Origin of the sequence: Buchnera aphidicola (Aphis aurantii), assembly GCF_039388985.1 — a bacterium.
Lineage (GTDB): Bacteria > Pseudomonadota > Gammaproteobacteria > Enterobacterales > Enterobacteriaceae > Buchnera > Buchnera aphidicola_BL.
In genome coordinates this window covers 403,700-461,370 of record NZ_CP135021.1, presented here as the reverse complement: position 1 = coordinate 461,370, position 57,671 = coordinate 403,700, and the positions used below count along the sequence as shown (strand labels likewise).

The 57,671-nt window shown below is 25.2% G+C and carries 50 protein-coding genes, 6 tRNA genes and 4 pseudogenes (2 of these 60 running past the window's edge); 35 read left to right on the top strand and 25 right to left on the bottom strand.

The features are described from left to right. A protein-coding gene (locus RJT32_RS02165) for a 5'-3' exonuclease (protein ID WP_343154105.1) crosses the window boundary here: on the bottom strand, positions 1-94 show its 5' end (the start). Its footprint begins 782 nt before the window's first position; only the first 94 of its 876 coding nucleotides appear in the window; its start codon is at positions 92-94; its stop codon lies off the left edge, out of view. Positions 95-217: 123 nt separating this feature from the next. Beyond that, a complete protein-coding gene (locus RJT32_RS02160; protein ID WP_343154104.1) occupies positions 218-856 on the bottom strand; it encodes a thioredoxin domain-containing protein in 639 nt (212 codons plus the stop codon). A 1,643-nt stretch (positions 857-2,499) separates the two neighbouring features. On the opposite strand from RJT32_RS02160, the gene RJT32_RS02155 reads away from it, so the two are divergent. The 11 genes and pseudogenes from RJT32_RS02155 (at position 2,500) to RJT32_RS02105 (ending at position 13,822) form a co-directional block, all read left to right on the top strand. After that, positions 2,500-4,308, top strand: coding sequence for an assimilatory sulfite reductase (NADPH) flavoprotein subunit (locus tag RJT32_RS02155; RefSeq protein ID WP_343154103.1), 1,809 nt, complete (start codon positions 2,500-2,502; stop codon positions 4,306-4,308). Then, complete coding sequence (cysI, locus tag RJT32_RS02150; RefSeq protein WP_343154102.1) at positions 4,308-6,011, top strand: assimilatory sulfite reductase (NADPH) hemoprotein subunit; 1,704 nt, start codon at positions 4,308-4,310, stop codon at positions 6,009-6,011. The genes RJT32_RS02155 and cysI overlap by 1 nt, the downstream gene beginning before the upstream one ends. A gap of 9 nt (positions 6,012-6,020) precedes the next feature. Next, positions 6,021-6,762 (top strand): annotated as a pseudogene (locus RJT32_RS02145) (phosphoadenylyl-sulfate reductase). Positions 6,763-6,807: 45 nt separating this feature from the next. Next, complete coding sequence (gene cysG, locus RJT32_RS02140; protein ID WP_343154101.1) at positions 6,808-8,220, top strand: siroheme synthase CysG; 1,413 nt, start codon at positions 6,808-6,810, stop codon at positions 8,218-8,220. Positions 8,221-8,229: 9 nt separating this feature from the next. Then, positions 8,230-9,138: a sulfate adenylyltransferase subunit CysD gene (gene cysD / locus RJT32_RS02135; RefSeq protein WP_343154100.1), complete on the top strand. Its 909-nt coding sequence runs from the start codon at positions 8,230-8,232 to the stop codon at positions 9,136-9,138. Between the two features lie 31 nt (positions 9,139-9,169). Further along, the gene (gene cysN / locus RJT32_RS02130; RefSeq protein ID WP_343154534.1) at positions 9,170-10,594 is read left to right on the top strand and encodes a sulfate adenylyltransferase subunit CysN; all 1,425 of its coding nucleotides are present in this window, start codon (positions 9,170-9,172) and stop codon (positions 10,592-10,594) included. 11 nt (positions 10,595-10,605) lie between these two features. Further along, a complete protein-coding gene (gene cysC, locus RJT32_RS02125; protein WP_343154099.1) occupies positions 10,606-11,226 on the top strand; it encodes an adenylyl-sulfate kinase in 621 nt (206 codons plus the stop codon). A gap of 39 nt (positions 11,227-11,265) precedes the next feature. Beyond that, complete coding sequence (locus RJT32_RS02120; protein ID WP_343154098.1) at positions 11,266-11,466, top strand: septum formation initiator family protein; 201 nt, start codon at positions 11,266-11,268, stop codon at positions 11,464-11,466. Between the two features lie 36 nt (positions 11,467-11,502). Continuing rightward, entirely contained in the window at positions 11,503-12,213 is a 711-nt protein-coding gene (ispD, locus tag RJT32_RS02115; protein WP_343154097.1) for a 2-C-methyl-D-erythritol 4-phosphate cytidylyltransferase, read from the top strand. Between the two features lie 16 nt (positions 12,214-12,229). Beyond that, a complete protein-coding gene (gene ispF, locus RJT32_RS02110) occupies positions 12,230-12,715 on the top strand; it encodes a 2-C-methyl-D-erythritol 2,4-cyclodiphosphate synthase (RefSeq protein WP_343154533.1) in 486 nt (161 codons plus the stop codon). Between the two features lie 450 nt (positions 12,716-13,165). Beyond that, entirely contained in the window at positions 13,166-13,822 is a 657-nt protein-coding gene (locus RJT32_RS02105) for a murein hydrolase activator EnvC family protein (RefSeq protein ID WP_428994345.1), read from the top strand. A 556-nt stretch (positions 13,823-14,378) separates the two neighbouring features. On the opposite strand, the gene eno is transcribed toward RJT32_RS02105, so the two are convergent. From eno to glnS, 3 genes are all read right to left on the bottom strand, one after another. Continuing rightward, on the bottom strand, positions 14,379-15,692 hold the full coding sequence (gene eno / locus RJT32_RS02100; protein WP_343154096.1) for a phosphopyruvate hydratase: 1,314 nt from the start codon (positions 15,690-15,692) through the stop codon (positions 14,379-14,381). Then, entirely contained in the window at positions 15,685-17,343 is a 1,659-nt protein-coding gene (locus RJT32_RS02095) for a CTP synthase (RefSeq protein WP_343154095.1), read from the bottom strand. Before RJT32_RS02095 ends, eno begins: the two co-directional genes overlap by 8 nt. Before the next feature lie 129 nt (positions 17,344-17,472). Then, on the bottom strand, positions 17,473-19,158 hold the full coding sequence (gene glnS / locus RJT32_RS02090; RefSeq protein ID WP_343154094.1) for a glutamine--tRNA ligase: 1,686 nt from the start codon (positions 19,156-19,158) through the stop codon (positions 17,473-17,475). Positions 19,159-19,325: 167 nt separating this feature from the next. Between glnS and RJT32_RS02085 the strand changes: the two genes are divergently transcribed. The 4 genes from RJT32_RS02085 to rpiA all read left to right on the top strand — a co-directional run bounded on the left by RJT32_RS02085 (position 19,326) and on the right by rpiA (position 20,421). Next, positions 19,326-19,399: transfer RNA gene (locus RJT32_RS02085), tRNA-Met, on the top strand. A gap of 31 nt (positions 19,400-19,430) precedes the next feature. Beyond that, positions 19,431-19,512, top strand: a tRNA-Leu gene (locus RJT32_RS02080). Between the two features lie 16 nt (positions 19,513-19,528). Continuing rightward, a tRNA-Gln gene (locus tag RJT32_RS02075) sits at positions 19,529-19,603 on the top strand. Positions 19,604-19,758: 155 nt separating this feature from the next. Then, entirely contained in the window at positions 19,759-20,421 is a 663-nt protein-coding gene (gene rpiA / locus RJT32_RS02070; protein ID WP_343154093.1) for a ribose-5-phosphate isomerase RpiA, read from the top strand. Between the two features lie 91 nt (positions 20,422-20,512). Here the strand turns inward: rpiA and RJT32_RS02065 are convergent, their stop codons facing one another. Together RJT32_RS02065 and RJT32_RS02060 are read right to left on the bottom strand one after the other, a co-directional pair. Next, positions 20,513-21,253 (bottom strand): 16S rRNA (uracil(1498)-N(3))-methyltransferase, encoded by a 741-nt coding sequence (locus tag RJT32_RS02065; RefSeq protein WP_343154092.1) that lies wholly within the window; start codon positions 21,251-21,253, stop codon positions 20,513-20,515. An 18-nt stretch (positions 21,254-21,271) separates the two neighbouring features. Then, a complete protein-coding gene (locus tag RJT32_RS02060) occupies positions 21,272-21,946 on the bottom strand; it encodes an endonuclease (protein ID WP_428994344.1) in 675 nt (224 codons plus the stop codon). A gap of 219 nt (positions 21,947-22,165) precedes the next feature. Between RJT32_RS02060 and metK the strand changes: the two genes are divergently transcribed. Next, positions 22,166-23,305 (top strand): methionine adenosyltransferase, encoded by a 1,140-nt coding sequence (metK, locus tag RJT32_RS02055; protein WP_343154090.1) that lies wholly within the window; start codon positions 22,166-22,168, stop codon positions 23,303-23,305. Positions 23,306-23,433: 128 nt separating this feature from the next. Here the strand turns inward: metK and gshA are convergent, their stop codons facing one another. From gshA to RJT32_RS02025, 6 genes are all read right to left on the bottom strand, one after another. Then, positions 23,434-24,963 (bottom strand): glutamate--cysteine ligase, encoded by a 1,530-nt coding sequence (gshA, locus tag RJT32_RS02050; protein ID WP_343154089.1) that lies wholly within the window; start codon positions 24,961-24,963, stop codon positions 23,434-23,436. 85 nt (positions 24,964-25,048) lie between these two features. Next, positions 25,049-25,122, bottom strand: a tRNA-Arg gene (locus tag RJT32_RS02045). 8 nt (positions 25,123-25,130) lie between these two features. Beyond that, positions 25,131-25,220 (bottom strand) — tRNA-Ser (locus tag RJT32_RS02040). A 146-nt stretch (positions 25,221-25,366) separates the two neighbouring features. Next, on the bottom strand, positions 25,367-25,552 hold the full coding sequence (csrA, locus tag RJT32_RS02035) for a carbon storage regulator CsrA (RefSeq protein WP_158366826.1): 186 nt from the start codon (positions 25,550-25,552) through the stop codon (positions 25,367-25,369). Positions 25,553-25,747: 195 nt separating this feature from the next. Then, complete coding sequence (gene alaS, locus RJT32_RS02030; RefSeq protein ID WP_343154088.1) at positions 25,748-28,381, bottom strand: alanine--tRNA ligase; 2,634 nt, start codon at positions 28,379-28,381, stop codon at positions 25,748-25,750. Between the two features lie 103 nt (positions 28,382-28,484). Beyond that, positions 28,485-29,228 carry an outer membrane protein assembly factor BamD gene (locus RJT32_RS02025; protein ID WP_343154087.1) on the bottom strand — a complete coding sequence of 248 codons (744 nt, stop codon included), beginning with the start codon at positions 29,226-29,228 and terminating at the stop codon, positions 28,485-28,487. Positions 29,229-29,339: 111 nt separating this feature from the next. Here RJT32_RS02025 and rluD point away from each other — a divergent pair, with 111 nt between their 5' ends. Together rluD and fis are read left to right on the top strand one after the other, a co-directional pair. Then, on the top strand, positions 29,340-30,284 hold the full coding sequence (gene rluD, locus RJT32_RS02020; protein WP_343154531.1) for a 23S rRNA pseudouridine(1911/1915/1917) synthase RluD: 945 nt from the start codon (positions 29,340-29,342) through the stop codon (positions 30,282-30,284). Between the two features lie 87 nt (positions 30,285-30,371). Continuing rightward, on the top strand, positions 30,372-30,671 hold the full coding sequence (fis, locus tag RJT32_RS02015; protein ID WP_343154086.1) for a DNA-binding transcriptional regulator Fis: 300 nt from the start codon (positions 30,372-30,374) through the stop codon (positions 30,669-30,671). 90 nt (positions 30,672-30,761) lie between these two features. Here the strand turns inward: fis and aroQ are convergent, their stop codons facing one another. Next, positions 30,762-31,211, bottom strand: coding sequence for a type II 3-dehydroquinate dehydratase (aroQ, locus tag RJT32_RS02010; RefSeq protein WP_343154085.1), 450 nt, complete (start codon positions 31,209-31,211; stop codon positions 30,762-30,764). 151 nt (positions 31,212-31,362) lie between these two features. On the opposite strand from aroQ, the gene tldD reads away from it, so the two are divergent. Continuing rightward, a complete protein-coding gene (tldD, locus tag RJT32_RS02005) occupies positions 31,363-32,820 on the top strand; it encodes a metalloprotease TldD (RefSeq protein WP_343154084.1) in 1,458 nt (485 codons plus the stop codon). Between the two features lie 77 nt (positions 32,821-32,897). Here the strand turns inward: tldD and rplS are convergent, their stop codons facing one another. From rplS to RJT32_RS01975, 6 genes are all read right to left on the bottom strand, one after another. Then, on the bottom strand, positions 32,898-33,245 hold the full coding sequence (gene rplS / locus RJT32_RS02000; RefSeq protein WP_343154083.1) for a 50S ribosomal protein L19: 348 nt from the start codon (positions 33,243-33,245) through the stop codon (positions 32,898-32,900). Positions 33,246-33,285: 40 nt separating this feature from the next. Continuing rightward, the gene (gene trmD / locus RJT32_RS01995) at positions 33,286-34,044 is read right to left on the bottom strand and encodes a tRNA (guanosine(37)-N1)-methyltransferase TrmD (RefSeq protein WP_343154530.1); all 759 of its coding nucleotides are present in this window, start codon (positions 34,042-34,044) and stop codon (positions 33,286-33,288) included. A gap of 13 nt (positions 34,045-34,057) precedes the next feature. Then, positions 34,058-34,540 (bottom strand): ribosome maturation factor RimM, encoded by a 483-nt coding sequence (rimM, locus tag RJT32_RS01990; protein WP_428994355.1) that lies wholly within the window; start codon positions 34,538-34,540, stop codon positions 34,058-34,060. 44 nt (positions 34,541-34,584) lie between these two features. Further along, positions 34,585-34,842 carry a 30S ribosomal protein S16 gene (gene rpsP / locus RJT32_RS01985; RefSeq protein WP_343154082.1) on the bottom strand — a complete coding sequence of 86 codons (258 nt, stop codon included), beginning with the start codon at positions 34,840-34,842 and terminating at the stop codon, positions 34,585-34,587. 66 nt (positions 34,843-34,908) lie between these two features. Beyond that, complete coding sequence (ffh, locus tag RJT32_RS01980; RefSeq protein ID WP_343154081.1) at positions 34,909-36,261, bottom strand: signal recognition particle protein; 1,353 nt, start codon at positions 36,259-36,261, stop codon at positions 34,909-34,911. Positions 36,262-36,346: 85 nt separating this feature from the next. Then, on the bottom strand, positions 36,347-37,498 hold the full coding sequence (locus RJT32_RS01975) for a chorismate mutase (protein ID WP_343154080.1): 1,152 nt from the start codon (positions 37,496-37,498) through the stop codon (positions 36,347-36,349). A gap of 291 nt (positions 37,499-37,789) precedes the next feature. Between RJT32_RS01975 and rplM the strand changes: the two genes are divergently transcribed. After that, positions 37,790-38,218, top strand: a complete 429-nt coding sequence (gene rplM, locus RJT32_RS01970; RefSeq protein ID WP_343154079.1) for a 50S ribosomal protein L13 — start codon at positions 37,790-37,792, stop codon at positions 38,216-38,218. A gap of 22 nt (positions 38,219-38,240) precedes the next feature. After that, positions 38,241-38,630, top strand: a complete 390-nt coding sequence (gene rpsI, locus RJT32_RS01965; protein WP_428994343.1) for a 30S ribosomal protein S9 — start codon at positions 38,241-38,243, stop codon at positions 38,628-38,630. 115 nt (positions 38,631-38,745) lie between these two features. On the opposite strand, the gene cgtA is transcribed toward rpsI, so the two are convergent. The 5 genes from cgtA to RJT32_RS01940 form a co-directional block, all read right to left on the bottom strand. Further along, complete coding sequence (gene cgtA / locus RJT32_RS01960; RefSeq protein ID WP_343154078.1) at positions 38,746-39,747, bottom strand: Obg family GTPase CgtA; 1,002 nt, start codon at positions 39,745-39,747, stop codon at positions 38,746-38,748. Between the two features lie 93 nt (positions 39,748-39,840). Next, positions 39,841-40,095: a 50S ribosomal protein L27 gene (rpmA, locus tag RJT32_RS01955; RefSeq protein ID WP_343154077.1), complete on the bottom strand. Its 255-nt coding sequence runs from the start codon at positions 40,093-40,095 to the stop codon at positions 39,841-39,843. Beyond that, complete coding sequence (rplU, locus tag RJT32_RS01950) at positions 40,085-40,417, bottom strand: 50S ribosomal protein L21 (RefSeq protein WP_343154076.1); 333 nt, start codon at positions 40,415-40,417, stop codon at positions 40,085-40,087. The genes rpmA and rplU overlap by 11 nt, the downstream gene beginning before the upstream one ends. A gap of 72 nt (positions 40,418-40,489) precedes the next feature. Then, positions 40,490-41,743 carry a UDP-N-acetylglucosamine 1-carboxyvinyltransferase gene (gene murA / locus RJT32_RS01945; protein ID WP_343154075.1) on the bottom strand — a complete coding sequence of 418 codons (1,254 nt, stop codon included), beginning with the start codon at positions 41,741-41,743 and terminating at the stop codon, positions 40,490-40,492. Positions 41,744-41,776: 33 nt separating this feature from the next. After that, complete coding sequence (locus RJT32_RS01940) at positions 41,777-42,028, bottom strand: BolA family protein (RefSeq protein ID WP_343154074.1); 252 nt, start codon at positions 42,026-42,028, stop codon at positions 41,777-41,779. Positions 42,029-42,487: 459 nt separating this feature from the next. Here RJT32_RS01940 and greA point away from each other — a divergent pair, with 459 nt between their 5' ends. The 14 genes and pseudogenes from greA to RJT32_RS01875 form a co-directional block, all read left to right on the top strand. Further along, a complete protein-coding gene (gene greA, locus RJT32_RS01935; protein WP_343154073.1) occupies positions 42,488-42,967 on the top strand; it encodes a transcription elongation factor GreA in 480 nt (159 codons plus the stop codon). Positions 42,968-43,025: 58 nt separating this feature from the next. After that, positions 43,026-43,646: a 23S rRNA (uridine(2552)-2'-O)-methyltransferase RlmE gene (gene rlmE, locus RJT32_RS01930; protein ID WP_343154072.1), complete on the top strand. Its 621-nt coding sequence runs from the start codon at positions 43,026-43,028 to the stop codon at positions 43,644-43,646. Positions 43,647-43,725: 79 nt separating this feature from the next. Further along, a complete protein-coding gene (gene ftsH / locus RJT32_RS01925; RefSeq protein ID WP_343154071.1) occupies positions 43,726-45,558 on the top strand; it encodes an ATP-dependent zinc metalloprotease FtsH in 1,833 nt (610 codons plus the stop codon). Between the two features lie 240 nt (positions 45,559-45,798). After that, positions 45,799-47,153: pseudogene (gene glmM / locus RJT32_RS01920) on the top strand (phosphoglucosamine mutase). Positions 47,154-47,248: 95 nt separating this feature from the next. Further along, complete coding sequence (gene secG / locus RJT32_RS01915) at positions 47,249-47,575, top strand: preprotein translocase subunit SecG (RefSeq protein WP_343154070.1); 327 nt, start codon at positions 47,249-47,251, stop codon at positions 47,573-47,575. 56 nt (positions 47,576-47,631) lie between these two features. Beyond that, positions 47,632-47,713, top strand: a tRNA-Leu gene (locus RJT32_RS01910). 142 nt (positions 47,714-47,855) lie between these two features. Next, positions 47,856-49,343 carry a transcription termination factor NusA gene (gene nusA, locus RJT32_RS01905; RefSeq protein WP_343154069.1) on the top strand — a complete coding sequence of 496 codons (1,488 nt, stop codon included), beginning with the start codon at positions 47,856-47,858 and terminating at the stop codon, positions 49,341-49,343. Positions 49,344-49,358: 15 nt separating this feature from the next. Then, positions 49,359-49,646 (top strand): annotated as a pseudogene (locus tag RJT32_RS03115) (translation initiation factor IF-2 associated domain-containing protein); the annotation flags it as partial. Between the two features lie 243 nt (positions 49,647-49,889). Beyond that, a pseudogene (gene infB / locus RJT32_RS01900) lies at positions 49,890-51,953 on the top strand (translation initiation factor IF-2); the annotation flags it as partial. A 60-nt stretch (positions 51,954-52,013) separates the two neighbouring features. After that, positions 52,014-52,379, top strand: coding sequence for a 30S ribosome-binding factor RbfA (gene rbfA / locus RJT32_RS01895; RefSeq protein ID WP_343154067.1), 366 nt, complete (start codon positions 52,014-52,016; stop codon positions 52,377-52,379). A 14-nt stretch (positions 52,380-52,393) separates the two neighbouring features. Further along, the gene (gene truB / locus RJT32_RS01890; protein WP_343154066.1) at positions 52,394-53,305 is read left to right on the top strand and encodes a tRNA pseudouridine(55) synthase TruB; all 912 of its coding nucleotides are present in this window, start codon (positions 52,394-52,396) and stop codon (positions 53,303-53,305) included. Between the two features lie 104 nt (positions 53,306-53,409). Next, the gene (gene rpsO, locus RJT32_RS01885) at positions 53,410-53,679 is read left to right on the top strand and encodes a 30S ribosomal protein S15 (RefSeq protein WP_343154065.1); all 270 of its coding nucleotides are present in this window, start codon (positions 53,410-53,412) and stop codon (positions 53,677-53,679) included. A gap of 257 nt (positions 53,680-53,936) precedes the next feature. Further along, positions 53,937-56,060 (top strand): polyribonucleotide nucleotidyltransferase, encoded by a 2,124-nt coding sequence (gene pnp, locus RJT32_RS01880; RefSeq protein ID WP_343154064.1) that lies wholly within the window; start codon positions 53,937-53,939, stop codon positions 56,058-56,060. 356 nt (positions 56,061-56,416) lie between these two features. After that, positions 56,417-57,671 carry the 5' portion of a DEAD/DEAH family ATP-dependent RNA helicase gene (locus RJT32_RS01875; RefSeq protein ID WP_343154063.1) on the top strand. 515 nt of this gene lie beyond the right edge of the window, so the window shows 1,255 of its 1,770 coding nt (coding positions 1-1,255); it begins with the start codon at positions 56,417-56,419; the stop codon falls past the right edge of the window.

Here is a 57,671-nt window from a genome sequence, read left to right as displayed (position 1 = left end):
GATCATTTTTAAAATATTGATAAGTAAAATATGATCGATATAAATATAAAGTACCATCTATTATAATAACTGGTTTTTTTTGTGCGTAATACATTTTTTTCTTATTAGTTGTGAAAAATGTTAATAAAAATATAATGTTAATTGTTCAATTAATTTGAATTAATCGATACTTTACTGTAATTAAATTATATTGTATGAAATTAATTGATATAAAAATTTAATTTTTATTATTTATTGATAATAAAAATTGAATTAATTCTATATATTTTTTTGGAAATTGTTTTTTAAATAACATTTCTAACCTGGAATATTCAATTGTATATCTACCATTGATTAATATAGATGGAACATAATTTACTTGTGTTTTTTTTATGTCATTATCATTTTTTTTGATTAACATTTGTATAACAAAGCTATTCCAAAATTGATTATATTGCTTTATACTTATCCCAGTTTTTTTTAAAAATATATTTTTAATTTTATCAATATTACTTATTGTATGATTTTCTTGAATTTCCTTGAAAATAGGCATAATGATTTTTTCTTCAACTCCTATTTGTTCAGCTATTATCCATATTTTTGTTAAAAATTTTCCAAATTTATCCCCTAAAAAATCAACATGATATGTTTTTATGTTGATATTTTTATTTATATTTTTTTTTATTAAATTTCTTATATGATATGTTTTTTCGAGATTATAACAGTATGGGCATAAAAAAGAAAAAAATTGCATTATTTTAGGAGTATTAGGAATATATTTTTTTCTTATATTATATTCTCTTGTATTAGTGATTTCTAGAGCTAAAGTAGTATAAGAAAAAAGTATACTACACAAAAAAATTAATATTTTTTTCATTTTTATTCCAAATTTACTTTTGACTATTCGGTGATTAATATTATTTCAAATAATTTATTTCAAAAAAATGTTTTGTTACTAAATGAGTGTATCTTAATATTTTTTTAAAAATCAAGATGCATTTAAATAATTTTAATGTTAATAATATATTAAATTATAAAATAACTTTATTTTTTAGTGTTTATTCCTATTTATTCTAATTAAAATAGTATTTTTTTTAAAATTCAATATCTAAATATATTTTTTCTATAAAACTAGATGATTTTATGAATTTTATGACAATAGAAAATATATTTCTAAATTAGAAAAATTAAGAAAATTTATTACAGTGTATAATTAAATTAAAATGAATATTTTTAAAATAAATTATTATAGAAAAGTTGTTTTATACGATTATTTTTGAGTGTTATTACAGATAAATATTTTTTTAAAATATACTTTAAATGAGTATAATTCAAATAATTTTATTAAATTAATTTTTGAAATAAAAAAATAAAATTGTTAAATATTATATTTTTTTAAATGTTAATGTAACTAAATAATTCTATACACTTTAAAATAATAAAAATATCGTACACACTATTACAGTTAATTATTTTGTTTTATTTGTTTAAAAAAATATTTTATACATAATTATCGTATAAAATTTTATTAAAGATTAGATAAAAATTATTAAATCAATATTTTTCAATATATATTTTAGATAAATGTAAAATTGAAAAATTTTATTATTTTTTAAGTTTACAAATCATTGAAATAATTCAGTTAAATAATAATACCTATAACAAAATAATAACTTTTGTAAATTAAAAGCTAAAAGATGACAACAATTAAACATAGTGAAAATGTTAAAAATAATATTAAATTATTATTTGAAGCTTTGAAGTTCGACGATTTATTCGTATTTTAAATTACAATAAAATATTTATATAAAATTTTTTCTAGTAAAATATTAATATTACAATAATTATTATCTTATATTTTCACTTATAATCAATTGTAATAAGTATGCTTAAAAAACTAATTATATATTTAAAAAAAAATATTAAAAATTTTAAAATTGTACAAAAAATAATAATTTTAATGATTCAAAAGTGATATTTAGAGTATTATTAAATTTACAAATCAGTAAAATTTATTTTGATTTTAAATATATATACAGATACAAAATTTTTAAAAACAAAACAACATTTTCTAATTAAAAATGTAAAAAGTTATTTTAAAAAAATTTTAATTTTATTTTTTTGAGATATTAAACAATTTAAGATTATTTATTTGTGTATGTTTATGTATATGTTTGAAAAATTAAAATAAGACTTTTTATAGTGTATTTGAGTTTATATCAATATATTTTTTATGATTTAATAATTTTTATTAAGATAGTTTCATAATTCGTCTTATAGTGTTTAATGATAGTTGAATTATTTAATATGTCAAAATATGAATAAAAATTGCAATTAATTAAATTATAAAATGCAATGGAAGTAAATAAATTATTAATTAATAAACAATTAAAGAGAAGTAAAATATTTATCTGTATTTGTAAAATCTTTTATTTTTAATAGTGGATAAAAATTAATAATTTCTGTAAATTGGTCATAAATTATTTATTGTAATTTAACGAAATTTAGGTATTGAGTGCTATGCAGAATAAAAGTTCTTTTAATTCTATGTTTCCGTTAAGCTTAGAGCAAATAGATTTTTTAAAAGATTTTGAAAAAAATGGTTCTACAATTCAATTTGCTTGGCTTTCAGGTTATTTTTGGAATTTAGCTAATCAAAATTCTTCTAATGTTGAAACAAAAACCAGTACATTTTCTTTAGAGAAAAAAAAAACAAATAACATAATCACAATTTTATCAGCTTCGCAAACTGGTAATGCTCGTCTTCTTTCAGAGCGTCTTCATAAATATTTAAATGATAATAATCAACAAGCTTGTTTAATTAGTTCTTCTGATTATAATTTTAAAAAAATAAAAGATGAAAAATTGTTAATATTAATCATTTCAACTCAAGGTGAAGGTGAGCCTCCTGAAGAAGCATTGTCTTTGTATAAATTTATTATGTCTAAAAGAGCACCAAAATTAGATAATCTCAAATATAGTATATTTTCATTAGGAGATAGTTCTTATGATTTGTTTTGCCAAGCCGGAAAAGATTTTGATAAACGATTTTGTGAATTAGGAGCTACACAATTACTTAATCGATTAGATGCTGATATTGAATATGAAGAAGAGTATGTAAAATGGTCTAAAGAACTGCTCATTTTAATTAATAAAACAGTTACACCTTGCTCATCTTTTTTAAAGAAAAATTTAGTTTCTGATAGTGAAACTAGTGTATATACAAAATACAAACCTGCTATAGCAACTATTTTAAATAATCAAAAAATTACAGGTCGAAATTCAAGTAAAGATATTCGTCATATTGAACTAGATATTAGCAATCTAAATCTTAAGTATACACCTGGTGACGCATTAGGAGTATGGTATCAAAATAACAGCGATTTAGTAAATAAAATATTAAAATTATTATCTATAAATACATCTGATATAGTTACGGTTAAAAATAAAAATAAAAATATTTTTGATGCTTTAAAAAATAATTTTGAATTGACTAATAATACTAAAAATATTGTAAATAAATATACTGATATTACACAGAATAAATTTTTAAAAGAAATTATAGTAGATAATAAAAAATTAGAAAGTTATGTAAAAATAACTCCTTTAGTTCAAATGATTAGTGATTATCCTAGTAAGATCTCTGCTCAAAAATTTGTTAGTATTTTGCGACCTTTAACTCCAAGATTATATTCTATTTCTTCATCGCAATCTGAAAATAATGATGAAATTCATATTACAGTTAGCGTTATAAAAAAAAATATCTCTGGTTATTTACATTTAGGTGGAGCTTCGGGTTATTTATCAGAATTATTAAATATTGGTGATAAACTAAAAATTTTTATCGAAAAAAATGATAATTTTCGATTACCTCAAAATAAACAAACACCAATTATCATGATTGGTTCGGGAACTGGAATAGCTCCGTATCGATCATTTATGCAAGAACGAGATAATGATGGTTCTGTTGGAAGAAACTGGATTTTTTTTGGAAATCAAAATTTTACCGAAGATTTTTTATATCAAATAGAATGGCAAAAATATTTAAAAAAAGGTTTGCTTACTAAAATGACTTTAGCATGGTCAAGAGACCAAAAAGACAAAATATACATACAAGATAAAATAAGAGAGCAGGGAAAAGAAATATGGGAATGGATCAAAGAAAATGCACACATATATATCTGTGGAAATGCTTCTAAAATGGCTAAAGATGTTGAAAAAGCGTTGCTATATGTTATTAGAAAATATGGTAATATGAGTTTAGAAGGTTCAAATGAGTTTGTAAATAATTTACGTTTACAAAAACGTTATCAAAGAGATGTATATTAATGATAAAAAACTTTAAAAAATCATCTTTAACTCTGACTAAAGAAGAGTATATTAAAAAAAATAGTAATTATCTTCGAGGAACTATTGTTGATGATTTAAAAAATGAAGTGACTAATGGTTTTGATGGAGATAATTTTTCATTAATTCGTTTTCATGGTATGTATCAACAAGATGATCGTGATCTTCGTGTAGAACGGAATGAACAAAAATTAGAACCTCGTTATGCTATGATGTTACGCTGCAGACTGCCCGGCGGGGTTATATCCTCTAAGCAATGGTTAAAAATTGATTCTTTTGCTACAAATAATACATTATATAAAACTATCAGATTAACTAATCGTCAAACCTTTCAATTGCATGGTATTTTAAAAAAAAACTTAAAAAATATTCACCAAATATTAAATAAAATGGGTTTAGACTCTTTAGGTACAGCAAATGATGTTAATAGAAATGTTCTTTGTACATCTGACCCTATGGAATCATCAGTTCATCAGGAATGTTATTTATGGGCTCAAAAAATTTCTAATTTTTTATTACCTCAAACAAAAGCATATGCTGAAATTTGGCTAGATCATAAAAAAGTTTTTAGTACTGATCAGGAACCTATTCTTGGTACAACATATTTACCAAGAAAATTTAAAACAACAGTAGTTATACCTCCTGACAACGATGTAGATTTATATGCAAATGATATGAATTTTGTAGCTATTATCGAAAAGAAAAAAATAATTGGTTTTAATGTTTTAATAGGTGGTGGATTGTCTATTGTTCATGGAAATAAAAAAACTTGGCCTTTTCTTGCTCTGGAATTAGGTTATATTTCAATTGATAAAACTTTATCTGTTGCTAAAGCTATAGTTACAACACAACGAGATTGGGGTAATAGAAACGATCGTAAAAATGCTAAAACTAGATATACTATAGACAACATAGGATTAGATGTATTTAAAAAAGAAGTCGAAACAAGAGCAAATATAACTTTTGAATTGATTCGTCCTTATTCATTTACCACTAGAGGAGATAAAATCGGTTGGAAAAAAGATATTAACAATAACTGGAGTTTAACAATATTTGTACAGAACGGACGTGTATGTGATAATAAAGATCAATTATTAAAGTCGGGATTGTTAAAAATTGCAAATATTCATAATGGAAAATTTAGAATTACATCAAATCAAAATATCATTATATCAGAAATACTAAGCGAAAATAAAAGTAAAATTGAAAAAATTGCAATAGCTTATGGATTAATTAAAAAAATTAGTAAATTACGTGAAAATTCAATGGCTTGTGTTTCTTTCCCGACTTGTCCGTTAGCAATGGCAGAAGCAGAGCGTATGTTGTCGATGTTTATTACTAAAGTAGAAAATATCATGTTAAAATATGGTGTAGAAAAAGAAGTGATTATTTTACGTGTATCAGGATGTCCTAATGGTTGCGGAAGATCTTTATTAGCCGAAATTGGTTTAATTGGAAAAGCTATAGGTAAATATAATTTATACATAGGTGGAAATAGAATTGGGAGTAGAATTCCAAAAATATACCAAGAAAATATTACAGAAAAAGAAATTTTAGTTCATTTGGAATTTTTAATAAAAAATTGGTCTATTTATCGAAAAGAAAATGAAGATTTTGGTGATTTTGTTATTAGAAAAAAAATTGTAAAAGAAATTATTAATCCTATTCATGATTTTTGGAGTTAATAACGAAAAATGTCTTATTTTGATTGTAAAAATATTAATCTTATAGATTGTAAAAAAAAAAGAATTTTTGTCTGAATCTAATATGTTAATATCAAAATATTCAGCGGAAGAACGTATATCTTGGGCATTAAAAATATTACCTAGTATACATATAATATCTTCTAGTTTTGGTATTCAGTCAGTTGTTTTATTGCATCTTGTAGTTAAGCAGAATCCTAAAATTCCAGTTATATTAATTGATACAGGTTATTTATTTCCTCAAACATATCATTTTATTGATAAAATTAAAACAAAATTAAATTTAAATTTAAAAGTTTTTCGATCAAAGATTTCACCAGCATGGCAAGAAGCAAGATATGGGAAATTATGGGAGCAAGGAATCAAAGGAATTGATTTATATAATAAAATTAACAAAATCAAACCAATGAAATTAGCTTTTCAAGAGCTATCAGTAAAGACATGGTTTTCAGGGCTTCGTCATCAACAATCTAAGAGTAGAAGTAATTTATCGTATGTTTCTATTCAAAATGGAGTATTTAAAATTCTACCGATTTTAGATTGGTCTAATCATGAAATTTATAAATATATTAAAGACAATAATTTAGATAATCATCCTTTATTAAAAGAAGGTTATGTATCTGTAGGAGATATACATACCACTAAAAAATATGAGCCTGGTATGTTTGAAGAAGAAACACGATTTTTTGGTTTAAAACGTGAATGTGGATTGCATAATAACAATAAAGAATAAACTTTAAAATTTATATAAATTTTTCATTATATTTATGGATTTAACGTGGATTATTTACCTATTTTTTTAGATTTAAAATATAAAAATATACTGGTAATCGGTGCTGGTGATGTTGCTTTTAATAAAATAAAGTTATTATTAAGTGCACATGCAGTAATTAATATTATTTCAAAAAATTTATGCTCAGAAATTAAATCTTTATTATCTCAAAAAAAAGTTTTTTGGATTTCTCAAAAATTTAAAACATCTTATTTAAAAAATGTTTTTTTAGTCATTGCAGCTACTAATAACACTGAATTAAATAAAAAAATTTTTAAAAAATGTAGTGAATTTAAAATATTAGTGAATGTAGTAGATGACCAATCAAAATGTTCGTTTATTTTTCCCTCTATTATAAATCGTTCTCCTATATTAATAGCTATTTCATCATGTGGAACAGCACCAGTACTACTTCGGTTATTACGTCAAAAAATTGAAGCAATGTTTCCAAAAAGATTTGGAAATGTTGCTAAAATTGCCGGACAATTTCGTTCCATAATTAAAAAACGTTTTTCTAATTTGTTAGAAAGAAAACGTTTTTGGGAAAAATTATTTAATAGTGTTTTTGTTCAAAATATTATTAATGGAAAAGAAAAAGAAGCTATTTGCAATTTAGAAAAAATGATTGATAAACCTGATGCATTAATAGGGGAAATTATTTTAGTTGGAGCTGGTCCTGGGAATAGTGATTTATTAACTTTGAGAGCCTTGCAAGTTATGCAAGAAGCAGATGTGGTTTTATATGATAACTTAATTTCTCAAGATATATTAAACCTTATTCGTAGAGATGCAAAATGTATTTATGTAGGAAAGCGAGCTGGAATAAAAAGTATTACACAAGAAAAAATAATAAAATTATTAATTTTTTTAGCTAAACAAGGTAAAAAAGTTGTTCGTTTAAAAGGAGGAGATTCTTTTATATTTGGTCGAGGAGGTGAGGAATTAGAGGCCGCAAAAAATGCAAATATTAATATTCAAGTTATCCCTGGAATTACAGCTGGAATCGGTGCATCCGCTTATTCTGGTATACCATTAACTCATCGTAATTATGCAGAAGGAGTGGTATTTATTACAGGTTACAAATGTATGAAAAATATTAAAAATAATTGGCCTATATTGTCCGATTCTTCTTATACATTAGTGATTTATATGGCACGTTTACAAGCTTTAGAAATTTCTAAACAACTTATTTTACATGGTCGTTTAAAATCTACTCCTATCGCAATTATTAGCCAAGGTACTACTATAAATCAAGAAGTAATTATAGGACGATTGGATGAAATTGACAAAATATTTAAACTAATTGTTAGTCCATCTTTATTAATTATAGGAAACGTAGTTGCATTACATAAAAAACTAGAATGGTTTAAAGATTTTTCTAATACTCAAAATATTAAAAATATTTCTTCAATAATATAAGAAAACATAATGTTTAAAAAAAATATTACTCATTTACGTCAATTAGAAGCAGAAAGTATTTATATAATAAGAGAAGTAATAGCAGAATTTGAAAACCCTGTTATGCTTTATTCTATTGGTAAAGATTCTTCTGTTATGTTACATCTTGCAAAAAAATCTTTCTATCCTGGACGTTTACCATTTCCACTTCTACATGTAGATACTGGATGGAAGTTTAAAGAAATGTATACTTTTAGAGATTATATTTCTCAAAGTGATAATTTAGAATTAATTATACATCGTAATACAAAAGGGCAATCATTAGATTTAGATCCTTTTAAAGATAATAGTTCAAAATATACTGATATAATGAAAACAGATGCATTAAAAGAAGCAATTAATAAATATAAGTTTGATGCTGCATTTGGGGGAGCTAGAAGAGATGAAGAAAAATCTCGTTCTAAAGAACGTATTTATTCATTTCGAGATTCTCTCCATCAGTGGGATCCCAAAAAACAACGCCCAGAATTATGGTGGAATTACAATAGCCAAATAAATAAAGGAGAAAATATTCGTGTTTTTCCACTATCAAATTGGACTGAATTAGATGTTTGGCAATATATTTTTTTAGAGAAAATTGAAATCGTTCCTTTATATTTTGCAGCTATACGTCCAGTCTTAGAAAGAAATGGAGTTCTTTTAGTAATCAATGATGAACGTATAAAAATTAATATGAATGAAAAAATTACTCATAAAATGGTTAGATTTAGAACATTAGGTTGTTGGCCTTTGACTAGTGCTATTGAATCGACCGCTCAAACTCTCGAAGATGTAATTAAAGAGACACTTATTACTAAAACTAGCGAAAGAACAGGTAGATCTATTGATTATGATCAAAAAAATTCAATGGAATCTAAAAAAAGACAGGGTTATTTTTAATAAGTATACTGAATATAGGTTGAATTTAAAAATGAATACTAATGTTAATATAAAAAATATTAATTCATTCGATTTTTTTAAAAATTGGATATATTCAAATGAAAAAAAAACTTTATTAAAATTTTTGACATGCGGTAGTGTAGATGATGGAAAAAGCACTTTAATTGGTCGTTTATTGCATGATACTAAACAAATTTATGATGATCAATTATCTTCGTTAAAGCAAGATAGTAAACGGCATGGCACACAAGGAGAAAATCTTGATCTTGCTCTTATAGTTGATGGATTGCAATCAGAAAGAGAACAAGGAATTACTATTGATGTGGCATATCGTTATTTTTCAACTGATAAACGTAAATTTATTATAGCTGATACACCGGGTCATGAACAATATACTCGTAATATGGTTACCGGAGCTTCTACTTGTGATCTGTCTGTTATTTTAATTGATGTAAAAAAAGGATTATCAGAACAAACTTGTCGACATAGTTTTATATCTTCTTTACTCGGCATTAAATATTTAGTAGTTGCTGTTAATAAGATGGATTTAGTTAATTATAGTGAAAAAATGTTTTTAAGTATAAAAAAAAATTTTCTTTTGTTTTCTCTTAAACTTCCTAAAAATTTAAAAATTTTTTTTGTTCCTATATCTGCTTTAACAGGTGAAAATATTGTTTTTTCAAGTCAATTTATGCCTTGGTATAAAAGTTATACATTGTTAAAACTTTTAGAAACGATAGATATTAAAAATAATATTTGCTCAAAAGAAGTAAGATTTCCAATTCAGTATGTAAATCGTCCAAATTCAAATTTTCGTGGTTATTCGGGTACTTTATTTTCCGGTACTATTAAAGTGGGTCAGTTAATAAAAATATTACCTATTAATATCAATTCTTGCGTTTCACGTATTTTAATGTTTCATCAAGATTTAGAGGTCGCAAATGCTGGTGAAGCAATTACAATAGTTTTAAAAGACAATATAGATATTAGTCGAGGTGATTTTTTTGTAAATATCAACTCTGATTTACAACCCTCTCAAGAGGCTATTGTTGATGTTGTTTGGATGTCTGAAGATCCGTTAAAAGTAGGACAATCATATAATATAAAATTATCAGGGAAAAAAACACGTGCTTATATTAAAGAAATTTTATTTCAAATAAATGTGAATACTCTAATTAAAAATAAATCTAATTCATTACTATTAAATAGTATTGGAAGAATTAAAATTATGTTTAGTAAACCTATGTTGTTTGATGATTATAAAAAAAATAAATTTACAGGGAATTTAATTTTTATTGATTTTTTAAAAAATACCACAGTAGGAGCAGGTATGATTAGAAAATCTTCAAAAAATAAAAATATTATTTTTAAAAATAATATGAAAGATTTTGAATTAGATTTGTATAATTTAATTATAAAATATTTTCCGAATTGGAATATACAAAATAAATTATAGGCTTAATTGAAATGAATAATAACTTTTCAAACAATGTTGTTTTTCAAAAATATGACATTAACCGTATAATACGAGAAACTAAAAATGGTTACAAATCTAAAGTAATATGGTTTACAGGAATATCAGGATCAGGTAAATCTACGATTTCTAATATATTAGAAAAAATATTATTTAAACATAATATTAATACTTATGTATTAGATGGAGATAATGTGAGATCTGGATTATGTTCAGATTTAACTTTTTCTTCTTGTGATCGAAATGAAAATATTCGACGTATTTCAGAAGTGTCTAAATTAATGTTAGATGCAGGTATTATGGTTTTAGTTTCTGTTATTTCTCCATATAAACAGCAAAGGTTAATAGCTTCTAAGATTATAGGAAAAGATAATTTTATCGAAGTTTTTATTGATACTCCTATTAATATTTGTGAGGATCGTGATCCTAAAGGATTATATAAAAAATCTCGTTCTAATGAAATATGTAATTTCACCGGTATAAACTCTGTATATGAAGCACCAGAAAAACCTGATATTTATTTAGATGGTACAATTTCTTTGGAAGAAAACGTTAAAAATTTAATCCAGCAGTTATATATAAATAATATTATATTTTTTTCTACATATTCATAAAATATTTTAATTTTATAAAAAATTATTTAGAGTAACGATATGAGAATATTGAAAATATTTTTATTTTTATTGTTTATTTGGTTGCAATATTCTCTTTGGGTTGGAAAAAATGGTATTTTAGATTATATAAAAATTTATAAAAAAATTATAATTCAAAAAAAAACAAATAAAGATCTTGAAGTAGAAAATAATAAACTACTTCTAGAAATTCAAAATTTAAATGATAAAATTAAAGATTAAAATTTTTAATTAATACATAGTATCATTAGGTATAAAATGAGATTTCGGAATAACTTTAAACCGAAAATTGTAGCTATTGTACCGGCTGCAGGAATAGGTAAGAGAATGTTGTTAGATATTCCCAAACAATATATAAAAATTAAAAATCGTACTATTCTTGAATATACTTTAACTACATTATTATCGCATCCTAGTATAGTTCAAGTCATTGTTAGCTTAAATAAAAGAGATAAATATTTTCATAAATTGTCTATAGCGTCTAATATACGAATTACATCTGTAATTGGTGGTAATAAAAGAATTTATTCGGTGTTATCAGGATTAGTTCTACCAATAAATGCCGATTGGGTAATAGTTCATGATGCTGTTCGGCCTTGTTTGAGTTATAAGGATTTAGAAAAATTAATTTCTATCATTGGAAAAACTAAAGTAGGTGGTATTTTAGCGCGACCAACATGCGATACTATAAAATATGTTTCTCATAATACTAAAAAAATATCACATACTATTTCTCGAAAAAAATTATGGAATGCTTTAACTCCTCAATTATTTCCAACAAATTTGTTGCGATTTTGCTTATCAAAAATTATTCGAGATAATATTGATATAACAGATGAATCGTCGGCTTTAGAATATTGTGGATATAATCCGTTGATTATTTTGGGTAGTTATAAAAATATTAAAATTACTTTTCCTGAAGATCTCATTTATGCTGAAATTTACCTTGATGAATTATCTAACGATTAGAAGGACTTATTATATCATGAGAATTGGATATGGTTTTGATTTGCATGCATTTGGAAGTTTAAAACCACTAGTTATTGGAGGTGTGAATATTCCTAATCATACAGGATTAATTGCTCATTCTAATGGTGATGTATTAATACATTCGTTAATAGATGCGTTATTAGGAGCTGTGGCAATGGGAGATATCGGAACCTTTTTTCCAAGTACAAAAAAAGAATATAAAGATATTGATAGTAGGATTTTATTAAAATATATTTGGGAAAAAATTTATTTAAAAAATTATTATATATCTAACGTAGATAGCACTATTATCGCTGAAAGCCCAAAGATGTTATCTTATATTTTGTTAATGAGAACCAATTTAGCAAATGATTTAAAGACTGAAATAAATAATATTAGCATTAAATCTACAAGTTCTAAGCAAATAGGATGTATTGGAAGAAAAGAAGGTATTGCATGCCAATCAATTGTAATGTTATTCAAATATAAAAAAAATATTTAGAATGATTTCGTTTAAAGTAATATATGCTATATATGTTTAAATGTAATTTAATAAAAAATATTTAGTAACATTTGTTGTTTATATAATAAAATGGTGTAATTTAATGAAATTTAATGTTTTTAAAAATAAATTATTTTTATTAATTTTTATTTTATTTATTTATAATGACGATATATTTGCGAATGATATATTTAGATATAAAAAAAATATTTATTTTAGCAATCAAAAAATTTTAAGTTGTAAAAATAACTTAAAAAAAAACATGAAAAAAAATATTGTTTATTTTTTCAAAAAAATCAAAAAAATTCTAAAATATATTCAGTCATTATTGATAACATAGATTATATTGGACTTTTAAAGGATAAAATTTTTCATTTATTTTATATTGTAAAAAAAAATGACACTTTATATTCTATTTCAAAACGTCTTCATTATAATTTTAATAGACTATTGTCACAGAATAGTTTTCATAAACCTTATAAAATATTAGTTGGTCAAAAAATATTAGTAAACGATATTTTAGTTGTTAATAAAAATAAAATAAATTATATAATTTTTAGTAATAGCAATAAAAAAAATATTTTATCTACAATTTGTGTAAATAAACAAATAAATATTATCAATCTTTTAAATAAAAATATATTATTTAAAGAGATATGTTTGTTTTACAATAAAAATTATCACGAAAAAAATAATATTATTATTAAAAAACACATTTTTTCTGAACATTGGTTTTGGCCCGTAAAAAACACACGTATGAGTTTTTTTTATAATTATTCTGCTAATAATCAAGGCTTAGAAATAGAAGGAGTTCAGGGGCAATCTGTTTTTTCAGTTGCAAAGGGAAAAGTAGTTTATATTGGTGACACTTTTAAAAATTATGGAAAATTAATTATTATTAAACATGCTAATAATTATTTAAGTATGTATGGATTTAATAAAAATATTTTTATTAAATTAAATGACCAAGTATCTGAAAATCAAAAAATATCTACTATTGGATGTTTAGATAATCATTTGTCAAAATTGTATTTTGAAATAAGATTTAAAGGAAATCCAATTAATTTGTTAAAATTATTTCCAAATATAAAATTAAAACAGCATTAAAATTTAATTTTCAAAAAATATATAAATATAACAAATACTATTATATTTAAAAATGTAAATTTTCCAAAACATTATCTAATAAATATGTCTAAAAAATTAATATAATAAATTGTAGTAATGTAAAAATTATTATTTTATCGTATTTATAAAGACGTAACCAATTAAATTACTATTGAACTTATAGCACTTAAACAATAAAAAATTTTATTATTGAAGCGTTAAATTAAAAAGTTTAAGGTGATCTAAAAACTTAATTTTTATTAAGATTTTATATTATTTCAATTAAATAAAATTTTATTTTAGATATATTTAAAAACTAAAAGCTATGTAAAATAAATTTAAATATATTTTTTTTTATTTCAATATTTTAATTTATTACTTCACTTTTATTGCTCAATAAAAATTAATATTTTACTAATATAATGGTTTTTATACACTTTAAAAATTTTATTAGTTAGATAATTCATAATATTTTAATTTATCAATTAATTAATAAAATTAAATTTATTGAGAAACAGGTATATTTATTTGAATACCTGATTCTCTTTCAAAAATTTTATAATGTTGAAAAAGATGATTTTACTTTTCTTAAATTATAGAAAGGTGCGTTTTTTGTGCCTAAATTTTCTTCAATTCTAATTAGTTGGTTATATTTTGATGTTCTGTCAGAACGACACATAGATCCTGTTTTAATTTGACCAGATGCTGTTCCTACTGCTAGATCAGCTATTATAGCATCTTCAGTTTCACCAGAACGATGAGAAATAATAGTACTATAATTAGCTTTTTTTGCCATTTTTATAGTTTCAATTGTTTCTGTTAATGTTCCTATTTGATTTAACTTGATTAGAATAGCGTTTCCTGCTTCTTTTTGAATTCCCTTTTTTAAAAGTTTTATATTTGTTGCAAACAAATCATCTCCTACTAATTGTATATTATTTCCTAAAATTTTAGTTTGATATGAAAACCCTTCCCAATCAGATTCATTTTGACCATCTTCAATAGAAATAATGGGATATTTTTTACATAATTTTTGTAAATAATGAGTAAACTCTGTTGAATTAAATTCTTTCTTTTCCCCTTTAAATTGATATTTTTTATTATTTTTGTTATATAATTCAGAAGCAGCACAATCTATAGCTAATGTGATATCTCTTCCTAACTTATATTTAGTTCTATGTATTGTGTCTTGAATTATATTTAAAGCTTCTTCATTAGATTTTAAATTAGGAGCGTAACCACCTTCATCACCTACTGCGGTGCTCATCCCTTTCTCTTTAAGTAAATTTCCTAATGTATGAAATATTTCCGCTCCCATACGTATTGCTTCTTTGATTGATTTTGCACTAATAGGTTGTATCATAAATTCTTGAAGATCAATGTTGTTATTTGCATGTACTCCCCCATTAATAACATTAATCATTGGTAGTGGCATAGAAAAAATACCTGATGAATTGTTTAATTCCGATATATATTGATATACAGGCATTCTTTTAGAAGATGCAACTGCTTTTGCAACAGCTAAAGATACAGATAAAATAGAATTAGAACCTAAATTGGATTTATTTTTAGTACCATCTAAATTAATCATAATTTGATCAATGTAATTTTGATCGTCAGCGTTTTTATTGATTAAGGCATGGCGAATATCTTTATTAATTAATTTAACTGCCTTTAATACACCTTTTCCCATAAAACGATTTTTATCTTGATCACGCAATTCTAAAGCTTCTAAGGATCCAGTAGAAGCTCCAGAAGGCACAGATGCCAAACCAATAGACCCTCCTGTTAAATGAACTTCAGTTTCTACTGTAGGGTTTCCTCTAGAATCTAGAATTTCACGTCCTATAATATTTGTTATTTTAAACATTTTTTACCTTCGTATATTTAGCATTTTTGTATTGTTTTGCTGATTTTATAAAATCAATAAATAGTGGATGTCCATCACGGGGAGTAGAAGTAAATTCAGGATGAAATTGACAACCAAGAAACCAGGGATGATTTGGTATTTCTATAATTTCAACCACATTGTTGTTTTTTGAGCGACCTGCAATTTTAAGTCCAAATTTTTCAATTTTTTTTAACAAAATATTATTTACTTCATACCGATGTCGATGCCTCTCTAAAATAACATCTTTTTTATATAATTTGTGGGATAAACTATTAGAAGTTAATTTACAAGGTTGGCTACCTAGTTTCATAGTACCTCCTAAATTAGAATTTTTTCTTTGTTTATGTTTCATGACATATTTTATGTTATTACTTTGTTTTTTAATTAAATCAATGATAGGAAACTTACATTGAGGGTCGAATTCGGTAGAGTTTGCATCTTTAATACCTATTACATTTTGTACAAATTCTATAATTGCTATTTGCATGCCTAAACAGATTCCAAAATATGGAATATTATTTTCTCTAGCGTATTTTACTGATAATATTTTTCCTATAATACCTCGATCTCCAAAACCTCCAGGTATTAAAATACCATTAAGATTTTGTAAAGATTGAAAATTTTTATCTTCTATTTCTTGGGCATCAATTAGTTTTATGTTTACTTGAATTTTATTTTTTAGACCCGCGTGTTTCAGCGCTTCTATAACTGATTTATATGCATCAGGTAATTTGATATACTTACCAATAATACCAATAGTAATTACATGATGAGAATTTTTCTCTTCATAAATAACTTTTTCCCATTCTTTCAAATTAGCTTCAGGAACATTTAACTTAAAATATTTACAAATGTAGTTATCTAGTTTTTGGTTTTTTAATAGTTTTGGAATTGTATAAATGGAACTAACGTCTTTTAATGATATCACTGCATTAACTGGAACATTGCAAAAAAGAGCTATTTTTTTTCTTTCATTTATTGGTATATCTTTTGTCGATCTACAAATTAAAATATCTGGTTGTATTCCAATAGATAGTAATTCTTTTACAGAATGTTGTGTAGGTTTGGTTTTTACTTCACCAGCTGTTTCAATATAAGGTACAAGAGTCAAATGTATATAAATTACATTTTTTCTTCCAATATCAACTGCTATTTGTCGAATTGCTTCTAGAAATGGTAAAGATTCAATATCCCCAACTGTTCCACCTACTTCGACAAGTATAACATCACTTTTTTCCGAGCATAATATAATTCTTTCCTTAATAGCATTAGTAATGTGAGGTATCACTTGAATAGTAGCACCTAAATAATCCCCTCTTCTTTCTTTTTTTAATACTTCAGAGTAAATACTACCTGTTGTAAAATTGTTTAAATATGTCATTTTTGTCCGAATAAATCGTTCATAATGCCCCAAGTCCAAATCAGTTTCAGCTCCATCCTCAGTGACAAATACTTCTCCGTGTTGTGTAGGACTCATAGTTCCAGGATCTACATTAATATACGGATCTAACTTCATAATAGTTATTTTTAGATCTCTAGCTTCTAATATAGCGCCTAAAGAAGCTGCTGCAATACCCTTTCCTAAAGATGAAACAACACCACCAGTAATAAAAATATAATTTTTAGTCATTCTAAATGTAAAAATATTAGTTGAAATATAAAGGTAAATTTAAAGATTAAAATCTTTAATTAAATTATATTAATCAAACAAATTAATTGATTAATGAGACGGTATATATATTTTAATAAATTATGTTGATTATTTTTTTTTGATATTCCATATATCTCGTAAATTCACAGTTCTATTGAATATTAGTTTATTTTTTTTTGAATCAATTACATCTAAGCAAAAATATCCAACTCTTTCAAATTGAAAAAATAAATTAATATTTGTTATTTTTTTTTGTATTTTTTCACTTATTTTTTTTTCAATAAAACCATGTTTAATAGTGATTGAATTAGGATTTAAAAAAGATAAAAAATTTTTTTCTTGTTCGGGATTATGTATATTAAATAATTTTTCATATAATCTAAATTCTGATAAAAATGAATTTTTTTTTGAAATCCAATGTATTACTGCTGGATTTTTTCTATCAGTTGGTTTTTTACCTAGTGTATTAAGATCACAAAAGCATATTATTTGTATAATATTTCCATTTTTATCTTTTTCTATTTTTTCTGCTTTAATTATATATGCATATCTTAAACGTACTTCTTCTCCAATTTTTAATCTTTTATAATTTTTTTCATATTTTTCTTTGAAATCCTCTTGCTCAATATATATTGTATTAGTAAAAATAATTTCATGAGTGCCTAATTCTGGTTTTTTAGGATGGTTTGGAACGGTAAAAATTTCTTGGTAGTTATCATCAAGATTATATAAATATAATTTTATAGGTTCTAAGACAGCCATAGTACGTATAGCTTTTTCATTTAGTTCGTTTCTAATACAATATTCTAACATAGAAAACTCTATTAAATTATTTTGTTTAGTAACACCAATTTTTTCACAAAATTTTCGAATGGAAGAGGCGGTATATCCTTTTCTTCTTAGACCGGCAATAGTTTGTATTCGGGGATCATCCCAATTATTAATTATTTTTTTTTCAATAAGTATTTGGATTTTTCTTTTTGATAAAATGGAATATTTTAAATTTAATCTTGCAAATTCATATTGTTTTGGGTGATTTACAACGCTAATGTTTTTTAAAATCCAATTATATAAAAGTTTATTATCTTGAAATTCTAAGGTACAAAAAGAATGTGTAATTCCCTCTATTGAATCAGAAATACAATGTGCAAAATCATACATAGGATAAATACACCATTTTTCTTTTGTTTGGTGGTGTTGTGTGTGAAGAATTCTGTATAATACAGGATCACGCATTATCATGCATGAAGAACTCATATCAATTTTAGCTCTTAAACAAGCTTCTCCTTCATTAAAATTTCCTTTTTTCATTTTTTCAAACAATTTCAAATTTTCTTCAATATTTCTATTTCTATAAGGGCTATTTTTCCCAGGGGTAGTTAATGTTCCTCTATATTCACGTATTTGTTCTTTTGTTAATTGATCTACATATGCTAAATCTTTTTTTATTAGTTCTTTTGCATATTCATATAATTGTAAAAAATACTCAGAAGAATAATAAATTTTTTTACTCCATGTATAACCTAACCATTTAATATCATTTATAATTGAATTAATATATTTAATATTTTCTTTAAGAGGATTAGTATCATCAAAACGAAGATTGCAATATCCATTATATAATTTTGCTAGTTCAAAATTTAAGCATATTGATTTAGCATGTCCAATATGAAGATATCCATTAGGCTCAGGGGGGAAACGAGTATGTAATGAAAAATATTTATTTCTTTTTAAATCTTCTTTAATAATATTATAAATAAAATTATTACTATATTTTTTAATTGTAGTTTTCATTGTTTTCCATAGTTTAATTTATTAAAATATAATTAAAAAATAAATATAAATACTTTTTAATTTTAAAATATTTTTGAAATTGATAATTATATTGATAATTTATTTTATTTATTATAGAATAAAAAAATAATTAATTTAAAAAAATAAATTAATTATTTATTTTAAATGGCTACGTAGCTCAGTTGGTTAGAGCACAGCACTCATAACGCTGGGGTCATGGGTTCAAATCCCGTCGTAGCTACTACTAATATTTTAAAAACTAAAAGTTTTACGCGGGAGTGGCGAAATAGGTAGACGCACCAGATTTAGGTTCTGGCGCCGTAAGGTATGCGAGTTCAAATCTCGCCTCCCGTATATTTTATCTTTTTTTTGGGGTATAGCCAAGTGGTTAAGGCACCGGTTTTTGATACCGGCATCCCTGGTTCGAATCCAGGTACCCCAGCCATCTAATTTTTTTCTTTTGATTTTCTTACAAGAAATATTTTTTAAATACAAACTATTTTAGTATTGTATAAATATTATATTTTTTAAATTAATATTCGATTTTACTTCAAAATTTCTAATCTAAAATTTATCTAAAATAAAATAGGTTTTTATATTATGAATTTAAATGAATATAAAAAACAAGCGGCATGGGCCGCTTTGAATTATATTTCTCCTGGAACTGTGATAGGAGTGGGTACAGGAAGCACAGTTTTTCATTTTATTGAAGCTTTAAGCACAATAAAACATTTAATATCTGGAGTTGTTTCTAGTTCAGATTCTTCAACAATATTGTTAAAAAGTAAAGGCATTAATAATATTTTAAATTTAAATACCTTTAATTCATTAGAGATTTATATTGACAGTGCTGATGAAATTAATAGTAGCATGCAAATGATTAAAGGTGGAGGTGCTGCTTTAACTAAAGAAAAAATTATTGCTGCAATTGCTAAAAAATTTATTTGTATTATAGATGAAACAAAGAAAGTAAATATATTAGGCTCTTTTCCATTACCTATTGAAGTAATACCAGCAGCTTCATCTTTTATTTCTAATGAAGTAATTAAAATAGGAGGAAAACCAAGAATTAGGAAAAATGTTATTACAGATAATGGTAATATAATTTTAGATGTACATAACTTATGTATACATGATCCTGTTTTGATAGAAAAAAAAATTAATTTATTACCGGGAGTTGTAACTGTTGGTTTATTTGCTTTAAGAGGTGCAGATGTAATATTAATGGGAACAAATAATGGTGTAAAAATTATAGAAAAATAGATTTTCTATATAGATTACTTAAAAATATTAAATTAATTATTTTTTCTATAAAAAGTTTTTTATTAAAATCTATTTTTATATAACTTCTTAATTAACCAAAATCACCAAATTTTATTTGTAAAGCAGTTACTGCTGCAACTGCAGCTGTTTCTGTTCTTAAAATCCTAGGTCCTAGCCTAATTGGAATAAAATTGCATTTAATTATTTTTTGCATTTCTAATTCTGAAAATCCACCTTCACATCCGATTAATAATCGGAAGTAATTATTATGTTTGGATAACTGATTAATATTTCTTCTAGATTTTGGATCTAAAACAATTTTTGTTTCATTTTTATTTGATTTTTTGCACCATGTTTGAATATTTTCCGAATTATTTATTTTTGGAATCATGTTACGCTTGCATTGTTGACATGCTGAAATTATTATATTTTTCCAATAAATATTTTTTTTTGAAATGTTTTGTTTATTTCGGTTAAAATTGCAATATTGAGAAAATATTGGAGTAATTGTATGAACACCTAATTCGACAGATTTTTGAATGGCAAAATTCATTTTTTCATTTTTTGTAATAACTAATCCTAAATGAATAAATAATGGAGATTCAATATTTTTTTTTTCTTTTTTTAAAATTAAAATAATTAATTTTTTATTTTCAACTTCGATAATTTTAGATAAAAAAATATAATTAGTATTATTAAATATCTCTAATATATCTTGAATATTCATGCGTAATACTTTTGTTATATAATGTCTATTAGATTCATCTAAAATTATTTTTTCATTAATTGTAAAATGTTTATCAATATAAATTCGTGGGATACGATTTTTCATTTTTAAAAAAATAATATATTATTTACGACATTGTTTAAAAACATAATTATTATGATTACCTTGTATTTTAAATATTAAATTTTCTCTTATACATTCCCATTTACTTACTGGAAAATTCAGATTCCATTTTTTAAATAGTTTTTTTTCTTTTGAAGATAATTTAATATCATACATTTTACTCATATAAAAATAAGTTCGAGCTATAACACCTTTAGCAATTTTAGGTGGTTCGACTAGTTTTTTTCTGAAATCTATTTTGATATCACATTTTCCATATTGTTTTGTATTTATTTTTAATTCATGATACATAAAGTTAGATCGATCTGCGTTAATTTCTCCAATAGAAGGTTGTAAGTTATGCAAATCAAGTTCAATATTTCTATAATTTTTGTCTTTGGTGCATTTTTTTCTTCCTCCTTTTTTCCAACATTTTTTTTGATGTCCAAATTGCCATGCTGGAACAACATGCTCCCATTCAATTCTAGTAGCCCGATTTTTATTTTTTCGAATTTTATATCCACACGATGATAAATTAGGAACGCCTTTTTTACCATTCCAAATAATTTTACATCCGCAATAAAATGTTCCAGGAGCATTTTTATGTATTTTAACTGCTAATATTTTAGCTTGTTGAAAATTTTTTATATTATTTTTTTTTATATTGTTTTTTTTATAACAATTAAAAAAAAACATACTGATGAAGATAAGAAATATTTTTTTAATCATTTTTATATTAAACTTTATATTAAGTTATTAATGTAAGTTATTAATTATTTTTTACTTTATAAATATTTTATTTGAGCGTTGTTTCAATAAAACATTTAAAATAATTATGTATATTAACATATATTTTTAAAAAATATTAATTTAAATATATTTAATTAATTTTAATTAAAAGGCATACACAATACAATGAACGAATATCTTTTTACATCCGAATCAGTTTCAGAAGGTCATCCAGATAAAATTGCTGATCAAATTTCTGATGCTTTATTAGACGCTATTATGCAGCAAGATATTAAAGCAAGAGTTGCTTGTGAAACTTATGTAAAAACAGGAATGGTTTTAATTGGAGGGGAAATTACTACTACTGCTTGGGTAGATGTTGAAGAAATTACTCGAAATACTATTAATAATATTGGTTATATTAATTCAGAAACAGGTTTTGATGCAAATTCTTGCGCTATATTAAGTGCTATAGGAAAGCAATCACCCGACATTACGCAAGGAATTGATCGTTCTGATCCTCTAGAACAAGGTGCTGGAGATCAAGGTATAATTTTCGGATATGCTACCAATGAAACAGAAGTTTTAATGCCTGCACCAATTACTTATGCTCATTTATTAGTTAAGAAACAATCTGAATTAAGAAAAAAAAATATTTTACCTTGGTTAAGACCAGATGCTAAAAGCCAGGTTACATTTAAATACAAAAATGGCAATGTAATAGGAATTGATACAGTCGTTTTTTCTACTCAACATAAAGAAAATATTAGTCAAAAAGTGTTAAAAGAAGCTGTTATGGAAGAAATTATTAAACCAGTTTTACCAAAAAAATGGTTAACAAGAAATACTAAATTTTTCATTAATCCAACTGGAAGATTTGTTATCGGCGGTCCTATGGGAGATTGTGGTTTAACAGGTCGAAAAATTATTGTGGATACTTATGGTGGAATGTCTAGACATGGTGGTGGAGCTTTTTCTGGTAAAGATCCATCTAAAGTGGATCGATCTGCAGCATATGCTGCTAGATATGTAGCTAAAAATATTGTAGCGGCAGGTTTAGCAGATCGTTGTGAAATTCAGTTGTCATATGCTATTGGAGTTGCTGAACCTACTTCTATTATGGTTGAAACTTTTCGAACTGGAAAATTGAGTAATAAAACATTGATTAATTTAATTCGAGATATTTTCGATTTACGACCGTATGGGTTGATTAAAATGCTTAATTTACTTCAACCGATTTATTTTCAAACATCTGTATATGGACATTTTGGAAGAGAAGAATTTCCATGGGAAAAATTAGATAAAGTCGGCGAATTATCTCAATAAAAATTTATAATTTTTGATATATATTTAAAAAAAAATAATTTGTTTTAATTTTTTAATAACACTATGGACAATTATATTAAATGATTCATAATTTCCCCATGTTTAATTTAGCATGGGAGAACAAGTTATTATTTTATATAATCTTTTAAAGATAACGTTTCGTTTTTTTCTATTTGTATTTGTTTTTTATGAGAGTAAATAGTTTCATTTTCAAGAATTTTTTTATTTATATTGTAATGAAATTGATTAATAAATTGATTATGATATATTTTAGCTAAATTTAATCCTCTTTTTTTAATTTCATTATTTTCAACAAACATTTTTAAAAATTTAGCTGAATAAGTTAATTCTGGATCTTGGAAACAAAGAATTTGTTTATCACATACATTTTGATAGTCTAAATTTTTACATTGATCATCAAGGATGACAGCAATTTTTTTTAAATCTTGAAATATTCTTTCGCCAACTTTTTTTAATTGAAAACTTTTATTTTCGTTGACATAAACTTTTTGATTTGGCCTTCTTCCTTCAAAAATAATTGTTTTCCAATTTTGCATTATAAATGAAAAATCTGTTTTTTTTGTTTCTGGCGCATTTATCAACGCACACCAGATTAAAAATAAGTCTAATAAAAGTATTTGGTTTTTATTAATTCCAATTGATGAAAATGGATTGACATCTAAAGAGCGTATTTCTACATATTCAATTCCTCTATTTTTTAAGGCTTCTAAGAGTGATTCTCCGTAATTAGTAGATCTTTTAGGTCTAATTTGTGTATATAACTCTGTTTCCAACTGTAATATATTGGTATTTAATTGCTGAAGTTCTCCAAGGTGATTTTTCAATCCTAAATTAGAAAATTTTTTACATGGAGTATTCATTGCTACTTGTACACAATTAATGTACGATTCTAAATCATTAAATGTAATATTTAAATTTTCAATAGAAGCGTTGGTATAACCCATATCACTAATCCTTAATGAAGTGGACCAAGGCAAATAAAAAACTCCTTCTTTGTTTTTTTTGAATTCATGTTTTTGATGTGTTAAGAAATGTTTTGATATTGCAGGTGATGCTCCAAATAAATATGGAACAATCCAACCAAATCGATAATAATTACGAATTAAATTTAAATAACCTGATGATATGTTGTCTATGTTGTCTTTTTTTTCTTTTTTCCAGAAAGCTATTGGTAATGAAAAATTGTAATGTATACCTGAAATAGTGTGCTTTAAATCTCCATATCTTATTTTTAAACCTTTTCTATAAAGAGTTTTAAATGCTCCATAATTAGAGGTACCATAGTTTGCTATTTGAATATTTGTTGATTTTGTATAAATATATGGAATACTAAAGGGCCACATTAATTCTTTTTTGTTTTTATATGCGACAAAAGAATGAATATCTCTTAAGAAATTTAACAAATAGTCTATACTATTAGTGGGTGGAGTAACAAATTCTAATAAATTTTCAGAAAAATCAGTTGTAATCCATTTATGAGTTAAAGAAGATCCGAGTTCATATGGATGTTTATTATTTGAAAAATCTCCATTTTGTTTGATTCTAAGTGTTTCTCGTTCAATTCCTCGACAAATTTTTTTCAATATTGATGAATTTTTTTCTAGCCAATTAATTTTTTGTGAGATATCCTCTATCAATTTTTTCTCCTAAAGTGTGAATTTTTAATGATTTTTAAAAAACTTTTTATTATAGGATAATAAATTATTGGTTAGAATTTTACTTTGCATCCGGAAGGATTCGAACCTCCGACCGCTCGGTTCGTAGCCGAGTACTCTATCCATCTGAGCTACGGATGCAATTTTTACGGTGAAAGAGGGATTCGAACCCTCGATGCAGAGTTATTCTGCATACTCCCTTAGCAGGGGAGCGCCTTCATCCTCTCGGCCATTTCACCTATTTTTTTAAACTATCTCAATTTTACTTTTTTTTAAATATAAGTCAATTTTTTTTTAAAAAATAAATAATTAACTTATAATAAGTGATGTTAAAACATATGAAATGCATCTTACTTTAAATAAGATAGTAAGATGCAATTTTTTTTTATTGGTTTTTTTGTTGTTTTTTTTCCGCTTGAATACGTTGATATATTTCTTCGCGATGCACTGAAACTTCTTTAGGGGCATTTACACCAATACGAACTTGATTACCTTTCACTCCTAGTACTGTTACAGTTATTTCATCACCAATTATCAATGTTTCGCCAACTCGACGAGTTAGAATAAGCATTCTTTGTTCCTTGAAATAAAAGAGTTCATCCCATCTGATTCCTGGAGTTAAAATAATACAGGTCTAGATATAGACTGCAAAATATTTGAATAATACAACATTATACTATGTTGATCATGTATACATTATATATGAATGTAGTTTTAAATGAAGTATATTATTTTTTAATATAATTTTAATAGAAATCATTTTGTTTTAATTTTCTAACTTGGAATTAATCCATGATTTAATAATTTTTAAAATTTTAGATAAATTCATTGTATTAACACTAGAACCCTCAGCGATTTCATCTTTTCCCCCTCCTTTTCCATTGGAAAGTTGAGTAAAAATTTTAATAATTTCTAATGCAGTGAGAAAATTAGTTAGATTTTTAGTCACTCCAGCAATTATATTAAAATGATTATTATTTTTATTTATAAATATAATAATTATACTTTTAAAATCTTTTTTTAATTGGTCTATTATTAACTTTAATGATTTATAATCATATTTTTGAAATATATTAATTAATAATTTTACTCCTTTTATATCTTCAATTTTTTCAGTAATTTTTTTGATTTGATGTATATTTTCTTTTTTTTGTAAAATATTTACTTGTATTTCTAAATCTTTAACTTTTGTTATTAATTTCTCTATTTTATTTTTAAAATTCACACTGTTAGCTTTTAATAAAGTAGAGATATCTTTTAATTTATTTTCTTGAATATGCAAAAGATTTATTGATTGAGAGTTTGTAATAGCTTCTATTCTTTTAATACCAGATGATATACTTGATTGATCAGTAATTTTGAATAGTCCAATATCTCCAGTTCTTTTAGTATGTGTTCCTCCGCAAAGCTCTATAGAAAAATTTTTAATCGATATAACACGAACAATAGAATTATATTTACTTTCGAATAATGCTATTGCTTTTTTCTTTTTCGCTTCTTCTAAACTACAATATTGAACTTTAATTAAATTATTTTTATATATTTCTGCATTTACAACTTGTTCAATTTTTTGTATATCATAAAAACTAATATTTTTAGGGTAAGAAAAATCGAATCTTAGACGTGTGTGCGTGACTAACGATCCTTTTTGAGTCACTATATTTCCTAATATCTTCCGCAATGCAGAATGCAGTAAATGAGTGGCAGAATGATTTATTTGAATATTTTTACGATAGAGTGTGTCAATTTTTGTATATAAAAAATCATTAATTTTAAACTTACCTTTAATTAATGTTCCAATATGTCCAATTGTATTTCCATATTTTTTTGTATCTTTAACTATAAAGTGTGATTTTTTATAATACAATTTACCGATATCACCTACTTGTCCTCCAGATTCTGGATAAAAACATGTTTTATCAAGAAAAATAATGCCACTTTCACCTTCTAAAATTGATGAAGTTAATTTTTCATTGATATAAATCTGTTTTATTAATGCTTTTATTGTGTTTTTTTTATAACCTTCAAAAGTGCAATGATCATTAATATTTATTATTTGATTATAATTTGTATAAAATTTGCTTCCTATTTTAGAGTGTTTTTTTTGTTTTTCTCTTTCTAAATAATAGCCATCAAGATTTACTTTTATTCCTTTTTCACGACAAACATCCAGTGTTAAATCCACAGGAAAACCAAATGTATCATAAAGATAAAAAATAGTTTTTCCAGAAATTTTTTGATTAGATATTTTTTTTATTTCTATATTTAATATTTTTAATCCTTTTTCTAGAGTTTCAGAAAACTGAATTTCTTCAGTTTTTAGTGTTTCTTTGATTTGTTTTTCTTTTTCTTTTATAAAATTAAAATTTTCACTTATATTTTCAATAAAATACGGAACAATTTTATGAAAAAAATTTTTTTTTATTCCAATTTTATAAGCGTGTCTTAACATTCTTCTGATAATTCTTCTTAAAATATAACCTCTATGTTCATTGGATGGGATAACATTTTCATAAATAAGAAATATACAAGATCTAATATGATCTGAAATTATTTTTAAAGATATATTGTTTAAATTTTTTGTTTTACTAAAAGAAGCAATATTTTGGATTAATTTTTGAAATACATCGGTTTTGTAATTTGAATTTACATCTTGTAAAACAGAAGAAATTCTTTCCAATCCCATTCCTGTATCTATTGATTTATATTCAAGTGGAATAATGCTTTTTGAAGAAATACGATTGTATTCTATAAAAACGATATTCCATATTTCAATAAAATATTCGTTTTTATTTTTTAAAAAATCACTAAAATCATGATGGTTTTTTATATCATAATTATAAAATATTTCAGTACATGGACCACATGGTCCAGTGTCACCCATTTGCCAAAAATTTTCAGAATTATATTTGGAATTATTTTTATCACCTATTTTAATAATATGTTGAGGAGAAATTTTGATAATATCAATCCATATTTTATATGTTTCTTCATCGTTTTCATATACTGAAATCCATAGTTTATTTTGATTAATATTAAACCATTTTGCAGATGTTAATAATTCCCATGCATATGTAATAGCTTCTTTTTTAAAATAATCATTAAAACTAAAATTACCAAGCATTTCAAAAAATGTATGATGTCTTTCAGTATATCCTACGTTTTCTAAATCATTATGTTTTCCTCCTGTTCTTAAACAACGTTGTGCAGTAGTAACGCGAGAATATTTTTTTTTTTTTGGATTTAAAAAAAAATTTTTAAATTGATTCATTCCTGCATTAGTAAATAGTAATGTAGAATCATCTTTAGGAATTAAAGAACTACTTGGAAGAATAGTGTGTCCTTTTTCTTGAAAAAATTCTAAAAATTTTTGTCGTATTTCATTTGTTGTTTTTTTCATATTTTCATTTTAAATATTGATGCTTATAAGGAATTTCAAAATATAATTTAAGTTGTTATACATGAAAATTATTTAGTAAAATAAAATTATAGGAGTATTTTATTTAAACATTTTTCATTGTGTTTAATGAAATAATTTTAGATACTTTTTCTGCAGTTTTAAATATTTTTAACGAGATAAAAGATTGCTTAATATAATCTAATGTTGCAAGTGTACATGGAGTTTCTGGATACTTTTGAAGTATTTCTTCACCTCTATTAATAACTGCTATATATTGTTTGTGACTAAAATAGTATTGTAATATTTTAAAATCATGTTCTGATAAACGTTTTTTTAAATTAAACAAATCTTTTTTGGCATTGATAATATAAATACTTTTAGGGTAACGATATAAAAAATTTTTTAATTCAAAAAAAGCTCTTTTGGCATAAAACGGATCGCTTTTATAATTTATGATCGATAACGTTTTTACAAAAATATTTTTATCAAGTGATATATCTATTAAACTTTTCATATAAAAAACATAATCGATATTTGGATGTTTTGGATATAATTTTATAAATTCTTCTATGTTTTTTTGTGCCATACTAAAATTTTCAATTTTATAATAAGCATAAATTAAATTAATTTGAATTTTATCCCAATAAATATTAAAAATATTTTTTTTTTTCATATTTTCTAAAAAAAATATTGCACTATTAAATTTATTTTTTTTTAGTTCTTTTCTTCCATATTCATAGATTTTTTGTTCTTGAATAAATTTTTGTTGTATGTCATTTTTTGAACAAGCTAAAGATTGTATTAATAGCAATATACAAATAATTAAAATATTTCTTTTTAGTATCATATATGTTTCTTTAATTTAATGTTAATAACGTTTATTATAATAGAATATCATATTCTATAAAAATGAAAGATTGAGATTAAATAAATATATTTTACAAACAAGGATTTTATGTTGGAAAAAAAAAAAATAAGTGTATTAGCGCCACATACTATAGTTTCAGGAAAAAGATTAGATCAAATTATTTCTAAAATTTTTCCGCAGTATTCTCGTTCTTGTCTGAAAAATTGGATTCTTATGAATCATGTATATGTTAATGGTTGTATAGAAAATAAACCTAATAAAAAAATATTAGGAGGTGAAATTATCACGGTTTATCCAATTATTAATAAAATAACATCTGATTTGCCAGAAAATATTGTTTTAAATATTATTTATGAAGATAATGATTTATTAGTTATCAATAAATCTCCTGGTTTAGTTGTTCATCCTGGAGCTGGGAATCATACTGGTACAATTTTAAATGGATTATTACACCGTTATGAAAATAGTAAATATTTGCCTCGTTGCGGCATTGTTCATCGTCTAGATAAAAACACCAGTGGTGTAATGGTTATAGCAAAAACTATTTTTTCGTATTATTATTTATTGAAATTGTTAAAAAATAAAAAAGTTATTCGAAAATATCAAGCTATTGTAAAAGGAAACATGATTTCTGGTGGTATTATTAATGCTCCTCTTATACGAAATCCTTCAAAAAGAACATCTATGATAGTACATCCTTTAGGAAAGTGTGCTATTACATCTTATAAAATAATTAAGCGTTTTAAATTTTATACACATATTTTATTAAAATTGGAAACAGGTCGGACTCATCAAATTCGAGCGCATATGTTGCATATTAGATATCCTATATTAGGTGATCCTTTATATGGTGGAATTAATTATTCTTGTAATTATTTCAGAAAAAAATATTGTTATAAAAAGCAAACTTTTTCTCGTCAAGCATTGCATGCGCATTACATTGAATTTTTAAATCCCATTACTAAACAGTTGATGAGTTATCAAGCTGATCTACCTAATGATATGAAGGATCTTATATCAGATTTAGATGAGTAATAATCAATATTTTGTACAATAAAACATATTTTTTAACAATCTTCACTTCATTTAAAATATATAAAAGATTAAAGAGTTGATAATTTTATGTCAGAAGATTTAATAGATACAAAATTTTTAGTAAATTATACTAAAAATAATCAAAATGAAACTATAAAAAAACCTTTACGTTTATTAGTCAAAAAATCTTTAGAAAATTATTTATTAAATTTAGATAATACTAAATATATCAATAATTTATATCCATTAATATTATCTGAACTTGAACAACCTTTATTGGATGTAATTATGCAATATACACGTGGTAATCAAACAAAAGCTGCTTTAATTATGGGGATAAATCGTAGTACTTTAAGAAAAAAACTAAAAAAATATGGTATGAATTAATTTTTTAAATTTTGTGATTGTTAAATTTAATTGCACTTTCTATGAATATATAATAAAGAAGGTGCAAAAATTATAATAAGTTTTATTGTTTTATATTTTACATCTTTTAGATATTGTTTTTAGCGCCCAATAATAACCTTCTAAACCTAATCCGGTAATGACACCTTCAGAGACGTCAGAAAACCAGGAATGAGAACGGAAATTTTCTCTGTTATAAATATTTGAAATATGTACCTCAATAAATGGTATAGAAACTGCAATTAATGCATCTCTTAGTGCTATGCTACTATGCGTAAAAGCTGCTGGATTAATTATAATATAATCGATATTATTTTCTTTAGCAGCATGTATCTTTTCAATTAATACATGTTCTGCATTAGATTGTATATGACTTAATGATATATTTAACTTTTCTGATTTTTTTATTAAATTTTTTATTAAATCTGGTAAAGTATTATTACCATATATATGTGGTTCTCTGGATCCTAAAAGGTTGAGATTAGGTCCATTTATTAGAAAAACATTTATTTTTTTTTTCATTTTTTTCTCAATAATAGTGCACTGTATTTAACATTATATTTTATAATAAATTTTTTAGATTATATATAAGATTTTTATAAAAAATATTTTTTATTTTTTATTTTAATTTATAATATTAATATAATAATCATATAATATAAAGTGAGCGAAAATGACATTGGAATTAGTTAGTGAATCTTTATTGACATCAAATAAATTGAATCATCAAAATCTTTTGGAAATATTAGAAGATATTTCAATTCATGGTTTAGATTACGGAGATTTATATTTTCAATCACGTATTTACGAATCTTGGGTTTTGGAAAACCGAATTATTAAAGAAGGGGTATATCACTTAGATCAGGGTGTTGGTGTGAGAGCTATTTCTGGGGAAAAAACTGGATTTGCATACACAGATCAAATATCAATAGAAGCTATAAGGAAAAGTGCTAAAATGGCAAAAAGTATTATTGATATTAAAAAAAATAAAATAATATCAAAAATATTTGCAGAAAAAAAACCATGTTCTTTTTATGATATTTTAAATCCATTAGACACATTCACTGCTACTGAAAAAACTAATCTATTATATAAAGTAGATCATATCGCTAGAAAATTAGATCATCGTGTAGTTCAAGTTAATGCTACTTTAAGTGGATCTTACGAAAAAATTTTAGTCGCTTCTACTGATGGGGAATTAGCTTCTGACATAAGACCATTAGTTGAATTTTCAATTAGTGTTATAGTTGAGGAAAATGGAAAAATAGAACGTGGAAAAAGTGGAGGAGGCAGTCGTGCTAATTATAATTTTTTCTTAAGTAAAGATAATTCTTTAGAAGAAATTAGAATTGACTACTGGGTTAAAGAAGCTGTTCGTATAGCTTTACTAAATTTATCTTCAAAAGAAGCTCCTTCTGGAAGTTTTCCTGTAGTTTTGGGTTCTGGATGGCCTGGCATTTTGCTGCATGAAGCTGTGGGGCATGGTCTAGAAGGAGATTTTAATAGAAAAGGAACATCAGTATTTACCAATATGATTGGAAAAAAAGTAGCTTCAGAGTTATGTACTGTAATTGATGATGGAACTATTAAAAATCAACGTGGTTCATTAAATATTGATGATGAAGGGGTGATCGGACAAAAAAATATACTTATTGAAAATGGAATTCTAAAAAAATATATGCAAGATAAGCTTAATGCTCGTTTAATGGGAACTGAATCTACTGGAAATGGTAGACGTGAATCTTATTCGCATTTGCCAATGCCAAGAATGACTAATACATATATGTTATCTGGTATATCGAAAATAGAAGATATTATTAAAAGTATTGATTATGGAATATACGCTATTAATTTTTCTGGTGGCCAAGTAGATATAACTTCTGGGCAATTTGTTTTTTCAACCTCAGAAGCATATTTAGTTGAAAAAGGTAAAATTTCATCCCCAATTAGAAATAGTACGCTAATAGGATCTGGAATAGAAGTAATGCAAAATATTTCTATGGTTGGAAATGATTTAAAAATGGACCACGGTGTAGGAATATGCGGTAAGGATGGTCAAAATATTCCCGTAGGAATAGGTCAACCTTCTATTAAAATAGATAAATTGACTATAGGCGGAACTATTCAGTAATTTATAAAATATATAAAAAAATTAGTGCAGTCAAGAATAACGTCGTGACTGCATATTAATTGTTATTTAGAACAAATTTATTTAATTTTTTCCTTAATTCTAGCGGATTTTCCAGTACGTGTTCTAAGGTAATATAGTTTTGCTTTTCTTACTAATCCTTTTCGTTTAACAATGATACAATCAATATTGTGAGAATGGGTTTGAAAAACTCGTTCTACAGCTTCTCCATTTGAAATTTTACGAACAGTAAAAGATGAATTTAAAGATCGATTTTTTATTGAAATTACTATTCCCTCGAAAGATTGCAAACGTTTTTTAGTTCCCTCAATCACCCATACTTTTACTTCTATTGTGTCTCCAGGTCGGAAACTAGGGATATTTTTTTTTAATTGCTCTTGTTCTATTTGTTGAATTATATTTATCATTTTTTACTCTAAATAAAATAATTATAAGTGAATGATATTTCTATTTTTTATTTTTTAATTTATGTAAAATTATTTTTTCTTCTTTGTCTAAAATTTTTCTTTTTAATAAATCTGGTCGTTTTTCTAAAGTTTTTTCTAAAGATTGTTTTAAGCGCCATAAACGAATTTTATTATGATTACCAGAAAGTAATATATCTGGTACTTTCATATTGTAAATTTCTTTTGGTCTAGTATAATTTGGGTAATCAAGTAAATTATTATAAAAAGATTCTTTTTCTACTGATTTTTTTGTATTAATTACCCCAGGAATAAATCTAGAAATAGAATCTATTATAACCATAGCTGCTAGTTCTCCCCCAGTTAGTATATAATCCCCTATTGACCATTCTTCATCGATTAAAGAATCAATAATTCTTTGATCTATCCCTTCATATCTACCGCATACGAAAATGATTTTTTTTTTTTCAATCAATTGAAAAACATTATTTTGATTTAGTGTTATTCCTTGTGGGGATAAATAAATCACTGTGGCATCTTTTAATAAAGATTTTGAGTAATTAATAGATAAATATAATGGTTGCATACTCATTAACATCCCCGGTCCTCCCCCATAGGGACGATCATCGATAGATTTATATTTATTTTTAGAAAAATCTCTTGGATTTAGGAAACTAAGATTCACAATATTTTTTTGAATTGCTTGTCCAATAACTCCATAATTTGAAATTGCATGAAACATTTCTGGAAATATGGTAATGATATGAAATGATATTAATGTGTGATGATCTTTTTTTTTAATTGAGATATCATATTTAATTCCATTTGACTATTATAATTTTATTCTTAATATCTATTTTTTGTATTATTTTTCCGATTACAAATGGAATCATTATTTTTTTTATATTTTTTTTTTCACATTCATTTTGCAAAAGAAGAATATCATTATGTTTATTATTTATTAAATTAATTACTGTACCTAAATATTTTTTTGTCACATTAAATACTTTGCATTTAATAATGTCATCCCAATAATATTCATCTTGTTTAAGTTTTGGAAGTTGATTTTTATTAATAAAAATTTCAGTATTAGTCCATTTGTTAGCAATAGATCGATCTATAATATTATTAATTTGAATAATAAAATGATTATTATGTTTTTTCCAATTTTTAAGTTGAATAATCTCCCATGCTTTGTTTTTTAAGATGAACCATGGAAGATAACTGAATATTTTTTCTTTATTTTCTGTGAACGAATAAAAATTTATCCAACCTAATATTCCATAAACTTTTCCTATTTTTCCTACTAAAATAGGATTAATTGGTGTTGGAGATTGAATATTTATGATATCCCCTTATTTTTTTTAAACAGTTTAATTATTTTTTTTGAGCGATCTGAAAGTTGTGCTCCATTTTTCTGCCAATATATAATTCGATTAATATTTAATTTTATAGAAGTATTGCTATCTTGAGATAATGGATTAAAATAACCTAATCTTTCAATAAAGCGTCCATCTCTAGCAAAACGATTATCTGCTGCTACTATTTTATAAAATGGACGCTTTTTATTGCCATATCGAGCTAATCTAATTTTTACCATTTTTTTCCCTTAAATTTTTTGAAAAATAAAATTATTTTTTATTTAAATATAGTTGTTGAATATATTTTAAAAACATCTAGGTAATATATTTTTTATGTTACGAATCATTCGTCCAATTCCATTATTCTTTATTTTATTCATAATTTTTTTTATATTATCAAAATTTTTTAATAATTTATTTATATCTTGAATTTGAGTACCAGATCCTAAAGCAATTCTTCGTTTTCTAGAACCTTTAATAATTACTGGATTATTTCTTTCTTTAGGTGTCATGGAATATATTATTGCTTCTATTTTATTTAGAGTATTTTTATCGTTTCCTAATAATAAATTATTATACACCATTTTATCATGAGAAAATTTATCTATAAAATAATTTAAACCGCCTATTTTTTTCATTTCTTTTATTTGAATTAAAAAATCATTTAGATTAAAATCATGTCCTTTTTTCAGTTTGTTAGTTAAATTTTTTACATGAGATTGATTGATTTTTTCTTCAATATCTTGAATAATAGATATAACTTTATTCATGCCTAAAATTTTATCAGCTATACGTTCTGGATGAAATATTTCTAAATTTGTTAACTTTTCTCCTGTTCCTATGAATTTAATTGGTTTTTCTGTAATATAACGCATTGATAATGCAATTCCACTTCTAGAATCACTATCAGTTTTAGTTAATATAATACCTGATATAGATAAATATTCGTTGAAACTTTTTGCCATATTGATTGCATCTTGACCCATCATTGAATCTACTACTAATAATGTTTCAATAGGTTTGGAAAAATTTTGTATTTGTTGTATTTCATTCATCATTGTTTTATCAATATGTAAACGTCCTGCTGTATCTATCAATAGAATATCATATAATTTTAGTTTAGCATGTTTAATAGCTTCTTCTGTGATTTCAATGGGTTTTTGATTAATATTAGATAAATAAAAATCAATATCAATTTGATTAGATAAGATTTCAAGTTGCTTGATTGCAGCAGCTCGATACACATCAGTAGATGTAATAAGTATTTTTTTTTTATATTTATCTTTTATCCATTTTGATATTTTTGCTACAGTAGTAGTTTTTCCCACTCCTTGCAAACCCACTATTAATATAACCGCCGGTGGGCGAATAGCAAGATTTAAATTATTATTTTTAGCGCCAATAGTAGAAATTAATTCATTTCGTACAATTTTTATGAATTCCTGGCCAGGTGTCAAACTTTGATTAATTTCATAACCAATGGATTTTTTTGTAACATTTTCTATAAATTGTTTAATTACTGATAATGTAACATCGGCTTCTAAAAATGCTTTTCTTACTTCTCTTATAGTTTCTTTAATATTTGATTCTGTCAATCTTCCTTTATTAACAATTTTACGTAAACTTTTTGAGAGTCGTTCGGATAAACTACTAAACATATTTCTCACTCTTTGATCAATGAATGTATATTGAGTTTATAAATATTTTTTTGATTTTTAAAATTTTCTAAAGATTTTATTTAAATTAAAATAATTTTTTATTTGCAATAGGATAGCAACCTAGTATTTTTTTAAACTGAGAAATTTTTTGAATTTTATTAAGAATATTTTGTATTGTATTAGATGATAAATTTTTTTCAATATCAAGATAAAATATTTTTTCTTGTTGATTTTTAGTAATATTATTAAAAATTAGTATTTTTACAATTATTTTTTTTTGTTTTAGCGTGGAAATTATTTCATAAATTTCTTTTGATGGATTTTTTACGGAAAATATTATTGTAGTTTTTACTTGTTTATTTGAGTCAATTTTGATAGGTTTTTTCGATAAAACAACAAATTTTGTTATGTTATTGATTGTATTTGATATATTTTTACGTAAAATTTTTAATCCATAGATTTTATTTCCTATTTCACTTCCTAAAGCAACGTTAGTTATTTTTTGATATTTGATAATTTTTTTTATTGCGTCAGCTGTACTATTGGTATACGTAGATTTCCAATGTGGAAATTGATTAATAAAATTACTACATTGTTTAAATGGTTGAGGGTGACTATATATTCTTTTAATAATATTAAATTCAACTTGTTCTAATGCTAACAAACAATGGTCTATATGCACATATATTTCTCCTATGATAAATAATTTTATTTCCTTTAAAATATTAAATATTTCATTAATAGGACCAGAAAAGCTATTTTCTATTGGTAAAATAGCATAATTGGACTCATTTTTTTCCACTGATTCAATCACTTCTTCAAAATTTACGCATTCTTTTTCAACAAATTTTTTTAAACTTTGTTTTTCATATTGAGATAAAGCAATATGTGAATATGTTCCTTTAGGCCCTAGAAATGAAGCAATAGTTTTATTTGTTTTTTTATTTACTTTGGATTTTTCTAATAGTTTTTTTTGCGTTCGTATAGATTCTTTAATTATTAATTTAAACAAACATGTTATATAATCAGGGTTTAAATTTTTCTTTTTTCCTAAATTAGTTAGATTAGATAATAAATTTTTTTCTCGATCTATATCACGTATTGGTTGATTGTTTTGTATTTTAGATTGAGCTATTTTATATACTAATTTTTTTCTTTGCGCTAATAATTTTACTATTTTTTTATCAATATTGTTGATTTCATTTCGAAGATCTACTAAATCATTTTCAGACAGCATAATTTATTTTACCTATTAAATATCCAAGATGTTTTATATTCAAATAAAATATTTGTACTTTATTTATAAATATTTTTTTAATTAAATAATCTAGATGACATAATATACTATTTTTTTATTCATAAAAGTATGTTATTTTTTTAAATTTTTATTTAATTAGATAATTGTTGATTTTTAAAAATATTTTAATTAGGGAGTAATATACATGATAATATACTCACTATATCTTATTTGATTATAATCATAGTATTCTTTTTTTATAATATATTATTTATACAAGCGAGTTGTTTAATGAAGACTTTTTCAATTAAAAAGAAAAACATACAACAAGATTGGTTTTATGTAGATGCAACTAATAAAATTTTAGGCAGGTTCTCCAGTGCTTTAGCTCTTCGACTTAGGGGGAAACATAAAGTTGAATATACACCACATATAGATGTTGGGGATTATATTATTGTTTTAAACGCGGCTAAAATATTAGTTACAGGAAACAAGAAAAGCAATAAAATTTATTATCACCATACAGGTTATATCGGTGGAATAAAACAATCTAAATTCGAAGAAATTATGATAAAAAACCCCGAAAAAATTATTGAATTAGCAGTGAAAGGAATGTTACCAAAAGGTCCTTTAGGTCGCTTAATGTTTAAAAAATTAAAAGTTTTTTCAGATGAAAACCATAATCATTCGGCTCAATGTCCTAAATTTTTAAATATTTGATAAGGTTATATTAAAATATATTATGAAAATTCAACATTATGGAACTGGTCGTCGAAAAAGTTCGTCTGCTAGAGTTTTTTTAAGATCTGGAACAGGTCAGATAGTAGTAAATAAACGTTTATTGAATGATTATTTTGGTCGAGAAACTTCTTGTATGATTGTTTGCCAACCATTAATTTTAACGGAAATGATAAATAATTTTGATATTTATATTACGGTCAAAGGAGGTGGAATTTCTGGTCAAGCTGGTGCAATTAGACAGGGCATTACTCGTGCTTTAATTAATTATGATCAATTATTACGTGGTGAATTAAGAAAATTTGGATTTGTTACACGTGATTCAAGAAAAGTAGAGCGGAAGAAAGTAGGTTTCCGAAAATCTAGAAAACGCATACAATTTTCGAAGCGTTAATAATAAGGTTATTTTAAAGAACTTGGTTTTTATAATAAACCGAGTTCTTTGTGTCGGTTTTCATAATTTTTATAGTTTATTTTTGAAAAATGAAAAACAAAATTATAAAAAGATTTTATTTATTTAAGTAATTTAAAATATCGGAACATAATTTTTTTGTTCCTGTTTTTTTTAAAGAAGAAATTAAATAATATGGTTCTTTTATATTTAAATGTTTTTTAATTTCTTTAGTTAATTTATTTATTTTTGAAGTGGTCATTAAATCAATTTTATTTAATATTAAAAATCTAGGTTTATTATATAATTTTGTACTATACTGTTTTAACTCGTCTAATACATATTTAATATTTTCTATTGGATTAGAATAATTTGAAGGCGATAGGTCCACAATATGAAGTAATATTTTACATCTTTCTAAGTGTTTAAGAAAATTGATACCCAATCCTTTTCCTTTAGATGCACCTTGAATTATACCTGGAATATCGGCTATAACAAATCTTTTTTTTTGAATTTCAACGCTTCCTAAAACTGGATGCAGTGTAGTAAACGGATAATGTGAAATTTTTGTTTTGGCACCAGATATATTCTTTACTAAAGTAGATTTTCCAGCATTTGGCATTCCTAATGTTCCTACATCTGCTATTAATAATAATTCTAATTGTATATCTCTTTTTTCTCCTGTTAATCCTAATGTTCTTTTTCTAGGCGTTCTATTGGTTGAAGATTTAAATCGTGTGTTACCTAATCCATGCCATCCGCCTTTTGCAATAAGTATTTTTTGTTTATCTTGTATTAAGTCATCTATAATTTCTCGTGTTTGATAGTTAATTATTTTAGTTCCAACAGGAACATATATTGTAATGTCGCTCCCTTTTTTACCAGAACAATTTCTTTTTAATCCATTTGTCCCACTCTGAGCTTGAAATATTTTTTTAAATCTAAAATCTATTAGAGTATTTAAATTATTATTAGATTCTATCCAAACATTCCCTCCATTTCCTCCATCTCCACCATCCGGCCCTCCTTTTGGAATATATTTTTCTCGTCTAAAATTAACACAACCGTTCCCCCCATTTCCTGCAATTACTCGAATAACAGTTTGATCAATAAATTTCATATAAATTCCTTGTATTTAAAATAATCATAATTTTAAAAAACAATACCCCCTTTAGAAAAGGGGTTTTAAAAATATCAATATTCTAATTTTGTATTAGTTAATAATGTTTACGTATGTTCTTTTTTTTATTCCTTTTTTTTTGAATTCTATTTTCCCTTTAATAATTGCGAAAATAGTATGATCTTTACCACAACCTACATTTTTACCAGGATGAAATTTAGTTCCTCTTTGCCTCACAATAATGCTACCTGCTGATACTAATTCTCCTCCAAAACGTTTTACACCTAATCTTTGAGCATTAGAATCTCTTCCGTTCCTTGTAGAACCACCAGCTTTTTTATGTGCCATTTGAATTCTCTACGTGATTAATGTCTATAATTTTTATCTTCGTAAAATATTGACGATGACCTTGTTGTTTCTTATAATGTTTGCGTCTACTGAATTTTATTATTTTGATTTTTTTACATTTACCATGATTTTCAACATGAGCTTGAATTTTGCTTCCAATCAAAAAAGGATTACCTATTTCTAATTTATTTTGATTTGAAATCATTAAAATATTTTTCAATTCAATTATTGATCCGATTGGATAATTTAATTTTTCTATTTGAATAGTTTGATTTTTTTTAACTCGATATTGTTTTCCACCGCTTAAAAGAACTGCATACATATAATACTCCAGTTATTTTTTTATTTTAAATACTAATAAGTTTTCTTCTTATACATCGATAATTAAAAATTATTATATGCATTGAATATTTGCACCTAATTTATTTAATTTACTTGGAAATAATTCATATCCTCTTTGAAAATGATGAATATTATTCACTACTGTGATTCCTTTTGCAATACAACCTGCTAAAATTAATGTAGCTGAACCTCTTAAGTCAGTTGAAAAAATATTTTTAGAAAATAATCTTGGAACACCTGTACATATGATATAATTATTTTTAATTTTTATTTTAGCACCCATTTTAATTAATTCTTGGGCATAATTAAAACGATTTTCAAATATGTTTTCAACGACAATACTTTTACCTTTCGCAATACTATTTAATAAAGCAAATTGTGGTTGCATGTCAGTTGGAAAACCTGGATATGGAGATGTTGAAATATTTACAGCTTGGGGTGTTTTTTTCTGCATATTTAATTTTATCCAGTCTTTTCCAATTGTTATGTTTGCACCGCTTTCAGATAGTTTTTTTAATACACTAATTAAATGTTTTGGTTCAGTATTATGACATATAATCAATCCTTGAGAAATTGCGGCAGCTACTAAAAAAGTGCCTGTTTCAATTCTATCTGGTATTATTTTATGATAACCACCATTTAGCTTGAATACTCCCTCGATATATATTTTATTACTTCCTGCACCTGTAATTTTAGCGCCTAAGGTATTTAAAAAATTTGCAACATCAATAATTTCTGGTTCCTTAGCAGCATTTTCAATAATAGTTAATCCTTTTGCTAAAGTTGCAGCACTCATTATAGTAATGGTTGCTCCAACACTGATTTTTTCAATATAAATATATTTTCCTCTAAGAGGTTCTTGAATAGATGCAATAATATAATTATTTTCTTTGATAATTTTAGCGCCTAGTTCTTTTAGACCGTTTAAATGAAGGTTAATAGGTCTACAACCTATTTTACAACCTCCCGGAAAAAATATTTTAGCTTTTCCAAATCGTGTTAAAAGTGGACTTAACATCCATATAGATGCTCGGATTTTTTTAACTAAATTATATGGAGGACAGAAAGTATTAATTTCACTTGGATCAATATATAAAATTTTATTTTTATTTATTATTTTTGCACCTAAAGATTTAAGTAGTTTTATTGCTATGCCAATATCTGTTAATTTTGGGACGTTGCTTAATTCAATATTTTTTTTTGTTAAAATTGTCATAAATAAAATAGGTAAAGCGGCATTTTTAGCGCCAGAAATTAAAACAGTACCATTCAGTTTTTTATCACCTTCTATATGTAATTTATTCATGCATTATTAAATCTCTATATTATTTTAAAATTTTTAACCAAGATTATTTTTGTTATTTTTTTCCCATTCTTTTATTGTATATGTAGTGATAGATAAAGCATGAATTTTTTTTTCTGTAATCATATTAATTAAAGGTGCATAAATTATTTGTTGTCTTTTTACTTGGTTAATACTTTTAAATATATCTCCTATAGCAATAATTTTGATATGATTGCTATCTCCTGTAACATATATTTCTTTTAAAGTGAGTTTTTGATTTAATATTTGTTTTATTTCATTGTTCATTTTGAATGTACTTTAAATTAATTTTGATAAATAGATTATAAATATTATATCTTGAACATGTTTTATTTTTTATTGTGATTAATAAAATTATTTTATCAAATTGAAACTTTTGATAAATTTTATTTTTTACATTAAGATAGATACATTTATTTTCCAGTTAGTGTTGCAAAAAAAATTAATGTGCTTAAAAGAAAAGTTGTAAAATTTTTTATAAAAATTGAAATTACAAAATATTACATAAATGTATAAAGTTATTAAAATTTTTAATTTTAAATTTATTAGATTTTATCAATGATAAATTAATATTGCTATATTTTATATTAATTGTTTTATCAAATTATGAATATTTTTTTTAAAAACGTGTAATTAAAATTAAATCTTTTTTCTTAGAAATATATTTTATTTTTAAAGGATTTCATAAAATTTTTAATATTTTTAGAAAAAAATGAGGTATGTTATATGGTCAATTTAATTCCAATGACTGTTAGAGGTGCTGAAAAACTTCGTAAAGAATTGAAACAATTAAAAAATATAAAACGTCCTCGTATTATCTTGGATATAGCAAAAGCTAGGGAACATGGTGACTTGAAAGAGAATGCTGAATATCATGCTGCTCGTGAAGAACAAAGTTTTTGTGAGGGTCGAATCAAAGAAATAGAACTAAAATTATCTAATTGTCAAATCATAGATATAACTAAAATACCTAATGATGGAAGAGTCGTTTTTGGTTCTACAGTAACTATTGTAAATATAAAAAATAAAAAAATGTTTACTTATCAAATTGTCGGTGATGATGAATCTAATTTTAAAAAAAATTTAATTTCAGTTAATTCTCCGATGTCACGAGGTTTAATCGGAAAAACTATTAATACCATTGCCACTATATTTACACCTTCTGGAAATGTTGAATATAAAATATTAAAGATAGATTATCTTTGAATAGATATTAACAAAATAATTAAATTTATTATCTACATTAATATAAGAATTAAGTAATATGATTGCTAAAAATAAATCAAATAGCTCTAATCGTTGGTTATTGGAACATTTTCAAGATAAATATGTTAAAGAAGCAAAAAAAAATAAAATTCGATCTCGATCTTGGTTTAAATTAGAAGAAATTGATAAAAATAATAAATTATTTAAACCTGGTATGAACGTTATTGATTTAGGATCGGCCCCGGGCGGTTGGTCACAATATGCTATTAATAAAGTTGGACATAAAGGATCTGTTGTAGCATGTGATGTTTTACCTATGAAAAAAATAGTAGGAGTTAAATTTTTTCAAGGAGATTGTCGACATAAAAATATATTAAAACTTATATTAAACTATTTATCTCATAATACTTTTAATATAATTATGTCTGATATGGCCCCTAATATTACAGGTTGTTGGTCTGTTGATATGCCACGTGTTATAGAGATTTGTAAAATAGCTCTTAAAATGTCTACATATTTACTATCAACACATGGTGTTTTTTTAGTAAAATCTTTTCATGGAGAAGGTTTGAATGAATTTTTCAAAGAAATAAAAATGTTATTTTCCAAAATTAAAATTTGCAAACCAAAAACTTCTCGATCAAGATCACGAGAAATATTTATTCTAGCGACCAGATAAAATATTATTTTATTTTGAAATTTTAAATCTGTGTTGTTTTTTAAAATAGATGTAATGCGAGGTTGTTCCCTTGAGTGACATGGTTAAAAACCTGATATTTTGGTTAGTAATTACAGTGATTTTAATGTCTGTTTTCCAAAATTTTAATACTAGTGATTCAAATAATCACAGAGTTGATTATTCTACTTTTTTATCAGAAGTTAATCAAGATCAGGTTCGAGAGGTATACATTAATGGACGAATGATTAGTGTTACTAAAAAAGATAGTAATAAATATACTACTTATATTCCTATAAATGATCCGAAGTTATTAGATAATCTTATAACAAAAAATGTTAAAGTTATGGGAGAAGTTCCAGAAGAGCCAAGTGTTTTATTTTCTATATTTGTCTCTTGGTTTCCAATGTTATTACTAATTGGTGTTTGGATCTTTTTTATGCGTCAAATGCAAATGGGTAGCGGCAAAGGGGCTATGTCTTTTGGAAAAAGTAAAGCGCGTATGTTATCAGAAGATGAAATTAAAACAACTTTTGATGATGTAGCTGGATGTGACGAAGCAAAAGAAGAAGTAAGTGAGTTAGTTGAATATTTAAAAGAACCTAGTCGATTTCAAAAATTAGGAGGTAAAATACCAAAGGGTATATTAATGGTTGGACCTCCAGGTACAGGAAAAACGTTACTTGCTAAAGCAATTGCAGGGGAAGCAAAAGTTCCATTTTTTACAATTTCTGGCTCTGATTTCGTTGAAATGTTTGTTGGAGTTGGTGCATCTCGAGTAAGAGATATGTTTGAGCATTCTAGAAAAAATGCACCATGTATTATATTTATAGATGAAATTGATGCAGTAGGTCGACAAAGAGGTGCTGGGCTAGGAGGGGGTCATGACGAAAGAGAACAAACACTTAATCAAATGCTAGTAGAAATGGATGGTTTTGATGGAAATGAGGGTGTTATTCTGATAGCTGCTACGAATAGGCCGGATGTATTAGATCCCGCTTTATTGCGTCCAGGTAGATTTGATCGTCAAGTAATTGTAGCACTTCCAGATATTAGAGGAAGGGAGCAAATATTAAAAATACATATGCGTAAAGTTCCTTTATCTAAAGATGTAGATCCTGTAATTATTGCTCGTGGAACACCAGGTTTTTCAGGAGCAGATTTAGCTAACTTAGTTAATGAAGCAGCACTGTTTGCGGCTCGTTTAAATAATCGTGTTGTTTCTATGATTGAATTTGAGAAGGCAAAAGATAAAATCATGATGGGCTCTGAGCGCAAATCCATGGTTATGAGTGATTTTCAAAAAGAATCTACTGCATACCATGAAGCTGGTCATGTTATTGTTGGTAGGTTAGTACCAGAACATGATCCTGCTCATAAAGTTACGATTATTCCTAGAGGTCAAGCGTTAGGTATTACTTTTTTTTTACCAGAGTCAGATACGTTTAGTATTAGTCGACAAAAACTAGAAAGTCAAATATCTACTTTATACGGTGGTCGTCTAGCTGAAGAAATAATTTATGGTTCTAAAAAAGTATCTACTGGTGCTTTTAATGATATTAAAGTAGCTACAAATTTAGCAAGAAATATGGTTACTCAATGGGGTTTTTCCGATAAATTAGGACCTTTATTATATGCAGAAGAAGAAGGAGAAGTATTTTTAGGTCGAACAGTGGCTAAAGCGAAGCATATGTCTGACGAAACCGCTAGAATTATTGATGAAGAAGTAAAATTATTAATAGAAGTAAATTATAATCGAGCTAAAAATATTTTAAATAAAAATATTGATATTTTACACGCGATGAAAGACGCTTTAATTAAATATGAAACAATTGATTCATTTCAAATTGATGATTTAATGGAAAGAAAAGAGGTTCGAAAACCAAAAGAATGGTCTGAAGCTAATCACAATTAAAATATATGATTAAAATTATCATTAAATTAAAGTAGTATTCTGAATATTAAATATCTAAAATATATTACATTCAATAAAAATTTAATATAATTAATTTTATATTTTAATATTTATCAAAATAAGATGAAGTAATAAATGTTATTATAACTTCATCTTGTTTTTAAAAGTATGTTTAAAGAATATAGAATGTTTTATGATTTTTATATTTTACAACAGTTTAAATTATAGAGGTAAATTAAAATGCAAGATTTTAAATATTTTAAAACAGATGGAATTCGAGGAAAAGTAGGGAAAAACCCTATTACTCCAGACTTTATGTTGAAATTAGGACAAATTATTGGAACTGTTTTAGGCGGGAATAAAAAAAAATTGTTATAGGAAGAGATACACGTGTTTCTGGTCCTATGCTTCAGTATTCTTTAGAATTTGGAATTTTATCAAAAGGAATTTCTACTATTTTAGCTGGCTGTATTCCTACATCTGCTATTGCATATTTAACAAGATCTTTAAATGCTTCAGCAGGGATTATTATTTCAGCATCTCACAATTCTTTTGAAGATAATGGAATAAAAATTTTTTGTAATAATGGATTTAAAATTACTAGAAGTATAGAAATTTTAATTGAAAATACACTGCATGATAATTTATATGATTCTTCTTATGTAAAACCTTTTGGTTGTTCTCACAAAATAAATAATGCTGAAAATAAATATATTAATTTTTGTAAACAAACTTTTCCTAGAAATATGAATTTATCTCAATTTACCATTGTATTAGATTGTGCGAATGGATCTACTTACAATATAGCACCTAAAATTTTTCGGGATTTAGGTGCGAATGTCATAACTTCTGCTATTTTTCCAAATGGAATTAATATTAATAGTAATTCAGGATCAACTAATACTTTACAATTAAAAAAGCTAGTTGTTCTAAATAAAGCTGATATTGGATTGGCATTTGATGGTGATGGAGATCGTGTTATTATGGTAGATCATCTTGGAAATGAAGTAAATGGAGATCAAATTATTTATATAATTGCAAAACAATATTTAAAACACAATAAATTAAATGGTGGAGTGGTAGGTACTGCAATGACTAATATGGGTGTTGTTCTTGCCTTACAGAAAAACGGAATACCATTTTTTGCTTCTCAAATAGGAGATCGTTATATATACAAGAAAATTAAAGAAAAAAATTGTATACTTGGTGCTGAACAATCTGGACATGTTATTTTATTAGATAAACACTCTACTGGTGATGGAATTATAGCTAGTTTGCAAGTGTTGATGGCTATGATTGAAAACAATACATCTTTATACTGTTTATCTAATCAAGTGATATTATTTCCTCAGATATTGTTGAATATTTTTTTTAAAAAAGATCAAAATCTTGAAAATAATATAGAATTTCAGTCTGCACTTAAAAAATCAAAAAGTATTTTAGGAAATACTGGTCGTATTTTAATACGACAATCTGGAACTGAACCTTGTCTTAGAATTATGATAGAAGCTAAGGACTATAATAAAATAAAAAAAATAGTTGGTACGATTTCAGATATCATTAAATTAACTAAAATAAATATATCAAATATTTAGTATAGTGCAATATAAAATTTATATGTATAATTTTTTATACAACTTTAAATAAAGTAGTAATTATTTTACTATTTAAATAGGAAAAATTATTTTTTATGTACTTATTTTTTTTAGTATTTTTAATTGTTATTTCTATTTGTTTAAATTTTTTAATTTTACTACAACCAAGTAAAGGTATGAATGATATTATACATTCAAATACATCTAATATTAAATTATTTAACAATTTTAAAAACCATGGTTTTATAACGAATTTTATTGGTTTATGTGCTTGTTTATTTTTAATAATTAGTCTGATTTTATGTAATCTTAATGATAAAAAAACCAACTTAAATTTATTCAAAGAAAATGATAATACTTTAAATAAAAAAATTTTAAATGTTCGAAAAAATAAAACGTTGAATACTGAAATACCTCGTTAATTTTAAATTTTTAATTAATTTAAAAATTGATATATTTATACTGACATACTGTATATACCGAGGTGGTGGAATTGGAAGACACGCTATCTTGAGGGGGTAGTGCTGAAAGGCGTATGGGTTCAAATCCCATTCTCGGTACTAAAACATAAAAACATTTATATCAAATATATTAATAACATGCTATTTCCATTGTAGATAAATAGGGTGGTATTACCTAAAACCCCGAAATTTCGGGGTTTTTTATTAGAATGTTTAAATATTGATTTTGAGGTTTACTAAGATGAATAAAGAAATCTTAGCTGTTGTAGAAGCTGTTTCTAATGAAAAATCATTACCACGTGAAAAAATTTTTGAAGCTTTAGAAGTTGCGTTGGCTACAGCTACCAAGAAAAAATATGAGCAAGAAATTGATGTGCGAGTTAGTATTAACAGAAAAACTGGTAATTTTAGTACTTTTAGAAGATGGATGGTAGTTGATATTGTGAATCATCCGACCAAAGAAATAACTTTAGAAGCAGCTTGTTTTGAAGGTGATAAAGTTGAGGTTAACGATTATATAGAAGATAAAATTGATTCTGTTAATTTTGATAGAATTACAACACAAACTGCTAAACAAGTGATTGTTCAAAAAGTGCGCGAAGCGGAGCGCGCTATGTTAGTTGATCAATTTCGAAAATATATTGGTCAAATTATCACGGGTATTGTAAAGAAAATTAATAGAGATAATCTTACGTTAGACTTAGGAAGTAATGCGGAAGGTATTATTTTAAAAGAAGGAATGTTGCCGAGAGAAAATTTTCGTCCCGGAGATCGTATTCGTGCTATTTTATATGGAGTATATCCGGAAGCTCGTGGTGCTCAATTATTTATGAGTCGTTCGAAAACTGAGATGCTTATAGAATTATTTCGTATAGAGGTGCCTGAAATTGGTGAAGAAATTATTGAAATTAAAGCGGCTGCACGTGATCCTGGTTCACGTGCTAAAATTGCAGTAAAAACTAATGATAAAAGAATTGATCCAGTAGGCGCATGTGTAGGAATGAGAGGTGCTCGAGTACAAGCAGTATCTAGTGAGTTATGTGGAGAACGTATTGATATTATTTTATGGGATGATAATTCAGCTCAATTTGTAATCAATGCAATGGCTCCTGCAGATGTAACATCTATTATAGTAGATGAAGACAATCATACAATGGATATTGCTGTAGACTCAAGCAATTTAGCTCAAGCTATCGGAAGAAATGGTCAAAATGTTCGTTTGGCTTCTCAAATTAGTGGTTGGGAATTAAACGTAATGACTACGGAAGATTTGAGAATTAAACATAAAGAGGAAGCATCTGCTGCTTTTAATATTTTTAAAAAATACTTAAATGTTAATGAAGAAATTATTACTATTTTAGTGAAAGAAGGTTTTTCTTCTCTTGAAGAATTGGCTTATATACCAATTGATGAGTTATTATTAATTAATAATTTAAATCCAAAAGAAGTTAAATTAGTTCAAGAATGTGCAAAAAATGGATTGCATCTCATGGAGATAGATCAAAAAAAAACAACAGATAATAAACAAACAGAAAAAAAACTTTTAGATATACAGGGTATGACTGAAGTATTAGCATCAAAATTAGCTAAAAAAAATATATTTACTTTAGAAGAATTAGCGGATCAAGGCATAGATGATTTAGCTGATATCGAAAATTTAAATTCTAAAGAAGCTGGTATATTAATTATGACCGCCCGTAATATTTGTTGGTTTGATAGTAAAGTTTAATAATAGGAAAATAGTATGATTGATATGAGTTTAAAAGTATTATCTAATGAAATAAAAATATCAGTAAAAGAATTAATAAAAAATTTTTTTGAGATTGGTATTTCTAAAAGTGAAAATGATTTAATTAATATTTCAGAAAAAAAAATTCTATTAAAACATTTAAGAAAAAAAGAAAATATTTCTGAAAATACTTTTATTTTACAAAGAAAAACTCGTAGCACTTTAAACGTTGCTTTAGCTGGTGGAAAAAATAAATCTGTTCAAGTAGAAGTGCGAAAAAAAAGAACATATACTAAAAGTAGTATACCAGAAGTTCATAATTTATTAAAAGATAAGGTACTAGCCCGAAATAAAGAAAAAAATTTTTTGAAATCTTTTTCAACCAAAATGATAAAAGAAAAAAATTTTAAAGAAAAAATTACTATTTTAGAAAAGAATACATTTAATAAAGATCACATAAATAAACTAAATCGATTAAATAATGCTAATATCCTCAAAAAAAATGAAAAAAAGAAAATTTTTAAAAAAAATGTAGATTTAAATAAATATCCATTAAATATAAAAAAAACAATAAAAGAAAATACAGAACATAAAAAATTTAAAGAAGAAAAAAAAGATTATAATTTAACTACATTTTTTCAAACTAATCTAGAGAATAATGACAATCATAATGATCTTGATAAAAGTAAAAGAAACTATAATAGAAATGTCAAAATCTATCGTCAAAAGAAAAACAACAAACATAACCTTAATAAAAAAGAAGAAAATAACACTTTTAAACATAAAAAAAACATTAAACAAAAAAATAAATCTCTTTTATTACAACAAATTTTTAAAAAACCAGCATCTTCTATTAATAGAGATGTAATTATTAATAGTACTATTATAGTTTCTGATTTAGCTAATAAAATGGCGGTAAAAAGCTCCGAAGTTATTAAAACAATGATGAATATGGGTATAATAGGTTCAATTAATTATTTGCTTGATCAAGATACTGCACAATTAATAGCAGAAGAAATGGGTCATAAAGTTATTGTACATAGAGAAAATGAATTAGAAGAATTAATAATGAAAGATCGAGATTTAGGTAATTCTACTGTTATTTTACGATCTCCAGTAGTTACAATTATGGGGCATGTGGATCATGGAAAAACTTCATTATTAGATTATATTCGATCTACAAAAATAGCATATAATGAAGCGGGTGGAATTACTCAAAATATTGGTGCTTATCATGTGAAAACAGATTATGGATCAATTACTTTTTTAGATACACCAGGTCACTCTGCATTCACTGGTATGCGTTCTAGAGGAGTTCAAATTACTGATATTGTTATTCTAGTAGTTGCTATAGACGATGGAGTACAACCTCAAACCATTGAAGCTATTCAGCATGCAAAAGAAGCAAATGTTCCAATTATAGTAGCGGTTAATAAAATGGATAAAGTAGGTTTTGATATTAATCAAATTAAAAATGATTTGACTAAACATAATATTATTTCGGAAGAGTGGGGTGGTGAAAATATATTTGTTTGTATATCAGCAAAAACTGGGAAAGGTATAGATGAATTATTAAATGCAATTTTATTGCAATCAGAAATGCTAGAGCTTAAGGCAATATCTACAGGAATGGCAGAAGGTGTAGTAATAGAATCTTTTCTTGATAAAGGTCGAGGTCCAATAGCTACTGTATTAGTTCAAAAAGGAAATTTAAAAAAAGGAGATGTAATATTGTGCGGTTTAGAATATGGACGCGTCAAATCATTGCGAAACGAAAAAGGTCAATTCTTAAAACATGCAGGACCTTCTATACCAGTAGAAATTTTGGGTTTATCTAAAGTTCCTTTTGCAGGTGATCAAGTAACTGTAGTACGTAATGAAAAAAAAGCTAAAGAAGTTGCGCATTATCGAAAAAGTAAATCTCGCGAAATAAAATTAGCAAATCAAAATAGATCAAGCTTAGAAAATATGTTTGAGAACATTAAAAAATCTAATTTTTCAGAATTAAAAGTGATTATTAAATCTGATGTTCAAGGTTCGTTAGAAGCTATTTCTGGAGCTTTATTAAAATTATCTACTGATGAAGTAAAAATTAATATAATAGGTTCTGGAATAGGTGGAATTACAGAAACAGATGCGTCACTAGCATGTGCATCAAATGCTATTATTTTAGGGTTTAATGTCCGAGCAGATGTTTCTGCCAAAAAAATTATTGAAACAGAACGTTTAGATCTTCGTTATTATTCTGTTATATATGATTTGCTTGATGAAGTAAAAACTGCTATGACAGGATTATTATCTCCCGAATATACACAAAATATTATTGGACTAGCAGAAGTAAGGAATATATTTAGATCGCCAAAATTTGGATTGATTGCAGGATGCATGGTAACTAATGGAATTATTAAAAAAAACAATCCGATTCATGTATTAAGAGATAATATAGTAATTTATGAAGGTGAATTACAATCTTTACGCCGTTTTAAAGAAGATGTAAATGAAATACGTAACGGAATAGAATGTGGTATCGGGATAAAAAATTATAATGATATAAAAATTGGCGATCATATAGAAGTTTTTGAAGTTAAAGAAATTAAGAGAATATTATAAAATTAAAATTTATAAATAAATTTATGTGTTTAAATATATATAAAATATTGGTAATAAAAGATGGAAAAATCATTTAGTCGATCTTCTAGAATAGCCCATGAATTACAAAAAAATATTGCAATTATTATACAATTTTTTCTTAAAGATCCACGGTTTAAAACTATTATTACAATATCTGAAGTAGTTGTATCTAAAGATTTATCTTATGCTCAAGTATTTATTAGTTTTTTAAAAAAAAATAATAATTTCAATTCAAAAAAAATATTAATTTTATTAAATAAAGCATCTGGTTATATTCGAAAATTGTTATGTCAAAAATTAAGATTAAGAATTATACCAAATATTGTTTTTTATTATGATGATTCTTTTGAAAAAGGTAATAAAATTTCTTTATTATTAAGTAAATTAACGAAAAATATTCATTAATAAAGGATGGTTTGATGTTTTTTTATAAAAAACGAAATATTGATGGATTTTTGTTGGTAGATAAACCTATAGGAATATCTTCAAATAATACTTTACAACAAGTAAAAAGTATTTTTAATGCAAAAAAAACAGGATATATTGGCACTTTAGACCCTTTGGCATCTGGTATGTTGCCAATTTGTTTTGGAGAAAGTACAAAATTTTCTTCTTATTTAAATAATTCTGATAAAAAATATAATGTTATTGCTAAGTTAGGTGAAAAAACGTCTACTTTTGATTCTGATGGAATTATTTTAAAAAAAAGAGTAATTTCATTTACAAGCATTGAATTAGAATGTGCTTTAAAAGAAATGACTGGTTCTATTAATCAATTACCTTCAATGTATTCAGCAATTAAGTATAATGGTATTCCGTTATATAAATATGCTAGAAAAGGATTAAGTGTTCCTCGGGATATCAGACGAATTAAAATATATGAACTCAATTTAATTGAAAAAAAAAATAATTTAATTGCATTGAATGTATTTTGTTCAAAAGGAACATATATTAGATCGTTGATTGATGATTTAGGAGAAAAATTACGTTGTGGTGCACATGTTATTTCATTGCGAAGAATTCAAATAGGATCACTTCCTTATTCCAAATTAGTTACGATACCTTATTTACAAGATCTTGCAAATAAAAAAAATATTAAAAAATTAAATCATTTGTTAATGCCTGTTGATGCTACTGTTTGTTTTTTCAAGAAAATATATCTTTCGAATAAACAGTCTTTACATTTTCAATTAGGACAAAAAATTAGTTTTAAGTCTGATATTCAAAACACTTTAGTTCGTGTTTTTGAAAAAGAAAAAAAAATATTTCTTGGATTAGGAAAAATTAATACTGAAGAAATATTAAGTCCTCATCGATTAATTTCTATGTAGTAATTAAGTTATTTTCTATTAAATTTAAGAATGACATGATATTATTTTTTAAATAATTTGACTAAATATTAGTTGAATATAATTTAAAATATATGAGGTATTAAATGTCTCTTAACATAATAAATACGAAAGAAAAAATTATAAAATACGGAAAAAATGATCAAGATAGTGGAAACACTGAAGTACAAGTTGCATTATTAACACATCAAATTAATCATCTACAGTTACATTTTTCTCAACACAAAAAAGATCATTCAAGTCGCCGAGGCTTGTTAAATATGGTTTCTAAGCGTCGTAAATTATTAAATTATTTAAAGAAAAAAAATATATCTCGCTACACTATATTAATTGAAAATTTGAATTTAAGAAGATAAAAATTTTTATATTATTAAGATTATAAAAATATTGTGAATCAATTTTTAGATATAACTTTTTTATAAAGGGCTTGATTAGCCCTTTTTTTACAGTTCTATTCAAATGTTTTTATTAATCAAATAAACTTATTTCGATTAAAAATAAATATTTAATCTATAATTAATCGATAATTTTATAAAATATATTGATATTTTTATTTTCAAATTATTTAATTTATAATTATTAAAAAAATTAATTTTATATTAAGGATATTATTTTGCTGAATCCCATTGTACGAAAATTTCAATATGGCCAACATACAATTACATTAGAAACAGGTATAATGGCTCGACAGGCAACAGCTGCTGTAATGGCTAGTATGGATGACACCGCTGTTTTTGTTACAGTTGTTGGAAATAAAACAATCCATTCTGGACAGAAATTTTTTCCTCTTACGGTGAATTATCAAGAAAGAACATATGCTGCCGGTCGAATACCTGGAGGTTTTTTTAGAAGAGAAGGTCGTCCAAGTGAAAATGAAATATTAACTGCGCGATTAATTGATAGACCGATTCGTCCTTTATTTCCAAAAGGGTTTTTCAATGAAATTCAAATTATTGCTACAGTAGTATCAGTTAATCCGCAGATTAATCCTGATATAATTTCTATTATTGGCGCTTCAGCTGCTTTAAGTTTATCTGGAATTCCATTCTATGGTCCAATAGGAGCTGCTAGAGTTGGATTAATTAACGATCAATATATTTTAAATCCTACTACTGAAGATATGAAATCTAGTTTTTTAGATTTAGTTATATCAGGAACTCAGAATGCTGTTTTAATGGTAGAAGCAGAATCAAAAATATTAAGTGAAGAACAAGTTCTTGGAGCGATCATTTTTGGTCATCAACAACAACAAGTAGTTATTAATAATATTCGTTCTTTATCAAATGAGGCTAGTAAGTTGCCTTGGATTATATCTTATCCTGAAATAAATACTACATTAGAATCTAAACTTGTAAAATTAATTGGAAAAGATATTAGTAATGCTTATCTAATATTTAATAAGCAAGAAAGATATGAAAAGTTAAATTGCATTAAAGATTATATTATCAAACTGTTTTTAAATGAAAATTCAAATATTGATATAAGCGAAATTGATGAAATTTTTCAAAAAATTGAAAAAAATATTGTTCGAAAACGTATATTAAATAACGAAAATCGTATTGACGGTAGAGAAAAAGATATGATTCGTGCATTAGATATTAGAACAGGTGTTTTACCTCGTACTCACGGATCTGCTTTATTTACTCGTGGTGAAACACAATCTTTAGTTTCTGTTACTTTAGGGACATCTCGAGATGCGCAAAATTTAGATGAATTATTAGGTGATAAAACAGATAATTTTTTATTTCATTATAATTTTCCACCTTACTCTGTAGGAGAAATTGGTATAGTTGGATCTCCTAAAAGAAGAGAAATTGGGCATGGTCGATTAGCTAAAAGAAGCCTTTTAGCAGTTATGCCTCAAATTGATCAATTTCCATATACTATTCGAATAGTTTCTGAGATAACTGAATCAAATGGTTCTTCTTCTATGGCTTCCGTTTGTGGTGCATCGTTAGCTTTAATGGATGCTGGAGTTCCAATAAAATCTGCTGTAGCTGGAATATCTATGGGTTTAGTTAAGGAGGGTGATAATTATGTTTTACTTTCAGATATTTTAGGCGATGAAGATCATTTAGGCGATATGGACTTTAAAGTTTCTGGTACTAAAAAAGGTATAACAGCATTGCAAATGGATATCAAAATAGAAGGTATAACGAATGAAATTATGCATATTGCTTTAAAAAAAGCGAAAGCTGCTAGATTACATATTTTAAATGTTATGCATCAAGCATTAAGTGTACCTAGAAAAGAAATTTCTGAATTTGCACCTAGAATTCATACAATTAAAATTAATCCAGAAAAAATTAAAGATGTAATAGGAAAAGGAGGTTCTGTAATAAGGATGTTGACAGAAGAAACAGGAACTATAATTGAAATTGAAGATGACGGAACAGTTAAAATATCTGCTGCTATTGGAGAAAAAGCGAAAAATGCAATTCGTAGGATTGAAGAAATTACGGCAGAAATTGAAGTTGGACGTATTTACTCAGGAAAAGTGACAAGAATTGTTGATTTTGGCGCTTTTATTGCCATAGGATTTGGAAAAGAAGGATTAGTACATATTTCTCAAATTTCTGATAAAAGAGTAGAAAAAGTATCTGATCATTTGAAACTAGATCAAATTATACCTGTAAAAGTTTTAGAGATTGATAGACAAGGACGTTTAAGACTTAGTATTAAAGAGGTAAAAGATTCTATTGTATCTAATAAATCTATAAATAATATTTTTATCTGATATAATTGTTTACAAATAAATTATTTTTTAAATAAAATTTTATTTTTTAATAATACAAATGTTTATATTTTCATAAAAAATAATATAATATTAAATATATAAATGACAATGTTATTATTGGTTTTATTTGATTTTTTTCTTGTTTAATAAATAGATATTAAATTTTTTAAAAATTTTTAATTAATTGCTAATATTTTGAATAAATTATTAGTAATAAATATTATTTATTTTATATCATATTTATTAAATTATTAATTGGAGCCGGTTCACACTTTTCAATGAGAATAAATAATATATATATTTTCATAATGAGCTATGTAGACTGGCCATTGTAACTTAAAAGGCATATCTATTGCATGACTCATACTGAAAAAACTTTTTCTTTTCTTGGTTTAAATTCGTTTATCATTAAATCTTTAAATGAAATGGGATATGTTAAACCATCTCCTATTCAAGAAGCATGTATTCCATTACTTTTGAATGGAAAAGATGTACTAGGAATGGCGCAAACAGGAAGCGGAAAAACAGCTGCTTTTTCATTACCATTACTACATAATTTAAAAATTGCTTTAAAAGCACCTCAAATTTTAGTATTAGCGCCAACAAGAGAATTGGCTGTGCAAGTAGCTGAAGCTTTTTCCGTTTTTTCCAAATATATAATCGGAGTACACGTATTACCTTTATATGGAGGACAAAGATACGAATTACAATTACGTGCATTAAAACAAGGGCCTCAAATTGTTGTAGGGACTCCAGGGCGTTTATTAGATCATTTGAAAAGAGGAACTTTAAATCTTTCAAATTTACACTCTTTAGTTTTAGATGAAGCAGATGAAATGTTAAGAATGGGTTTTATAGAAGATGTAGAAACAATTATGTCTAAAATTCCTAAAGAACATCAAACTGCTTTATTTTCAGCAACTATGCCAGATGTAATAAGACGTATTTCTAAAAGATTTATGAAAAATCCTAAAGAAATAAAGATTATATCTAATGTAACTACACGACCAGATATTAAACAAAGCTACTGGATGGTGTATGGTAGAAAAACAGATGCGTTAATTCGTTTTTTAGAGGTAGAAGAATTTTCTGCTACAATTATTTTTGTTAAAACAAAAAATGCTACTTTAGAAGTATCTGAAGCATTAGAACGGCACGGATATAATAGCGCAGCTTTAAATGGAGATATGAATCAATCGTTACGAGAACAAACATTAGATCGCTTAAAAAACGGAAGATTAGATATTTTAATTGCTACAGATGTTGCTGCTCGTGGTTTAGACGTTGACCGAATTAGTTTTGTTATCAATTATGATATTCCAATGGACTCTGAATCTTATGTTCATCGTATAGGACGTACAGGTCGAGCAGGTCGAGCAGGTCGAGCATTATTATTCGTTGAAAATCGTGAACGTCGATTGTTACGAAATATTGAGCGTACAATGAATCAATCTATTCCAGAAGTACAGTTACCAAAAATTGAATTACTATGTGAAAAAAGGATTCAACATTTTGCAAAAAAAGTGCAACAACAACTTGAAAGTAAAGATTTGAACGAATATATAGAGTTATTAGATAAGTTATATTCTTCTGATGATTTGGATATTAAAA

Bases quoted from the DNA above. Each gene is read 5' to 3' on its own strand.
- RJT32_RS02160 (WP_343154104.1), bottom strand. From the start codon at position 856: ATGAAAAAAATATTAATTTTTTTGTGTAGTATACTTTTTTCTTATACT.
- RJT32_RS02155 (WP_343154103.1), top strand. From the start codon at position 2,500: ATGCAGAATAAAAGTTCTTTTAATTCTATGTTTCCGTTAAGCTTAGAG.
- cysI (WP_343154102.1), top strand. From the start codon at position 4,308: ATGATAAAAAACTTTAAAAAATCATCTTTAACTCTGACTAAAGAAGAG.
- cysD (WP_343154100.1), top strand. From the start codon at position 8,230: ATGTTTAAAAAAAATATTACTCATTTACGTCAATTAGAAGCAGAAAGT.
- cysN (WP_343154534.1), top strand. From the start codon at position 9,170: ATGAATACTAATGTTAATATAAAAAATATTAATTCATTCGATTTTTTT.
- cysC (WP_343154099.1), top strand. From the start codon at position 10,606: ATGAATAATAACTTTTCAAACAATGTTGTTTTTCAAAAATATGACATT.
- RJT32_RS02120 (WP_343154098.1), top strand. From the start codon at position 11,266: ATGAGAATATTGAAAATATTTTTATTTTTATTGTTTATTTGGTTGCAA.
- ispD (WP_343154097.1), top strand. From the start codon at position 11,503: ATGAGATTTCGGAATAACTTTAAACCGAAAATTGTAGCTATTGTACCG.
- ispF (WP_343154533.1), top strand. From the start codon at position 12,230: ATGAGAATTGGATATGGTTTTGATTTGCATGCATTTGGAAGTTTAAAA.
- eno (WP_343154096.1), bottom strand. From the start codon at position 15,692: ATGTTTAAAATAACAAATATTATAGGACGTGAAATTCTAGATTCTAGA.
- RJT32_RS02095 (WP_343154095.1), bottom strand. From the start codon at position 17,343: ATGACTAAAAATTATATTTTTATTACTGGTGGTGTTGTTTCATCTTTA.
- glnS (WP_343154094.1), bottom strand. From the start codon at position 19,158: ATGAAAACTACAATTAAAAAATATAGTAATAATTTTATTTATAATATT.
- rpiA (WP_343154093.1), top strand. From the start codon at position 19,759: ATGAATTTAAATGAATATAAAAAACAAGCGGCATGGGCCGCTTTGAAT.
- RJT32_RS02065 (WP_343154092.1), bottom strand. From the start codon at position 21,253: ATGAAAAATCGTATCCCACGAATTTATATTGATAAACATTTTACAATT.
- RJT32_RS02060 (WP_428994344.1), bottom strand. From the start codon at position 21,946: ATGTTTTTTTTTAATTGTTATAAAAAAAACAATATAAAAAAAAATAAT.
- metK (WP_343154090.1), top strand. From the start codon at position 22,166: ATGAACGAATATCTTTTTACATCCGAATCAGTTTCAGAAGGTCATCCA.
- csrA (WP_158366826.1), bottom strand. From the start codon at position 25,552: ATGCTTATTCTAACTCGTCGAGTTGGCGAAACATTGATAATTGGTGAT.
- alaS (WP_343154088.1), bottom strand. From the start codon at position 28,381: ATGAAAAAAACAACAAATGAAATACGACAAAAATTTTTAGAATTTTTT.
- RJT32_RS02025 (WP_343154087.1), bottom strand. From the start codon at position 29,228: ATGATACTAAAAAGAAATATTTTAATTATTTGTATATTGCTATTAATA.
- fis (WP_343154086.1), top strand. From the start codon at position 30,372: ATGTCAGAAGATTTAATAGATACAAAATTTTTAGTAAATTATACTAAA.
- aroQ (WP_343154085.1), bottom strand. From the start codon at position 31,211: ATGAAAAAAAAAATAAATGTTTTTCTAATAAATGGACCTAATCTCAAC.
- tldD (WP_343154084.1), top strand. From the start codon at position 31,363: ATGACATTGGAATTAGTTAGTGAATCTTTATTGACATCAAATAAATTG.
- rplS (WP_343154083.1), bottom strand. From the start codon at position 33,245: ATGATAAATATAATTCAACAAATAGAACAAGAGCAATTAAAAAAAAAT.
- rpsP (WP_343154082.1), bottom strand. From the start codon at position 34,842: ATGGTAAAAATTAGATTAGCTCGATATGGCAATAAAAAGCGTCCATTT.
- ffh (WP_343154081.1), bottom strand. From the start codon at position 36,261: ATGTTTAGTAGTTTATCCGAACGACTCTCAAAAAGTTTACGTAAAATT.
- RJT32_RS01975 (WP_343154080.1), bottom strand. From the start codon at position 37,498: ATGCTGTCTGAAAATGATTTAGTAGATCTTCGAAATGAAATCAACAAT.
- rplM (WP_343154079.1), top strand. From the start codon at position 37,790: ATGAAGACTTTTTCAATTAAAAAGAAAAACATACAACAAGATTGGTTT.
- rpsI (WP_428994343.1), top strand. From the start codon at position 38,241: ATGAAAATTCAACATTATGGAACTGGTCGTCGAAAAAGTTCGTCTGCT.
- cgtA (WP_343154078.1), bottom strand. From the start codon at position 39,747: ATGAAATTTATTGATCAAACTGTTATTCGAGTAATTGCAGGAAATGGG.
- rpmA (WP_343154077.1), bottom strand. From the start codon at position 40,095: ATGGCACATAAAAAAGCTGGTGGTTCTACAAGGAACGGAAGAGATTCT.
- rplU (WP_343154076.1), bottom strand. From the start codon at position 40,417: ATGTATGCAGTTCTTTTAAGCGGTGGAAAACAATATCGAGTTAAAAAA.
- murA (WP_343154075.1), bottom strand. From the start codon at position 41,743: ATGAATAAATTACATATAGAAGGTGATAAAAAACTGAATGGTACTGTT.
- RJT32_RS01940 (WP_343154074.1), bottom strand. From the start codon at position 42,028: ATGAACAATGAAATAAAACAAATATTAAATCAAAAACTCACTTTAAAA.
- greA (WP_343154073.1), top strand. From the start codon at position 42,488: ATGGTCAATTTAATTCCAATGACTGTTAGAGGTGCTGAAAAACTTCGT.
- rlmE (WP_343154072.1), top strand. From the start codon at position 43,026: ATGATTGCTAAAAATAAATCAAATAGCTCTAATCGTTGGTTATTGGAA.
- ftsH (WP_343154071.1), top strand. From the start codon at position 43,726: ATGGTTAAAAACCTGATATTTTGGTTAGTAATTACAGTGATTTTAATG.
- secG (WP_343154070.1), top strand. From the start codon at position 47,249: ATGTACTTATTTTTTTTAGTATTTTTAATTGTTATTTCTATTTGTTTA.
- nusA (WP_343154069.1), top strand. From the start codon at position 47,856: ATGAATAAAGAAATCTTAGCTGTTGTAGAAGCTGTTTCTAATGAAAAA.
- rbfA (WP_343154067.1), top strand. From the start codon at position 52,014: ATGGAAAAATCATTTAGTCGATCTTCTAGAATAGCCCATGAATTACAA.
- truB (WP_343154066.1), top strand. From the start codon at position 52,394: ATGTTTTTTTATAAAAAACGAAATATTGATGGATTTTTGTTGGTAGAT.
- rpsO (WP_343154065.1), top strand. From the start codon at position 53,410: ATGTCTCTTAACATAATAAATACGAAAGAAAAAATTATAAAATACGGA.